Source organism: Citrobacter sp. CK189, assembly GCF_030333505.1.
Lineage (GTDB): Bacteria > Pseudomonadota > Gammaproteobacteria > Enterobacterales > Enterobacteriaceae > Citrobacter_B > Citrobacter_B koseri.
In genome coordinates this window covers 1,134,422-1,191,872 of the sequence record NZ_JAOWFV010000038.1, presented here as the reverse complement: position 1 = coordinate 1,191,872, position 57,451 = coordinate 1,134,422, and the positions used below count along the sequence as shown (strand labels likewise).

The 57,451-nt window shown below is 53.0% G+C and carries 51 protein-coding genes and 2 riboswitches (2 of these 53 cut by a window edge); of the genes, 31 read left to right on the top strand and 20 right to left on the bottom strand.

What is annotated here, in order from left to right:
- Both OGV83_RS15500 and OGV83_RS15495 read left to right on the top strand, forming a co-directional pair.
- Positions 1-226: the 3' portion of a DUF4186 domain-containing protein gene (locus OGV83_RS15500; protein WP_049010515.1), read on the top strand. Its footprint begins 134 nt before the window's first position; 226 of the gene's 360 nt are visible here — the last part of the coding sequence; the start codon falls outside the window, past its left edge; its stop codon occupies positions 224-226.
- Positions 227-375: 149 nt separating this feature from the next.
- Positions 376-1,827, top strand: a complete 1,452-nt coding sequence (locus OGV83_RS15495) for a tagaturonate reductase (protein ID WP_286463960.1) — start codon at positions 376-378, stop codon at positions 1,825-1,827.
- A gap of 160 nt (positions 1,828-1,987) precedes the next feature.
- Here OGV83_RS15495 and OGV83_RS15490 read toward each other — a convergent pair whose 3' ends face one another.
- Complete coding sequence (locus tag OGV83_RS15490) at positions 1,988-2,314, bottom strand: GFA family protein (protein ID WP_024130336.1); 327 nt, start codon at positions 2,312-2,314, stop codon at positions 1,988-1,990.
- Between the two features lie 323 nt (positions 2,315-2,637).
- Here OGV83_RS15490 and OGV83_RS15485 point away from each other — a divergent pair, with 323 nt between their 5' ends.
- Positions 2,638-3,159: a GNAT family N-acetyltransferase gene (locus OGV83_RS15485; protein WP_058669102.1), complete on the top strand. Its 522-nt coding sequence runs from the start codon at positions 2,638-2,640 to the stop codon at positions 3,157-3,159.
- Positions 3,160-3,194: 35 nt separating this feature from the next.
- Here the strand turns inward: OGV83_RS15485 and OGV83_RS15480 are convergent, their stop codons facing one another.
- Positions 3,195-3,908 carry a GNAT family N-acetyltransferase gene (locus OGV83_RS15480; RefSeq protein WP_012132412.1) on the bottom strand — a complete coding sequence of 238 codons (714 nt, stop codon included), beginning with the start codon at positions 3,906-3,908 and terminating at the stop codon, positions 3,195-3,197.
- A 243-nt stretch (positions 3,909-4,151) separates the two neighbouring features.
- Here OGV83_RS15480 and OGV83_RS15475 point away from each other — a divergent pair, with 243 nt between their 5' ends.
- Entirely contained in the window at positions 4,152-4,664 is a 513-nt protein-coding gene (locus OGV83_RS15475) for a GNAT family N-acetyltransferase (protein WP_275147429.1), read from the top strand.
- A 358-nt stretch (positions 4,665-5,022) separates the two neighbouring features.
- Here OGV83_RS15475 and OGV83_RS15470 read toward each other — a convergent pair whose 3' ends face one another.
- On the bottom strand, positions 5,023-5,802 hold the full coding sequence (locus tag OGV83_RS15470; protein ID WP_071258321.1) for an HAD-IIB family hydrolase: 780 nt from the start codon (positions 5,800-5,802) through the stop codon (positions 5,023-5,025).
- 202 nt (positions 5,803-6,004) lie between these two features.
- A riboswitch (Fluoride riboswitch) is annotated at positions 6,005-6,079 on the top strand.
- Between the two features lie 236 nt (positions 6,080-6,315).
- On the opposite strand from OGV83_RS15470, the gene OGV83_RS15465 reads away from it, so the two are divergent.
- Together OGV83_RS15465 and eno are read left to right on the top strand one after the other, a co-directional pair.
- On the top strand, positions 6,316-6,744 hold the full coding sequence (locus tag OGV83_RS15465; protein ID WP_012132409.1) for a universal stress protein: 429 nt from the start codon (positions 6,316-6,318) through the stop codon (positions 6,742-6,744).
- A gap of 15 nt (positions 6,745-6,759) precedes the next feature.
- The gene (gene eno / locus OGV83_RS15460; RefSeq protein WP_214143182.1) at positions 6,760-8,046 is read left to right on the top strand and encodes a phosphopyruvate hydratase; all 1,287 of its coding nucleotides are present in this window, start codon (positions 6,760-6,762) and stop codon (positions 8,044-8,046) included.
- On the opposite strand, the gene OGV83_RS15455 is transcribed toward eno, so the two are convergent.
- Positions 8,043-9,578, bottom strand: a complete 1,536-nt coding sequence (locus OGV83_RS15455; protein ID WP_012132407.1) for a MutS-related protein — start codon at positions 9,576-9,578, stop codon at positions 8,043-8,045. The genes eno and OGV83_RS15455 overlap by 4 nt on opposite strands.
- The gene (locus OGV83_RS15450) at positions 9,575-11,134 is read right to left on the bottom strand and encodes a MutS-related protein (RefSeq protein WP_230032114.1); all 1,560 of its coding nucleotides are present in this window, start codon (positions 11,132-11,134) and stop codon (positions 9,575-9,577) included. The genes OGV83_RS15455 and OGV83_RS15450 overlap by 4 nt, the downstream gene beginning before the upstream one ends.
- A gap of 50 nt (positions 11,135-11,184) precedes the next feature.
- A riboswitch (Fluoride riboswitch) is annotated at positions 11,185-11,247 on the bottom strand.
- Between the two features lie 75 nt (positions 11,248-11,322).
- Between OGV83_RS15450 and OGV83_RS15445 the strand changes: the two genes are divergently transcribed.
- The gene (locus OGV83_RS15445; RefSeq protein ID WP_214143183.1) at positions 11,323-12,645 is read left to right on the top strand and encodes a glycoside hydrolase family 10-like protein; all 1,323 of its coding nucleotides are present in this window, start codon (positions 11,323-11,325) and stop codon (positions 12,643-12,645) included.
- A gap of 41 nt (positions 12,646-12,686) precedes the next feature.
- Here OGV83_RS15445 and OGV83_RS15440 read toward each other — a convergent pair whose 3' ends face one another.
- From OGV83_RS15440 to OGV83_RS15430, 3 genes are all read right to left on the bottom strand, one after another.
- On the bottom strand, positions 12,687-13,955 hold the full coding sequence (locus OGV83_RS15440) for a type II toxin-antitoxin system HipA family toxin (RefSeq protein ID WP_115626690.1): 1,269 nt from the start codon (positions 13,953-13,955) through the stop codon (positions 12,687-12,689).
- Positions 13,948-14,262 carry a helix-turn-helix domain-containing protein gene (locus OGV83_RS15435; RefSeq protein ID WP_047463672.1) on the bottom strand — a complete coding sequence of 105 codons (315 nt, stop codon included), beginning with the start codon at positions 14,260-14,262 and terminating at the stop codon, positions 13,948-13,950. Before OGV83_RS15435 ends, OGV83_RS15440 begins: the two co-directional genes overlap by 8 nt.
- A gap of 204 nt (positions 14,263-14,466) precedes the next feature.
- Positions 14,467-16,410 (bottom strand): methyl-accepting chemotaxis protein, encoded by a 1,944-nt coding sequence (locus OGV83_RS15430; RefSeq protein WP_230032113.1) that lies wholly within the window; start codon positions 16,408-16,410, stop codon positions 14,467-14,469.
- Positions 16,411-17,136: 726 nt separating this feature from the next.
- On the opposite strand from OGV83_RS15430, the gene OGV83_RS15425 reads away from it, so the two are divergent.
- The 7 genes from OGV83_RS15425 to OGV83_RS15395 are packed head-to-tail and all read left to right on the top strand — an operon-like array spanning position 17,137 to position 24,059.
- On the top strand, positions 17,137-18,003 hold the full coding sequence (locus tag OGV83_RS15425) for a MurR/RpiR family transcriptional regulator (RefSeq protein ID WP_012132399.1): 867 nt from the start codon (positions 17,137-17,139) through the stop codon (positions 18,001-18,003).
- Between the two features lie 14 nt (positions 18,004-18,017).
- Positions 18,018-18,620 carry a D-alanyl-D-alanine dipeptidase gene (gene ddpX, locus OGV83_RS15420; protein WP_214143184.1) on the top strand — a complete coding sequence of 201 codons (603 nt, stop codon included), beginning with the start codon at positions 18,018-18,020 and terminating at the stop codon, positions 18,618-18,620.
- The gene (locus OGV83_RS15415) at positions 18,617-20,179 is read left to right on the top strand and encodes an ABC transporter substrate-binding protein (RefSeq protein WP_286463956.1); all 1,563 of its coding nucleotides are present in this window, start codon (positions 18,617-18,619) and stop codon (positions 20,177-20,179) included. The genes ddpX and OGV83_RS15415 overlap by 4 nt, the downstream gene beginning before the upstream one ends.
- Positions 20,180-20,223: 44 nt before the next feature.
- Positions 20,224-21,246: an ABC transporter permease gene (locus tag OGV83_RS15410; RefSeq protein ID WP_012132396.1), complete on the top strand. Its 1,023-nt coding sequence runs from the start codon at positions 20,224-20,226 to the stop codon at positions 21,244-21,246.
- Positions 21,243-22,139: a D,D-dipeptide ABC transporter permease gene (ddpC, locus tag OGV83_RS15405; RefSeq protein WP_115181639.1), complete on the top strand. Its 897-nt coding sequence runs from the start codon at positions 21,243-21,245 to the stop codon at positions 22,137-22,139. The genes OGV83_RS15410 and ddpC overlap by 4 nt, the downstream gene beginning before the upstream one ends.
- Entirely contained in the window at positions 22,136-23,122 is a 987-nt protein-coding gene (locus tag OGV83_RS15400) for an ABC transporter ATP-binding protein (RefSeq protein ID WP_071258329.1), read from the top strand. The genes ddpC and OGV83_RS15400 overlap by 4 nt, the downstream gene beginning before the upstream one ends.
- A complete protein-coding gene (locus tag OGV83_RS15395; RefSeq protein WP_047463662.1) occupies positions 23,115-24,059 on the top strand; it encodes an oligopeptide/dipeptide ABC transporter ATP-binding protein in 945 nt (314 codons plus the stop codon). Before OGV83_RS15400 ends, OGV83_RS15395 begins: the two co-directional genes overlap by 8 nt.
- Before the next feature lie 100 nt (positions 24,060-24,159).
- Here OGV83_RS15395 and osmC read toward each other — a convergent pair whose 3' ends face one another.
- Positions 24,160-24,591 carry a peroxiredoxin OsmC gene (osmC, locus tag OGV83_RS15390; protein WP_012132392.1) on the bottom strand — a complete coding sequence of 144 codons (432 nt, stop codon included), beginning with the start codon at positions 24,589-24,591 and terminating at the stop codon, positions 24,160-24,162.
- 169 nt (positions 24,592-24,760) lie between these two features.
- On the opposite strand from osmC, the gene sra reads away from it, so the two are divergent.
- On the top strand, positions 24,761-24,904 hold the full coding sequence (sra, locus tag OGV83_RS15385; protein WP_024130331.1) for a stationary-phase-induced ribosome-associated protein: 144 nt from the start codon (positions 24,761-24,763) through the stop codon (positions 24,902-24,904).
- Between the two features lie 173 nt (positions 24,905-25,077).
- Complete coding sequence (gene maeA / locus OGV83_RS15380; protein ID WP_012132390.1) at positions 25,078-26,775, top strand: malate dehydrogenase; 1,698 nt, start codon at positions 25,078-25,080, stop codon at positions 26,773-26,775.
- A gap of 137 nt (positions 26,776-26,912) precedes the next feature.
- Here maeA and fdnI read toward each other — a convergent pair whose 3' ends face one another.
- The 3 genes from fdnI to fdnG are packed head-to-tail and all read right to left on the bottom strand — an operon-like array spanning position 26,913 to position 31,507.
- Positions 26,913-27,569: a formate dehydrogenase-N subunit gamma gene (gene fdnI, locus OGV83_RS15375; protein WP_012132388.1), complete on the bottom strand. Its 657-nt coding sequence runs from the start codon at positions 27,567-27,569 to the stop codon at positions 26,913-26,915.
- Positions 27,562-28,446: a formate dehydrogenase subunit beta gene (gene fdxH / locus OGV83_RS15370; RefSeq protein ID WP_012132387.1), complete on the bottom strand. Its 885-nt coding sequence runs from the start codon at positions 28,444-28,446 to the stop codon at positions 27,562-27,564. The genes fdnI and fdxH overlap by 8 nt, the downstream gene beginning before the upstream one ends.
- A gap of 13 nt (positions 28,447-28,459) precedes the next feature.
- A complete protein-coding gene (fdnG, locus tag OGV83_RS15365) occupies positions 28,460-31,507 on the bottom strand; it encodes a formate dehydrogenase-N subunit alpha (RefSeq protein ID WP_286463953.1) in 3,048 nt (1,015 codons plus the stop codon).
- 234 nt (positions 31,508-31,741) lie between these two features.
- On the opposite strand from fdnG, the gene yddG reads away from it, so the two are divergent.
- From yddG to OGV83_RS15350, 3 genes are all read left to right on the top strand, one after another.
- Positions 31,742-32,623: an aromatic amino acid efflux DMT transporter YddG gene (yddG, locus tag OGV83_RS15360; protein ID WP_012132385.1), complete on the top strand. Its 882-nt coding sequence runs from the start codon at positions 31,742-31,744 to the stop codon at positions 32,621-32,623.
- A 568-nt stretch (positions 32,624-33,191) separates the two neighbouring features.
- The gene (gene ompD / locus OGV83_RS15355) at positions 33,192-34,265 is read left to right on the top strand and encodes a porin OmpD (protein WP_012132382.1); all 1,074 of its coding nucleotides are present in this window, start codon (positions 33,192-33,194) and stop codon (positions 34,263-34,265) included.
- Between the two features lie 85 nt (positions 34,266-34,350).
- The gene (locus OGV83_RS15350) at positions 34,351-34,791 is read left to right on the top strand and encodes a GFA family protein (protein ID WP_488212037.1); all 441 of its coding nucleotides are present in this window, start codon (positions 34,351-34,353) and stop codon (positions 34,789-34,791) included.
- A gap of 1 nt (position 34,792) precedes the next feature.
- Here the strand turns inward: OGV83_RS15350 and OGV83_RS15345 are convergent, their stop codons facing one another.
- Positions 34,793-36,280, bottom strand: coding sequence for an MFS transporter (locus OGV83_RS15345; RefSeq protein ID WP_115614788.1), 1,488 nt, complete (start codon positions 36,278-36,280; stop codon positions 34,793-34,795).
- Positions 36,281-36,399: 119 nt separating this feature from the next.
- On the opposite strand from OGV83_RS15345, the gene OGV83_RS15340 reads away from it, so the two are divergent.
- The 6 genes from OGV83_RS15340 (at position 36,400) to narI (ending at position 45,367) form a co-directional block, all read left to right on the top strand.
- Positions 36,400-36,978 (top strand): TetR family transcriptional regulator, encoded by a 579-nt coding sequence (locus OGV83_RS15340; RefSeq protein WP_286463951.1) that lies wholly within the window; start codon positions 36,400-36,402, stop codon positions 36,976-36,978.
- Positions 36,979-37,194: 216 nt separating this feature from the next.
- On the top strand, positions 37,195-38,589 hold the full coding sequence (locus OGV83_RS15335) for a NarK family nitrate/nitrite MFS transporter (protein WP_012132378.1): 1,395 nt from the start codon (positions 37,195-37,197) through the stop codon (positions 38,587-38,589).
- A 124-nt stretch (positions 38,590-38,713) separates the two neighbouring features.
- A complete protein-coding gene (locus OGV83_RS15330) occupies positions 38,714-42,454 on the top strand; it encodes a nitrate reductase subunit alpha (RefSeq protein WP_248622958.1) in 3,741 nt (1,246 codons plus the stop codon).
- A complete protein-coding gene (narH, locus tag OGV83_RS15325; RefSeq protein WP_286463948.1) occupies positions 42,451-43,995 on the top strand; it encodes a nitrate reductase subunit beta in 1,545 nt (514 codons plus the stop codon). Before OGV83_RS15330 ends, narH begins: the two co-directional genes overlap by 4 nt.
- On the top strand, positions 43,995-44,690 hold the full coding sequence (gene narW, locus OGV83_RS15320) for a nitrate reductase molybdenum cofactor assembly chaperone (RefSeq protein ID WP_012132375.1): 696 nt from the start codon (positions 43,995-43,997) through the stop codon (positions 44,688-44,690). The genes narH and narW overlap by 1 nt, the downstream gene beginning before the upstream one ends.
- Positions 44,687-45,367 carry a respiratory nitrate reductase subunit gamma gene (narI, locus tag OGV83_RS15315; RefSeq protein WP_012132374.1) on the top strand — a complete coding sequence of 227 codons (681 nt, stop codon included), beginning with the start codon at positions 44,687-44,689 and terminating at the stop codon, positions 45,365-45,367. Before narW ends, narI begins: the two co-directional genes overlap by 4 nt.
- 89 nt (positions 45,368-45,456) lie before the next feature.
- On the opposite strand, the gene nhoA is transcribed toward narI, so the two are convergent.
- Positions 45,457-46,302 (bottom strand): N-hydroxyarylamine O-acetyltransferase, encoded by an 846-nt coding sequence (gene nhoA / locus OGV83_RS15310; RefSeq protein WP_047463652.1) that lies wholly within the window; start codon positions 46,300-46,302, stop codon positions 45,457-45,459.
- 234 nt (positions 46,303-46,536) lie between these two features.
- Between nhoA and OGV83_RS15305 the strand changes: the two genes are divergently transcribed.
- Positions 46,537-47,106: a flavin reductase family protein gene (locus OGV83_RS15305; RefSeq protein WP_049009885.1), complete on the top strand. Its 570-nt coding sequence runs from the start codon at positions 46,537-46,539 to the stop codon at positions 47,104-47,106.
- A gap of 107 nt (positions 47,107-47,213) precedes the next feature.
- Positions 47,214-48,263: a GGDEF domain-containing protein gene (locus OGV83_RS15300; protein WP_286464023.1), complete on the top strand. Its 1,050-nt coding sequence runs from the start codon at positions 47,214-47,216 to the stop codon at positions 48,261-48,263.
- 24 nt (positions 48,264-48,287) lie between these two features.
- Here the strand turns inward: OGV83_RS15300 and OGV83_RS15295 are convergent, their stop codons facing one another.
- A complete protein-coding gene (locus tag OGV83_RS15295) occupies positions 48,288-48,905 on the bottom strand; it encodes a glutathione S-transferase family protein (RefSeq protein ID WP_200026664.1) in 618 nt (205 codons plus the stop codon).
- A 296-nt stretch (positions 48,906-49,201) separates the two neighbouring features.
- Between OGV83_RS15295 and ansP the strand changes: the two genes are divergently transcribed.
- Positions 49,202-50,701 carry an L-asparagine permease gene (gene ansP, locus OGV83_RS15290; protein ID WP_024130324.1) on the top strand — a complete coding sequence of 500 codons (1,500 nt, stop codon included), beginning with the start codon at positions 49,202-49,204 and terminating at the stop codon, positions 50,699-50,701.
- A 104-nt stretch (positions 50,702-50,805) separates the two neighbouring features.
- On the opposite strand, the gene yncE is transcribed toward ansP, so the two are convergent.
- On the bottom strand, positions 50,806-51,867 hold the full coding sequence (gene yncE, locus OGV83_RS15285; RefSeq protein ID WP_024130323.1) for a 7-bladed beta-propeller protein YncE: 1,062 nt from the start codon (positions 51,865-51,867) through the stop codon (positions 50,806-50,808).
- Positions 51,868-52,132: 265 nt separating this feature from the next.
- Between yncE and pqqU the strand changes: the two genes are divergently transcribed.
- Positions 52,133-54,256 (top strand): TonB-dependent receptor PqqU, encoded by a 2,124-nt coding sequence (gene pqqU, locus OGV83_RS15280; RefSeq protein ID WP_286463946.1) that lies wholly within the window; start codon positions 52,133-52,135, stop codon positions 54,254-54,256.
- 75 nt (positions 54,257-54,331) lie between these two features.
- On the opposite strand, the gene curA is transcribed toward pqqU, so the two are convergent.
- Positions 54,332-55,369 carry an NADPH-dependent curcumin/dihydrocurcumin reductase gene (gene curA / locus OGV83_RS15275; protein ID WP_104868651.1) on the bottom strand — a complete coding sequence of 346 codons (1,038 nt, stop codon included), beginning with the start codon at positions 55,367-55,369 and terminating at the stop codon, positions 54,332-54,334.
- 48 nt (positions 55,370-55,417) lie between these two features.
- On the bottom strand, positions 55,418-55,993 hold the full coding sequence (locus OGV83_RS15270; protein ID WP_012132365.1) for a helix-turn-helix domain-containing protein: 576 nt from the start codon (positions 55,991-55,993) through the stop codon (positions 55,418-55,420).
- Positions 55,994-56,030: 37 nt separating this feature from the next.
- On the opposite strand from OGV83_RS15270, the gene OGV83_RS15265 reads away from it, so the two are divergent.
- Together OGV83_RS15265 and OGV83_RS15260 are read left to right on the top strand one after the other, a co-directional pair.
- Entirely contained in the window at positions 56,031-56,549 is a 519-nt protein-coding gene (locus OGV83_RS15265; RefSeq protein WP_049008494.1) for a GNAT family N-acetyltransferase, read from the top strand.
- Positions 56,546-56,995: a DMT family transporter gene (locus OGV83_RS15260; RefSeq protein ID WP_200030237.1), complete on the top strand. Its 450-nt coding sequence runs from the start codon at positions 56,546-56,548 to the stop codon at positions 56,993-56,995. The genes OGV83_RS15265 and OGV83_RS15260 overlap by 4 nt, the downstream gene beginning before the upstream one ends.
- An 82-nt stretch (positions 56,996-57,077) precedes the next feature.
- Here OGV83_RS15260 and OGV83_RS15255 read toward each other — a convergent pair whose 3' ends face one another.
- Both OGV83_RS15255 and OGV83_RS15250 read right to left on the bottom strand, forming a co-directional pair.
- Entirely contained in the window at positions 57,078-57,311 is a 234-nt protein-coding gene (locus tag OGV83_RS15255) for a YdcY family protein (RefSeq protein WP_012132361.1), read from the bottom strand.
- 17 nt (positions 57,312-57,328) lie between these two features.
- Positions 57,329-57,451: the final stretch of an ABC transporter substrate-binding protein gene (locus OGV83_RS15250; protein ID WP_024130321.1), read on the bottom strand. 1,476 nt of this gene lie beyond the right edge of the window; 123 of the gene's 1,599 nt are visible here — the last part of the coding sequence; its start codon lies beyond the right edge, outside the window; it ends in the stop codon at positions 57,329-57,331.

Sequence of the window (57,451 nt, the reverse complement as noted above, 5' to 3'; positions counted from 1 at the left end):
TATTGCTAAGCGGCTGGCCCCGGCTTTTCCGCGCAACGATGGTAAACAAACGCCGATGCGCGGCCACCCCGTATTTATTGCCCAACACGCGACGGCGACCTGCTGCCGTGGTTGTCTGGCGAAATGGCACAACATTCCCCAGGGAGAATCGCTGAGTGAAGAACAGCAGCAGTATGTTGTTGCCGTCATTCACCACTGGCTGGTTATCCAGATGAATCAGCCGTAAATCTCCGCGTCGTGAGAGATGTTAAAGCATAAAACAGTTTTGATTAATCGTGACTACTTGATCAAAACAGGGTTTCAATATCATAAAGTTTGCTAACCTGTTCTACCAATTCAAACAGGTTGTATGACTAATTAAGAAGGGAACCCATTGTGAAAACTCTAAACCGTCGCGATTTTCCCGGTGCCAGCTATCCTGAGCGCATCATTCAGTTTGGTGAGGGAAACTTCCTGCGCGCCTTTGTTGACTGGCAAGTTGATCTGCTGAATGAACATACCGATTTGAACGCCGGAGTGGTCATTGTTCGCCCTATCGAAAGCACGTTTCCGCCGTCATTGAGTACCCAGGACGGGCTCTATACCACGATTATTCGTGGTTTGAATGAAAAGGGCGAGGCGGTTAGCGACGCGCGTTTGATCCGTTCTGTTAACCGTGAAATCAGTGTCTATGATGATTACGATGAATTCCTGAAACTGGCGCATAACCCGGACATGCGTTTTGTTTTCTCTAATACCACAGAAGCCGGTATTAGCTACCATGCCGGTGACGCATTTGATGACGCGCCCGCGGTCAGCTACCCCGCGAAGCTGACGCGGCTGCTGTTTGAACGTTATACCTGTTTTGACGGCGCGCTTGATAAAGGCTGGATTATCATTCCTTGTGAACTGATTGATTACAATGGCGAGGCGTTGCGCGAGCTGGTACTGCGTTACGCTCAGGAGTGGAACTTGTCCGCTGCGTTTGTGCAGTGGCTGGATCAGGCGAACACCTTTTGCTCCACGCTGGTTGACCGGATTGTGACCGGATATCCGCGTGATGAAGTGACGCAACTTGAAGCGGAACTTGGCTATCACGATGCTTTTCTCGATACTGCGGAGCATTTTTATCTGTTTGTGATTCAGGGGCCAAAAAAGGTAGCGTCTGAGCTGCGTCTTGATAAGTATCCGCTCAACGTGCTGATTGTTGATGACATCAAGCCGTACAAAGAGCGTAAGGTCGCGATCCTGAATGGTGCGCATACGGCGCTGGTGCCCGTTGCGTTCCAGGCCGGGCTGGATACCGTTGGTGAAGCCATGAATGACCGCGACATTTGCGCTTTTGTTGAAAAAGCCATCTATGAAGAGATTATTCCGGTGCTGGATTTACCTCGCGACGAGCTAATGTCGTTCGCCAGTGCGGTGACGGGGCGTTTCCAGAATCCGTATATTAAACACCAGTTGTTGTCGATTGCGTTAAATGGCATGACTAAATTTCGCACCCGTATTTTACCGCAGCTACTGGCAGGGCAGCAGGTCAGCGGCGTTTTACCGGCGCGCCTGACGTTTGCGCTTGCGGCGCTGATCGCATTTTATCGTGGTGAACGTCGCGGCGAGACGTATCCGCTCCAGGATGATGCGCACTGGATTGAGCGCTATCAACAGTGGTGGCATCAACATAGCGACGGTCTTATCAGCACACAGGATTTGGTTCATACCGTGCTGGCCGTGGACACGCATTGGGAGCAGGATCTGACGCACGTTGCAGGTCTGGTCGAACAGGTCACGACCGACCTGGATGCAATCCTGACGAAAGGGATGCGTGAAGCGGTAAAACCGCTGTGCTAATCATCTGACCCGGCTGCGGCCGGGTTTTGTTTTCATGTTATTTAGTTACAACATACTTTTGAGGGGGAAATTAATCGCTGTCTGAAACTTCCGTGCGTTTACCCGTCAGGCAGAAAAGGGAGGGCTGGCGAAACAGGCAGACAGGGTGAGGGCGATGCGCTCAATGCGCATGAAGATCTTCATCCTGAGGCTCGTCAAATACGCCAGTTAACAACGCAACGGTAGGCGCATCATCAATTGCGCCTACTGAACTTCCGCAGTGAGAACAAAATGCCCGACTGGAGATATCCGAAGAGCGCCAGACCGCAGGCTTGTCTCCTTGTCCTGTCCACGTCACATCCTGAGCGTCGAACTCGACCCAACTGACCGAATATGCACCTGTATGTTTTTGGCAAATCGAGCAGGAACAGGTATGTGGATTTTTCGGCGCTACCGCCGAAAAACGGATAAAACCGCACAGACAGCCGCCAGTATAGACTTTGCTCATCGTCATTTCCGTTAAACATTCATTTCCCGACACTATCAGATGATCCCATACTCAACCAGTGATGAATGGCAGAAAGGAGAACAGACGCAGGATCATAATGACAAAGCGGGATCTGTGTTACAACGGAGGCTAAACAGATATCTCAATGGCTGGAAAACCGTGTCTATCTGTCTATTGGAATTTGCCAGCGACAGCGCATTTATTGCGTTTTTCCGTCAACACACGGGATTAACGCCAACGCGTTATCCACAGAAAGTTTTGGACGGAATGAGTGGATAACTCAGTTACAATAGAAGCAACGTAAGCATAATGAGTGGAAAATAATGTCTGCTATCGTCACGGAAAGATTCATTCTGCGCCCTCAAGCCATCACAGATTATGATGTATGGTATCCGATGTATTCAGACCCTAAAATATTTCATCTGGTTAATGCCCCAGGCTTTACGCCAGAAGAGGCATGGAACCGCCTGTTGAGAAACATCGGGCATTGGTCTGTTTTTGGTTACGGTATATTTTCTATTTTTCAAAAGTCTGACGGCACGTTTTTAGGCGAAACAGGGCTGGCTAATTTTCATCGTGGCATTGATGAAAACTTTGAGAACTGTGTCGAGGCATCATGGGTTATTTCACGTTCAGCTCAGGGGGCTGGCGTAGCAAAGGAAGCCGCTGTCGCTGCGCATCAGTGGTTTGTCCATTCGTTTTCACCTTCGAAGACAATTTGTCTTATCGCAAAGAATAACATTCCGTCCATTCGTGTTGCTGAGCATGTGGGCTACCGTATTTATGATGAATGCTTATACAAAGGCGCTGAGTGTTTAAAACTTGAATGCTTATGGGATAAATAAAAGCATGGGCCGTCGTAACGGCCCCGTATTCCAGATTACACTTCAGGCTCCGCCAGGTAGTGCCGTAAAGGGTGAATCTGATGTCCACGTTCGTCGAGATTTTCCGTTCTTAGCCAGACAGATATCGCACTGGATATCTTCGGCCACTCGGCGCTAATAATTGAATATGTTGCGATATCCACGCTTCTTGATTTTATGATTTGCTTATCACGTAAGATGCCTTCTTTCCGAAACCCAATTCTTTCAGCAGCATTCATTCCAGCATGATTAAGCGTGTCTGTTTGCCACTCACAACGACGATATTTAAGCACATCAAAAACATACATCAGTAAAAGATAAATTGCTTCCGTGCTTAAAAAGGTGCGTTTTATCGCTGGCGTGAGATGTACATATCCGATTTCCGCAACGCCATTATTCTTGTCTATATTAAAAAGGGCGAGGGTGCCTCGGGCTTTCGCGGATTTATTTTCTATTATGGCATAATATGAAATTCCGCCCTGACTGATGATGCGTTTGATATAGTCAAAGGTTGCTTGCCTTGTCTCGGGGCGTTCATCAGGAAGATAAGTCCAGTCCCGTGGGTCCTCTATACTATGCCAGCCCTGATAAAGATCATCACAGTGGTAAGTCGCAAGGGGCTGTAAGTGACAGTAACGGCCTGACAACTGGCGCGTGTCAGGTAAAATAAAATCAAGGTTACCCTCAAGATGTCTGCCTACATATTGACCGAAGATATTAAGCTCTTTCATACTCTTCTCCTTAAAATAATAACGACAAGGATTTAAACGAGTAATATCGGTATGTTTATGTGAGTAAGCGACAGGTTCCTTAGTATGTTAACAATAACTGATGGATGTACCCGATGAAAACATTATATATTAACCATAGCATATTTTAATCTTGCTACAGCACTTCTGAGCGCTTTGTGATAAATATCATATTCAGCATTATGTTGTGCGTTAACTTAAATTTAAGCCGTTTCAGGAGAGTGAATGAACTTGACCATACGTTATGCTGTACCTGCCGATACCCCGATATTGCAAACGCTGGGGAAGTCAAGTTATTACCATCATTTCAAAGAGTTATGGGATTGTCCTGTAGAGCTTCGACAATTTATTGACAGTGAGTACGCGCCGGACCAACTTGAAAATAGTTTAAATGATCCGTCAGTCACCTGGCTCATTGCGGAAAGCGATAAGCCAGTAGGTTTTGCAAAGATAAGCTGGGACCGTCCAGTTAGCGGTGGTAATCACTCAGGAGCGCTCTTAAACAAACTGTATTTTGCACCCGGAGAAACCGGTAAAGGATATGGCCGAATTCTTTTCGAAAAAGCCATCGAGATAGCAAGGCATAAGGAGCAGCATTTTTTCTGGTTGCAGGTTCTTAAGGGTAACGACAGCGGGCGTCGGTTTTATGAATCCCTGGGGATGCAGCATCTTGCGGATGAGGAATTCACAACGCCTAAGCAAAAAAACGTGTTACATGTATTCGGAAAATGTATTTAGACATCGCGGGAAGTGCTGGAGCTGTGAAACAGAGCCCCAGAATCAACGGAGTCGTGCTGGAGAAAGTGCTTCAGAGACTATAGCGGCCAGCACAAGGATGACTACAAAACCACAGATTCTCCCTTTATCCTCTTTAGTACGCATAATGTATATTATGTTAAATTGAATTTATGACGCCCAATACAGGCTTACTCCCTTGACTCATAATGCATCCCTCGCCTTTTCTGCACGCCTTCCATCGTGCCCTGTGTGAATTCTGCAAACTGTTGGCGGTTATCCTGCGTCAGATTTCACGTAGCGCACGCATTAAAAACCCGGCCACTGTGACCGGATAAGCCGACGGGACCTGCGTTTTTCACTATCTGGCGGCAATTACCGCATCTGCAATTTCCACAAAACCAGCACCTCCCGGGCCACGGGTAATCCACTGCGGAGGTTTCGGGATTTGATCAAGGTAATCTGATACCGTGCTCACTCCAACCGTATGTTCAAAGAATGAAAACATCGGCGCATCATTCGTCGAGTCGCCGCTATACAATACGGCAGAACGTTCGGCATCAATGTCGAGATCGTAAAAATCCCTGAGCACTCGTCGGGCCATAGATAACTTGTCATATTCTCCAGACCAGCCAAGAATCCAGAGATTGTTTACGGTGGTTGTAGCACCTGCTTGCGTCAATGCGTTAAGTATTAATGAACACTGATGGGCTTCTGGCGGTTTAGCAAAGGCAATGGACGTCATCCTGAAAGGTTGATCGTCGGCAAAATGAGCGGCAGGAATTTCCCTTTTTATCTGTTCCCCAATTTGCGTCAGGCGCTCAGCGACGTCAGGATATTTTTCTGTGCCGTGCCAGAAGAAACGCTCAATGCCATGACCGTCATTTCGCCTTCTGAAAAACACACCGCCATTTTCACCAATGACGCCATCAACTGGCCACATCCGTGCCATCTGGTCGCACCAGCCTGCGGGCGCGGCTGTGACCGGTATCACTTTTACTCCTGCATTCTGCAACCGTTCCAGCGCCATATAGGTTTCAGCCGCAAGGCGCCCCTTGTAAGTCAGCGTTTCATCCATGTCTGTGAGAACAAAACGCACATGTTTAAATGTTGACGAATCTGCGGAACAGATCTCTTTCATAAGCACACTCGAAGACTTGTAGATACAATAACTGTCTATAATTAAACGACTTATGGAATTGTTAAAGTCAAAATCGTACTAAGTTATAATTTTTATTGCGTTATTTCCGCCGCAGATTTCGTTGACTACCCTCTCCTTCTTCGCGATCCATGCGTAACAGACTTACTTCTCATTGATTTCCGCCTGAACCTGCTATACGCTTAGTTCACAAGGTGATGGTGTTCCACCTTTCCCAACCGCCGGTTCGCTCGAATCGGATGATGACGCCTGATATACAACTGTTGCTGTTTTTCTTAGGCATGTATGTCGGGTATCGCTATGAATAGTAAAACAACCACTTCATTACTTCCTGAATCTCATCTTTTTGAAAAGAAAGATGTTATCCATGCCTTTGACTATCACAACATCAGCAACAACGTAGCGCTCACCGGCTCTTGTTATGTCCATCGGCCCGTCTGCAACACATTGTTCATTTGCGATGCTGAACGTTTCTCATTACTTGAGAGGTGGCGTATGCATATGTACAAACACGCATTATTACTGGTCCAGAATGAAATCGATGGTGTGCTGTTGCTGCACCATGCTGAACGTCTGGCAAAAGAAATGGGGACTCAGATCACCCTCGGGCATATCAGTTCTGATTACCGGGAGCTGGATTACACGAGTGATGCTTTAACCCGGGATCGGCAATCACATGAAGTGATCGAGGCCAAAGCGATGCTCAGTCGCCTGGCGGAATCCAGCAGTATTCATGTGCAAGTGAAATCAATTATCAGCATTCAACGTTTCAAAGATGTTGAAGCGGTTATCCAACATGAGGATATCGACCTGGTCATGCTGGGTCATAAGAATCGCCTGTTTGGGGTTTTTTCCTCGTTCTCTTTTGAGTTCATCAATCATCTCTCGGTTGATGTGCTGATTAAACATATATCCACTCCATAAAATAAGGTCATTTCTATGAGCTATGAAATTGAACGTGTGATCGCAAGAGAAATTCTGGACTCCCGAGGTAATCCGACCGTTGAGGTCGAAGTCTCCGCCATCGGCGGCGGTGTTGCGCGCGCGTCAGTCCCTTCCGGTGCCAGTACCGGTTCGCGCGAAGCCATTGAGCGCCGTGATGGAGATAAGTCGCGTTTTGGCGGCAAAGGTGTATTGGGCGCGGTTCAGAGTATCAATACTGAGATCGATAATGCGCTACGGGGATATGATGTCCGCCGTCAGAAAGATATCGATAACTGCCTGATAACTCTTGATGGTACGGAAAATAAAAGTCGTCTCGGGGCTAATGCTATTCTCGGGGTATCGCTTGCCGTGGCGCGTCTGGCCGCGCAGCTATCAAACATTTCGCTGTATCGTTACCTCGGCGGCGTTGGCGCTAACCTCCTCCCGGTTCCTTGTATGAATATCATCAATGGCGGCGTTCACGCTCGCTGGCAAGGCGCCGATTTTCAGGAGTTCATGATTGCCCCCTGGGGCGCAAGCTCTGTTCGGGAAGCCATTCGCTGGGGTAGCGAGGTGTATCAGAATTTACGTCAGGTCTTACTGGAGAAAGGCTTGTCTACTGGCGTGGGCGATGAAGGTGGATTCGCGCCAGCCGTCTCGTCAAACCGGCAACCGCTGGAATTGATTGTCGAAGCGATCGAAAAAGCCGGTTATAAACCCGGCGAGGATATTGTTATTTGCATGGACCCTGCATCCAGCGAATTTTATTCAGACGGAAAATACACCCTGCGCAGCGAAAATGCGCAATTCGGTGCGGAAGAGATGACGCACTATTATGAGCGGCTGGTCAACGAATTCCCCATTGTTCTGATTGAAGATGGCCTGGCTGAAGATGACTGGGCTGGCTGGCGAATTCTGAGCGATACGCTTGGCAATAAGATTGAACTGGTGGGTGACGATCTTTTTGTGACTAACGTAAAATATATCCAGCGAGGAATTGATGAAAATCTGGCGAATGCCGCGCTGATCAAATTGAACCAGATTGGTACGTTAAGCGAGACAATCGAAGCAGTTCAATTGTGTCATGATCATCACTGGGGCAGCTTTATCTCACACCGTAGCGGAGAAACAATAGACAGTTTCATTGCTGATATGACGGTAGGCTTACGCGCCGGACACCTCAAAACGGGAGCGCCAAGCCGTGGAGAACGCATCGAGAAATACAATCAGCTAATGCGTATTGAAGATGAACTTGGCGATGCCGCCGTTTTCGCCGGTAAATCTGCCTTCAGAAAAGGTTAACGCTCTGAATCCTCTCCCGTATTCCGGTATACGGGAGAGGCATCAAAAACATCCCGGTACAGATCTTCGCCATAACTGATATCCAGAGGCACGCCTTCTGCTATTTTGTATGTCCTTTCTCCATCGTCGCGTCGTTCGGCGCACAGGTATACCGTGTCCTGGCGATCCTCCTGATAAAACGAACATGCAAATTCCGCAGTATGCGTAACAAAAAAGAGTTTCACGTTACTTTCTGCCAGTGCGGTTACCACGCCTCTGATGATTTCGGCCCCTTCCCGACTGTTTGTTGCAGAGAACGATTCGTTAAACAGCACCAGGTCATCACGTTGTAGAGCATCAACAATATCACTCATTCGTCGGAGCTCTTCATCCAGCTTTCCGCTGACCATATGGCTGTCTTCTTCACATTTGTAATGCGTGAATATCTGCCGACAAAGATCTGCGCTATAACATTCAGCAGAAACGAACATCCCCGTCTGCATCATTATCTGCGCCAGCCCGATACTGCGTAAAAACGTGGATTTCCCTCCCTGGTTTGCGCCAGTGATAATAAAAGTATTTTTATTATCCGTTCTTAATGTGTTGCTAACGATTTCCCGATCCGATGTCAGTGCAAGGCAGGGATCAAAGAGTGCCTCAAACACATGATGGCGTTCTCTTTGATATATCGGGACAGGAAAGCACAGTGGAATATTGCGTTTGTTTAAGGCCTGCGCAAGATTAAGGCATGAAATATAAAATCCTAATTCAGTGCGCAGTGACTTTAGAAAATTAAGCAAATGCGCGGTGGATTGCGCCATTGCGTTGGCGATCAATACGAGCCCTTCGTCCTTTAAGTCGCTTAATGCCCTGAAGCCATTTTCATCACGCGCGGCTAGCTGTACGGTGTAATGCGCTGGTCTTTTTGTCCAAAGACGCCGGAACCATCCTTTTTGCGGGGGATTGGGCCGCCTGAGTACATAGTCTTTGCCCTGATTACCCTGCCCTAATCGTGCGCTGATTAATACGCCTTTTTTGAAAGTCATCTGCTTCAGATGTCTTTCAATAGTACTCATATAATCATCGTTTAACTCCTGAACAAGCATCGAGAAAAGACGAACCATCCCCGGAGATTCAACGTGATGGATGTTTTCTTGTGCGATAATTTTTATTTTCTGTAAATAGGTCATCAGGAATTGGGTAAACGAAAGAGACTGATGCAGCACAGCGGAAGGATAATGACCAAAAACGCCGTAGTGGAGTTTCTCCTTTTCCATTTGCAGACATTCAACCACCACGTTATAGAATGTTCTGATGACGTCCTCGTTATACAGGCAATCCCGCAGAATAGCCTGCCTGTACTCAATGTCAGGAATGCCCGATAGCAGCACAGAACATGCCTTCCTGACGACAGAATAAAGAAAATCATCTCCATCAGACAACGCATGAAACAACACCGCCAGCTCCAGATCTTTCATGGCAAATTTGATGTTCTCTGGGATATTATCGTCAACGATAAAATCGTTATCTTTATACATCAGATACGCGTTCATCCGTTTAACCTCGTTTTTATCTGCTCATATGTCAGCCCATGCTTTATCACCAGCGTCGTTGACCATGCGATACCATCGGCCGGTTTCCTGGTGATTTTATAGGTTCTTAATGCCGCATTATTATGCTCAACCGTACTCATTAAGCTGACGATGGACGGGTCTAATGCCGTAAGCTCGTCGATAAACGTTACGCAGACACAAAGCGCATCGAGCATGACTATTTTCTTGATTACCCGTGTTCCCAGATAAATAGCGTCCCTCGATGTGGTTGACGTAAAAATCTCATTCATGATAATCAAACTGTGTGATGTGGCAGCATCAAGGATCGCTTTTATTCTCACCAGGTCGTCATACAGTTTTCCCCGGAGGTTATAAATATTTTCGCTTTTCTCAAAATGCGTAAAAATAGTGTCTGTCAGAAAGAGCTTTGCCTGCCTGGCAGGGACATAAATGCCCAGCAAGGCAAGAAAATGCAGTTGCCCTATCATGCGGGCAAAGGTGGTTTTCCCGCCCTGGTTGGGGCCCGATATGACGAAAATACGTTCATGCTCCTGGAAGCTGAAATCATTGCAGACAACCTTCTCCTTTTTCTCAAGGATGACCTCTGCAAGCGCGAGATCGAAAGCCGCAACAGCCGAAATAGCTTTTTTATCTCGTAGTACCTCCGGGATACAAAATGGCAGCCCTTTCTGCCGAAATTTTTCAATGTATTCCACAACAGCCAGATAAAACTGCACTTCACGTTCAAAAAGATCCAGCGTGTTATCTCTGTAGCGCCTGTTGGCATCTATAAACACATCAAGTTGATGAAACTCGGCGGGAAATAGTCTGGCAACACAATCCAGAACTTGTGCTTCAATATGGTTCATCCCGAAGCTGTGATGTCTACTCTCCACCTCGACATTCACATCATGCTGCTTAAACTTTGAGAACACATCGAGGATCTCATCGCTATAGTTTTTCTCCTGGTGATACTGTTCAACAATAATGGCGTCGCCTTTAATTTTCAGGCCGTACTGAACCGCCTCCAGACTTTTTCTTATCATAGTGGCGGTTGAATATAACCCGGTAAAATTTTCACTCTCGATATACTGACGAAGATAATGCCTGAAATTAATCATACCGTCGGAAGACAAAGACAGCGGCGCTATACGCTCATACAGCGCCGTAACGGCCTGGCAATACAACAAAATGCACTCAAGCTCCCAGCGCCGCTGTTGATAGAAGTAAAACCGGTTTGTTTTTTCTTCTGAAATCTCCCTGATATTCTTCATCTCTGCGGAATATGCCATTAGCGCCTTATAGAGCGCGTGTATTGTCACATCCTGAATAATTTCCTGTCGATAGAGGATATCCTCCAGACATTCAAGTGGTGAATAAAAGAAAGCGCTGATGCCGTACTCTTCCCGTCCCTGAACAATGCGATCGACGATTTTATCAAGATTCAGATCGACAAAATATGCAGGAGCACGATCGCCCGAAGGGGGGGTATGACGACGACCAGAGGCATACAAAACGGTAATAAATTGCAGCGATGTTGTTGAGGTACGGCGCATAATGACTCCTACACAATACACGTTGACTTGTCCACGCGGGGCAACGTCCAGAATGTGCAGGCATCATCAGCCAGAGGGCGGTTATGAGGAGGAATGCCATCTCCTGTAAAAAACGTAGCAATGAACTCTGTAATTAGCCAGATCTCGTGTAAGATTTTTTGGATTAACCAAACGGAAAATTGGCAAATATGATCATCAGCTCTCGTCACGCTCGTCTTGTCAGCAAAGTAAAAAAACGGGCTACGCTTGTCGCCACCGCGTTTTTACTTGCCAGTTGCGCCTCAAAACCTCCCGTTTCTCTGGTTACGCCCCCTTCTTCCGCGACGCCAGCCCCATCCCAGAAAAATCAGCAGCCGGTTCGTGGTATCTGGCTGGCAACCGTTTCGCGTCTTGACTGGCCTCCGGCCAGTTCCGTGAATACGAGTAATGCGGCGGTTCGGGTGCGTCAACAACAGAACGCGTTGATCGAAAAGCTGGATAAACTAAAAAGTCTGGGAATCAATACCGTGTTTTTCCAGGTCAAGCCGGATGGAACGGCGCTCTGGCCGTCAAAAATTTTACCGTGGTCAGATATGCTGACCGGAAAGATTGGTGAAGATCCGGGCTACGACCCGCTACAGTTTATGCTTGATGAAGCGCATAAGCGGGGAATGAAAGTACACGCCTGGTTTAACCCCTACCGCGTATCGGTAAACACCAAACCGGCAACGGTGGCGCAGTTAAATGCGACGGTGACGTCAAATCCGGCGAGCGTGTTTGTGCTGCATCGCGACTGGGTGCGCATCTCTGGAGATCGTTTTGTTCTTGATCCCGGCATTCCTGACGTCCGGGACTGGATCACCAGTATCGTGGCGGAAGTGGTCACACGTTATCCCATCGATGGCGTACAGTTTGATGACTATTTTTATACCGAAACGCCTGGCTCCACGCTTAACGACAATTCCACTTTTGCCCGATATGGTCAGGCGTTTGCCTCAAAAGCGGACTGGCGGCGACACAATACGCAACTGCTGATTGAGCAGGTGTCCCGCACGGTCAAAAACCTGAAACCGGATGTTGAATTTGGCGTCAGCCCCGCTGGCGTATGGCGTAACCGCTCGCATGATCCGGCAGGTTCGGATACGAGGGGCGCGGCGGCGTATGATGAATCCTATGCCGATACTCGCCGCTGGGTGCAACTGGGATTACTGGATTACATTGCGCCGCAGCTCTACTGGCCCTTTGCGCGTGACGCGGCCCGTTATGATGTGCTGGCGAAATGGTGGGCGGATGTGGTGAAACCCACGAATACCCATCTCTATATTGGCGTGGCGTTGTATAAAGTCGGCGAACCGTCAAAGAATGAACCGGACTGGATGATCAATGGCGGCGTCCCGGAGCTTAAGAAGCAACTGGATCTGAATGAATCCGTCTCACAAATCAAAGGCACAATCCTGTTCAGAGAAAGCTATCTTGATCGGCCGCAAACCCAGCAAGCGGTGAACTATCTGAAAAGCCGGTGGGGAAGCTAACCTCCTCCACACCCTCTTGTTCCGTGAGACTGACTCAGCCGTCATCCCTTCAGGCGGCTGATATTCCCATCAATCTGTTTTTGGATATAGTTCAGCGTATCGCTCGTGATTTGCCCCGGGTAGAGGTCGGTAGCAATTGCGCTGAACGTTGCCGCAACGTCGCAAATAGTCGCGATGATCTCCGCGACTCTGGGGGCTGGCAATTCGGCTTCCTGTTCACCCAGCGCCTGAAGATGCTTTCTTTCAATATCCAGAGCTTCACCCATCACATCCATCTGATGATAGCCGCCAGGCCCATCGCAATAGGTCACATCATAGGCGGGCGCCAGGGTCCATTGTCCATCTGTGGACATCAGATAAGCGAAGTTCTTCGGATGATCGTCCCGGTTGTTGAACACGACATTAAAGACCACTCGTTCGAAGGCAAGCGCTTTTTCCCGAATATCGTTGGTGCATATTTGCGTCGCACGTAAAAAACTTCGGTAGTCGAGCGAACCAGGCGTCTGGTAATTCGCGCCAGTGAAAGCGGCCAGACTTTGCATGGGCACGCGCATCCCTTGTTCACGATCAAAACGGCGGGTGGCGAATGCCGCTTGCCCTTCCGGCAAGGCGAAATACGTAACGTCAGGCGTCTGGATGCCGCATTTGCGCAGACACGCTGAATAGACGGCTTCAATGGCGCAGACCTCGGCATGTTCCTGTCTGGCCGGGAATTTGACCAGCCAGCTTTCCGCGCCTGCTAACGGCGAGGTTGTGAATTTTGACGTGACAGTGTCACGGTAGAGTAATGCTTTTGGCCGTGCCCCCTGTGGTGAACCGCCCATTTGCAATAATTTTTGCAGGAACTCCCCGCCTTCTCCGCTCAGAACCTCCTGCACCTCTGCGGCCAGCTGCACCAGCGGGATCTCTTCTTGCGAGGTGAGTTCGGCCTCAGCCTGTACCGGCTGGAATGTCATTGCCCCCATTGCGTTGCCGCCCACCCAGGTGAGCCGCTCCAGGGGGCCAATCCGGGCGGCATTGAGTCCCCTGCGTTTGAATAAGCGATCCATCAGCAGCATTCCCCAGCCATCAGGCAGAGCGTCGTAAACCGGCCCCGGAAGATGTAATTGATGAGCCGGAAAGTCCCTGCGTAATCGCGGCCCCTCAAGCGGTAATGTTAAGCGGGACAGCTCAAAACCTTTGCGAACGGCCTCGTCACTGTATTCAAAGGCGATGACTGGCCGACCGGTCAATGCCGTTGAGGAGACCAGCTTGCCCCAGAGCCATCGTTCCCCCCATCCTTCATAGAAGACGTCTATCTGCTCAGGCATCGCTATTTTTCCTCTTCACCCGCTGACGCGTCGCGCTCTTCTCATAACGTAAGATATCATCCAGGCTATCAATTTTGGGCTTGAACAGCGCTTTCAACGCGTCGCCATAACCTAATACCACCGCCACTCTGACCAGATTCTCGAAGCCCACATTTTTGCCTGCTTCAAGGTTTGAAACCGTATTGACGCCAACCCCCGCCCGGGCGGCCACGTCAGCCTGAGTCATCTGTTTTGCCAGGCGTTCTTTGCGTAACCGGTCGCAGAGTAGCGTAACAATCTCGGCTGGAGAACTAAGGGTTAAATCCATCATAGTGTCCCTTATCGCAATATTTCTGACGTAATACACAATATTATAGAGTTAATGTGCAACAAAGGCAAAAAGCATAAACCACTATATAATGGAGTTATTGGCTATTCATGGAGATAAAACACTAAATAATGGATTTAGTTATCTGACTGACACAAGCAGAACGTCTGCAATTTGCAGACGTTCTGTGAGGGAGAGAGAAAATTATGCCGCAGTGGGTTCAGGCAATCTGAATGAAGAGACCAGCAGCGCCAGTTGTTCAGCCTCCTCTTTCAGGACCTGGGTTCGCGCAGCGGCATCATCAATCAGCGACGCGTTCTGCTGAACCGTACTGTCCATTTCGGTTACTGCCAGCGTGACCTCAGAGACACCTTTACGCTGTTCTTCACCCGCCACGCGAATTTCACCCATCAATTGTCTGACCTGACGCACGTTGCCGACCAACTCGCCAAGACGATCCCCGGCGTTATGGATCTGCTGACTGCTGCTGTCTACGTGTGAGACTGATTCATCGATTAACGCCTTGATCTCCTGCGCGGCAGTGGCGCTGCGCTGTGCCAGCGTGCGCACTTCAGAGGCGACGACGGCAAATCCGCGACCGGCATCACCCGCTCGTGCGGCTTCCACCGCCGCATTCAGCGCGAGAATGTTGGTCTGAAACGCGATGCTGTCGATAACGGCGACAATTTCCACCATCCGGCCGGACGACGCGCTGACGTTATCCATCGTGGAAATCACGCCCTGCATGACATCGCCACAGCGGTTAGCCGTTTGCGCCGTGTTTTCGGAAAGCTCATCGGCTAACTGTGTATTCCCGGTATTTTGATGAACGGTCGCATTTAATTGCTCCATCGCCGACGCGCTTTCCTCCAGCGCGGCAGCCTGCTGCGTTACGCGGGAGGATAACTCCATATTACTGTCAGCCAGACTGACGGCGTTATTCGCAACCACCACGCTACTGCTGCGAACGGTAATCAGGATCGCGGATATTTTGTCCACAAAGAGGTTAAAGGCCTGAGCAATATCGGAAATCTCATCTTTACCCCGGACGTCCAGGCGGCGAGTCAGATCGCCTTCGCCCTGGGCGATATCATCCAGCGCGCGACGCGTATCGTCCAGACGAGAGATAAGACGGCGTACCACCAGCCAGGAGCCCACCAGCAGAATGGCCATGATCGGAATCAGCACTTCCAGTACATCCTTCATCATCACTTTTGCCAGCCCGACAACGCGTTCTTCAGGCGTCACCAGCCCAACGATCCACCCGGTATCCGCCATCGGGAAAAGTATCACCCGGGAAGGCCCGTCCAGTATGCCGTCGTGTGCAAGGGGAATGGTGGCGACATCGGCCGAGGCATTCAGCGTTTTCAGCGATCCGGCTACCGGGGCGAGCCAGTCAGAGGCTTTGACCAGGTCAGTAAACGTTTTAAACTGCGCGTGATCGGCCTGCGGGAAATAGAGGATTTGCCCCTGTTTATCCACCACAAAGGCATAACCGCCTGTGCTGTTCCCCTGCTGTTGCATAAAGGTGGCGACGTTATCCAGTCGGATATCGGTTGTAGCGACGCCGGCAAATTTCCCTGCCAGTTGATAAGGAATGCTACAGGTCACCATGTTAACCCCGGAAATCGTATCCTGGTAAACATCAGACCAGACGCAGCTGTTCTGTGAGTGCCCTTTCGCCTGGAGGTACCAGCTTTCGTTATGATAACCGCTTCCACCGGCAACGTTGTAGTCGTCGGAAAAGATCAATTTCCCTTCTGCATCACGCGCCCAGAAGAAACTGCGTCGTTCAATGCCGGGCGTAAAGGCATCCGGCTCCGGCCAGATGCCGCCGCCGGTAATGATGGAATCATTCTGTTCGCCAATAAGATGCGGAACGACATGCTGGTATAGCGATTCGTCGTTTGGCAGCACTTCGGCAAGACGCGACAGGCTAACCGTTTCACCTTCAATACGCGATAAAACAGTACCTAACTGGCGAGTCAGTCCTTGCCCTGTCTCCTCTATCAGGGCGGAGTTGATCTCAACAACGCGCGGCTGACCGCGCCAGAGCATAATGGCAACAATAACCAGCGTGGTCACTGCAAGCAGCGCAATCCCCCCAATCGTCAGACGGGTGGAAATACGTGATGGATACCAGACCATACAAACCCCTTATGTAAACGACTCTCTTTTATTCAGTATCGGCACACAAATTTATATCTTTATGCGGTTTTATGGTTCGTTAATAAATATTAACACGCCCTTAGATGTGACATTGTCACTAATAACAAAATCCTGCACTTTCACCTGATTTAAATAGCGTGATAAGTTTATTTTGAATATTATTTTTAATGCGTTGTTTTAATCACTTACGCGCCAGGCCTTGTGTTCTCCTGGTTGTGCCGCACTTCATAAGTCAGGGGGTTTTACGCTTCATCTGCCTTCATACGTTGCTACAAACCTGTCTGTTATAAAAGAATAATTAATATCGCGTTGTATTTTAATGCGTAAAATGAACAGATTACTTGCCTGCTGAATATTTATTAAATCTACAAAAATAATACACCGTTCTTTCCGCTGATAAATAATGTGTCTCGCGCTTTTATATTTTTCTGCTATCCACGCTGGCGTTTGTCATTTTTGACCCTGCAATTTCTGGCATCACAATGTGATCCCTGCGACGGATTCGACACATTCATGCCCTCTCTGACGATCGCTGCACCAAAAGTGAACTAATCTGCACAAATGTTGATCATTCGTTAATTAAATATCACCTTAATTTAACAAAAAAGACGGCGATGCCGTGGTTTCCAGGTTGGCATGCGTCCTGCATTGTTAATTCAGTAACAGCGGAACGCTCTCTGACAGCTCACTAACAGCGAGACGGTAATGACATCAAAACCTGAGTTATTTGCCCGAATTGAGAAGAGTTTTAGCCAGCATACGCCCAGCGAAAAGCGCGTTGCAGGCTGGCTGTTAGCGCACGCGGCGCAGATACCGTTTGAAACGGCAGACGGTATCGCCAGAGCGACAGGCACCAGCGGCATCACGGTAGGACGTTATTTACGGAAGCTTGGTTTTCGTAATCTTGAGGATGCCAAAGCCAGCCTGCGGGAACTGCCATCTGTGCCCTATCAGCCCTGGGGGATGAATGAACGCCTTGACTCCTGGCAACAGCAGCAGCGGCTGCCCGACAGAGCGCGTCAGTCGCTGTCGCTGGAAATTGATGCCATCACCCACGTCTATCAGCTGGCGCAAAGTGAAACGTTCTTGCGCATCGCTCAGCAACTGGCGCATGCGGAGGCCGTGTATGTTCTGGGGATTCAGTCCACGCGCGGCATTGCTAACGCCTTTTTCAGCCACCTGGAATACCTGCGGCCCAAAGTCAGTTATTCCGAAGGGCTATCCGGGAGCTGGGTTGAGTCGCTGAATTCCGGGTTCGCACGGCCATATGTGGTGATCACGGATACCCGCGCCTATTCCGCCGCTGCCCGTCAGTATTGTCGCGTTGCCAGCGAGCGGCGCATTCCGCTGGCGTTAATCACTGATGTCTGGTGTCCGTGGGCCAGAGACTACGCCATCGACTTATTGCAGGTAAAAACCGACACCGGGCACTTCTGGGATTCACTCGCCCCCGTGAGCTGCCTGTTCAACTTATTGCTGTCAGGCGTGGTGGATCAACTGGGCGATACGCTTGCTGAACGGCTGCGAACTAATCGCCAGTTGCAACAAGAGTTTGGTCAATTCGAACAATAAACAGGAAACGTGCTATGTCAGAAACCCCTGAACTGGTCGATCTGTCAGTGATTTTCCCCTCGCTGCATATCGATCTCAAATACGCCACCGCCGATAACCTCACCGGCGCGCCCATTTACCGGGAGGCCCGTTGCCTGTTGCATACGGATGCCGTCACCGCGCTGGCGAAAAGTATCAGCATCGCGCAGCTGGCAGGGCTGTCTCTGGTGGTATACGACGCCTATCGTCCGCAGCAGGCGCAGTCGGTTCTGTGGCATGTCTGTCCCGATCCGCAATACGTGGTGGATGTGGCCATCGGTTCAAACCATAGCCGTGGTACGGCAATTGACGTCACTCTGATGGATGAGCATGGCAACGTGCTTGATATGGGGGCCGGTTTTGATGAAATGCACGATCGCTCGCACTCGTATCACCCTTCTGTTCCACCCGCAGCGCAACGTAATCGATTGTTATTGAACGCTATTATGTTTGGCGGTGGTTTTGTCGGCATCAGCAGTGAATGGTGGCATTTCGAATTGCCGGACGCGGCCAGCTACCCCTTGCTCGACGACTGCATTGCCTGTTTCCCGGCATCACGCACAACAACCCTTCCTGTAAATGATGGAGCACGGTCATGAAGACAACACACGCTTTAACTTCGCTGTTTCGTCCCGCCCTGATTGCCGTGGCACTGGCTGTTGCCCTGCCCGCCGCTCAGGCGGCTGTACCCAAAGATATGCTGGTGATTGGTAAAGCGGCCGATCCGCAAACGCTTGATCCTGCCGTCACTATTGATAACAACGACTGGACGGTGACCTACCCGTCTTATCAACGCCTTGTGCAGTACAAAACCGAGGGAGGTAAAGGTTCCACGGAGGTTGAAGGCGATCTGGCGAGCGACTGGAAGGCCTCTGACGATCAGAAAGAGTGGACGTTTACCCTTAATAAAGATGCCCGATTCGCTGATGGCTCGCCCGTTACGGCAGATGCGGTGCAACAATCTTTTGCGCGTCTGCTGAAAATTGGACAAGGCCCGGCAGAAGCCTTTCCAAAAGATTTGAAAGTCGAAGCCGTCGATGACTATACGGTGAAATTTACGCTGAGCCAGCCGTTTGCGCCCTTCCTGTACACGCTGGCGAATGACGGCGCCTCCATTATTAACCCGGAGGTTCTGAAAGAACATGCCGCAGATGATGCGCGCGGTTTTCTGGCGCAGAATACCGCAGGTTCCGGCCCGTTTATGCTGAAAAGCTGGCAGAAAGGACAGCAGCTGATTCTGGTGCCGAATCCGCATTATGCGGGAGCCAAACCTGCCTTTAAGCGCGTGTCGGTAAAAATTATTGGTGAGAGCGCTTCCCGCCGCCTGCAATTGTCGCGGGGAGACATCGACATTGCCGATGCTCTCCCGGTAGACCAGCTCAACGCGTTAAAACAGGAAGGGAAAGTCAACGTGGCGGATTACCCTTCGCTGCGCGTGACTTATCTCTATCTGAACAACAGTAAAGCGCCGCTGAATCAGGTGGATTTGCGCCGGGCCATTTCATGGTCAACGGACTATCAAGGCATGGTGACGGGTATCCTCAGCGGTAACGGCAAGCAGATGCGCGGCCCGATTCCTGAAGGTATGTGGGGCTATGACGCGAAGGCAATGCAGTACAGTTTTGATGAAGCGAAAGCCAAAGCCGCCTGGGAGCAAGTCGCGACCAAGCCCGACAGCCTGAGCTTCCTCTACTCTGATAACGATCCAAACTGGGAGCCGATTGCGCTTTCCACGCAGGCCAGTCTCAGCAAGCTGGGTATTAAGGTGAAGCTGGAAAAACTGGCGAATGCCACCATGCGCGACCGGATCGGCAAAGGTGATTACGACATTGCCATCGGCAACTGGAGCCCGGACTTCGCCGATCCGTACATGTTCATGAACTACTGGTTTGAGTCTGATAAGAAAGGTCTGCCGGGTAACCGTTCGTTTTATGAAAACGCCGGGGTCGATAAACTTCTGCGCAGCGCGCTGACCACCACCGATCAGGCGGCCAGAACGAAGGATTACCAGCAGGCGCAAACCATCGTGATTGATGAGGCCGCCTACGTCTATCTCTTCCAGAAAAACTATCAGTTGGCGATGAACAAAGAGGTCAAAGGCTTTGTTTTCAACCCCATGCTGGAACAGGTCTTTAACATTGGCGCCATGAGTAAATAAGCCACGTTGATGCGGGGCCGTTATGGCTCCGCAAGGGGAAGCCTATGACGTTCTGGAGCATTTTACGCCAGCGATGCTGGGGACTAATTCTGGTGGTCGCCGGTGTTTGCGTAATTACGTTTATTATTTCTCACCTGATTCCTGGCGACCCTGCGCGACTGCTGGCCGGCGATCGCGCCAGCGATGAAATTGTCGAAAACATTCGCCAACAGCTGGGGCTGGATCAGCCGCTGTATGTGCAATTTTTTCGCTATGTCAGCGACGTTTTTCACGGTGATCTGGGCACGTCTATACGCACTGGCCGCCCGGTAATGGAAGAGTTGCGCGTGTTTTTCCCCGCCACGCTTGAACTGGCCTTCTGTTCCCTGCTGCTGGCGTTGGTGATCGGAATTCCGCTGGGGATTTTATCCGCCGTATGGCGAAACCGCTGGCTGGACCATCTGGTGCGGCTGATGGCGATAACCGGCATTTCCACCCCGGCGTTCTGGCTGGGGCTGGGCGTTATTGTTCTGTTTTACGGGCATCTGCAAATTCTGCCCGGCGGTGGAAGGCTTGATGACTGGCTGGACCCGCCCGCCCACGTCACCGGGTTCTACCTGATTGACGCGCTGCTGGAGGGGAATGGCGAGGTCTTTTTCAACGCGTTACAACACCTTATTTTACCGGCGCTGACCCTGGCGTTTGTCCACCTGGGAATTGTCGCCCGTCAGATTCGTTCCGCCATGCTGGAACAACTCAGCGAGGACTACATTCGTACCGCGCGTGCCAGCGGTCTGCCTGGCTGGTACATCGTGCTCTGCTATGCCTTGCCTAACGCCCTGATTCCGTCGATTACCGTTCTGGGGCTGGCGCTGGGCGATTTGCTGTATGGCGCCGTGCTTACCGAGACGGTCTTTGCCTGGCCGGGAATGGGGGCGTGGGTGGTCACCTCTATTCAGGCGCTGGATTTTCCGGCGGTGATGGGATTCGCCGTAGTAGTTTCTTTGGCTTATGTGCTGGTAAACCTGGTCGTCGATTTACTCTATTTGTGGATCGATCCCCGAATCGGTCGCGGAGGTGCTGAATGATGTTAACGCAAGAGACGCCCGCCCCGTCGCAGACCGCCCGCCGCCGGATCGACTGGGCAAAACTCTTCTGGCTGATGAAAAGCAGCCCGCTGACGCTGACCGGCGGCGTGATTATCATCCTGATGTTGCTACTGATGGTGCTGTCGCCCTGGATAACGCCTTACGATCCCAATGCCATTGATTTGACCGCGCGCCTGCTTGCGCCCTCTGCGACGCACTGGTTCGGCACTGACGAAGTGGGACGCGATCTGTTCAGCCGCGTACTGGTCGGCAGCCAGCAATCCATTGTCGCCGGGCTGGTCGTCGTGGGGATTGCCGGTGGAATCGGCTCCTTGCTTGGCTGTCTGTCCGGCGTCATGGGCGGGCGCGCCGACGCCATTATTATGCGCCTGATGGATATTATGCTGTCGATTCCTTCGCTGGTGCTGACGATGGCGCTGGCCGCCGCGCTGGGGCCGAGCCTGTTTAACGCCATGATGGCGATCGCCATTGTCCGTATTCCTTTTTATGTACGCCTGGCGCGGGGGCAAACGCTGGTCGTGCGCCAGTTTACCTATGTACAGGCTGCCCGAACGTATGGCGCTTCTCGCTGGCACCTTATCAGCTGGCATATCTTACGTAATTCGCTGCCGCCGCTTATCGTGCAGGCGTCGCTGGATATTGGCAGCGCGATCCTGATGGCCGCTACGCTGGGCTTTATTGGCCTTGGCGCACAACAGCCTACCGCTGAATGGGGCGCAATGGTGGCTATTGGTCGTAACTATGTCCTCGACCAGTGGTGGTATTGCGCCTTTCCTGGGGCGGCGATCCTGATTACCGCTGTCGGGTTTAACCTGTTTGGCGATGGTATTCGCGATCTGCTTGACCCTAAAGCCGGAGGAAAACAGTCATGACCCAACCCGTGCTGGAAATTGAGGATTTACACCTGAGCTTTCCGGGTTACAAAGCCGATGTTCACGCCCTTAACCACGTATCATTGCGCATCGACCGGGGCGAAATCGTCGGCGTGGTCGGCGAGTCCGGGTCAGGTAAATCCGTCACCGCCATGCTGGCAATGCGGCTGCTGCCGGAAGGCAGCTATCACATTCATCAGGGCCGCGTATCGCTGCTGGGCGAGGATGTGCTGAATGCCAGCGAAAAGCAGATGCGTAAATGGCGCGGCGCGCGCGTGTCGATGATCTTCCAGGAGCCAATGACGGCGCTGAATCCCACCCGGCGCATTGGGCAACAAATGGTGGAAGTCATTCGCCATCATCAGGCGGTGAGCCGCCAGGCGGCGCGGGAGAAAGCCATCGCCCTGCTGGAAGAGATGCAAATTCCCGATGCGGCGCAGGTTATGGCGCGATTTCCGTTTGAGCTGTCCGGCGGGATGCGCCAGCGGGTGATGATCGCGCTGGCATTCTCCTGCGAACCGGAGCTGATTATTGCCGACGAACCCACTACCGCGCTGGACGTCACGGTGCAGCTACAGGTTCTGCGTTTGCTGAAACTAAAAGCGCGAGCCAGCGGTACTGCGGTGCTGTTTATCAGTCATGATATGGCGGTGGTATCGCAGTTGTGCGATCGGCTGTATGTCATGTATGCCGGAAGCGTGATTGAGAGCGGCCCCACGCAGACGGTTATTCGCCGCCCCACGCATCCCTATTCCATTGGTTTGTTGAAATGCGCGCCGGAACACGGCGAACCTCGCGCGCCGCTGCCCGCGATTCCAGGGACGGTGCCTAACCTGACCTGTCTGCCAACCGGATGCGCCTTCCGCGAACGCTGTTTTGCCGCCGGGACGCTGTGCGAGGCTGTCCCGGAGTTGGAGAATCATGGCGAACCTGAACAACAATCCGCCTGCTGGTATCCACAACAGGAGATGACGCATGTCTGACATATTGCTCTCGTTACGGGATGTCCATATCACCTTCCCCGCCCGTAAAAACTGGTTGGGCCGGGTGACGGAACGCGTACATGCCCTGAACGGTATGGATTTGCAGATTCGCCAGGGAGAAACGCTCGGCATCGTGGGGGAATCCGGCTGCGGGAAAAGTACGCTGGCGCAACTGCTGATGGGAATGTTAAAACCCAGCCACGGCGAGTGCTCGCGGCCTGGCGTTGCGCGCACCGGCGCCAACAGCGGGATGCAGATGGTCTTTCAGGACCCGCTCTCTTCGCTGGATCCCCGATTACCCGTCTGGCGGATTATCACCGAGCCCGTCTGGCTCCAGAAGCATAACAGCGAACGTGAACGGCGGACGCTGGCGGAAGAACTGGCCTTACAGGTTGGCATCCGGCCTGAGTACCTCGACAGGCTTCCCCATGCGTTTTCCGGCGGACAACGCCAGCGCATCGCCATCGCCCGCGCCTTATCGTCAGAGCCGGACGTTATCGTGCTTGATGAACCGACTTCCGCGCTGGATATCTCCGTGCAGGCGCAGATCCTGAATCTGCTGGTTGCGCTACAGACGCGCCGTAAACTGACGTATGTGCTGATTTCACACAACGTGTCGGTTGTGCGGTACATGAGCGATCGGGTGGCGGTGATGTATCTCGGGCAAATTGTTGAACTGGGCGACGCGCAACAGGTGTTAACCACGCCTGCACATCCCTATACCCGGCTGTTGCTGGATTCCGTTCCGAAAACGGGGGCGCCGCTGGCAGAAGATCTGGTGCTGCGCAAAACGGAATTACCGGGGAACCGCCACCTGCCGCAAGGGTGTTATTTTCGCGATCGCTGTCCGCTGGCAACCCGTGGCTGTGAAAAACCGCAGGCATTATTGACGCGGGGATCGGAGAGCGACGTTCGCTGCTGGCGAGCGGTGGAGTAAGAGCCAGGCAATCGCCCGGTGGCGCTGTCGCTTACCGGGCCTACAGGGTGTTGTGGGGCCGACCCGACGCTCAATCACCGGGCCGTCGAGATTGATGCCGTTATGACGTCAACTGATAATCCAGCGTGATTTCCGCTTTCAGCACCTGCGAAACCGGGCATCCGGCTTTCGCTTTCTGAATAATGCCGTCAAAGGTGGACGCATCAATGCCAGGTACGGCAACTTCACTGTGCAACGCAATTTTCGTGATCGCAAAACCCGCGTCGACTTTATCCAGCGAGACATCGGCTGTCGTGTCGATTGACGATGGGGTAAAACCCGCCTCGCCCAGCATCAGCGAAAGCGCCATCGAGAAACAGGCCGCGTGGGCCGCGCCGATCAACTCTTCCGGGTTGGTCCCTTTTACGCCTTCAAAGCGTGTATTAAAGCCATAGGGTTGTTGATTCAACACGCCGCTTTCGGTCGATACCGTACCTTTTCCACCTTTAATATCGCCTTCCCAGTGTGCCTGACCTTTCTTATGGATTGTCATTCTTGCTCTCCTGTTGGCTCAAAACAGAAAGTATAGACCAACTCTGTTACACGCGTTCGGTCGCCTTCCGGGGAAAACCTGCTATGCTGTACCAGCAACCTAAGGGGTTACGTTTCTTTCGCAATTGCGAATTTGTCCTTAAAACTAGCAACAGGATTGAGGAGTTAAAATGAAATCGAACCGTCAGGCCCGTCATATTCTTGGACTGGACCATAAAATTTCCAACCAACGCAAGCTCGTGACCGAAGGCGACAAAGTCAGCGTGGTCAACAACCCTACTGGCAGAAAACGTCACGCTGACAGCCAAAAGTAAGCGCCCTGTTCTGATATGACGATAAACACCATTGCAACCGCAATGGTGTTTTTGCTTACAAAAGCCTGGATTCATTCACAATGCTTTATACTCTTTGCCCGACGCCCTGGTGAAAACCTAAGTACGCCCATAAAACAGCACCAGGAACGGATATTCGAAAAAGAGTGAGTGACATGGAAACCAAAATCAAGAAACAGCGTTCCCTTTATATTCCTTACGCTGGCCCTGTGCTGCTGGAATTTCCTCTCCTGAATAAAGGAAGCGCTTTCAGTATAGAAGAACGCCGTAACTTCAACCTGCTGGGGTTACTGCCGGAAGTGGTCGAATCGATTGAAGAACAGGCGGAGCGCGCCTGGATCCAGTATCAGGGATTCAAAACGGAAATCGATAAACATATCTATCTGCGCAACATTCAGGATACCAACGAAACCCTGTTCTACCGACTGGTGCAAAACCATCTCGATGAGATGATGCCGGTTATCTATACCCCAACGGTGGGCGCCGCCTGTGAGCGCTTCTCTGAGATCTACCGTCGCGCGCGCGGCGTGTTCATCTCTTATCAGAACCGCCACAACATGGACGATATCCTGCAAAACGTGCCTAACCACAATATCAAAGTGATTGTGGTGACGGACGGGGAACGCATCCTCGGTCTTGGCGACCAGGGCATTGGCGGAATGGGGATTCCAATCGGTAAACTGTCGCTGTACACCGCCTGTGGCGGCATCAGCCCGGCCTATACCCTACCGGTGGTGCTGGACGTCGGCACCAACAATCAGCAGTTGCTGAACGATCCGCTCTATATGGGCTGGCGTAACCCGCGCATCACCGATGACGAATACTATGAATTCGTCGATGAGTTTATTCAGGCGGTGAAACAGCGCTGGCCGGACGTCTTGCTGCAATTCGAAGATTTTGCGCAGAAAAACGCGATGCCGCTGCTTAATCGCTATCGCGATGAAATCTGCTCTTTCAACGATGATATTCAGGGAACGGCGGCCGTGACCGTCGGTACTCTGATTGCCGCCAGCCGTGCGGCGGGCAGCCAGTTGAGCGAGCAGAAAATCGTCTTCCTTGGCGCAGGTTCTGCCGGTTGCGGGATTGCTGAACAGATCATCGCGCAAACCCAACGCGAAGGACTCAGCGAAGAAGCCGCTCGCCAGAAAGTGTTTATGGTGGATCGCTTTGGTCTGTTGACTGATCAGATGCCTAACCTGCTCTCATTCCAGACGAAGCTGGTGCAAAAACGCGAGAACCTGCAACACTGGGACAGCGAAAGCGAAGTGCTCTCCCTGCTTGATGTCGTGCGCAACGTGAAGCCGGACATTCTGATTGGCGTGTCGGGGCAAACCGGACTCTTTACTGAAGAGATCATTCGCGAGATGCACAAGCACTGCCCACGTCCGATCGTGATGCCGCTGTCTAACCCGACGTCCCGCGTTGAAGCCACGCCTCAGGACATCATCGCCTGGACCGAAGGCAATGCGCTGGTCGCGACCGGCAGTCCTTTCGCGCCGGTGGCCTGGAAAGATAAAATTTACCCTATTGCGCAATGTAATAACGCCTACATCTTCCCGGGGATCGGCCTGGGCGTGATTGCGTCCGGCGCGTCGCGTATTACCGACGAAATGCTGATGTCGGCAAGCGAAACGCTGGCGAAATACTCTCCGCTGGTGCTCAACGGCGAAGGTCTGGTATTGCCGGAGCTGAAAGATATTCAGACCGTGTCGCGAGCGATTGCCTTTGCCGTGGGTAAAATGGCGCAGCAACAGGGCGTGGCGGTAAAAACGTCCGCAGAAGCGCTACAGCAAGCCATCGACGAGAATTTCTGGCAAGCGGAATACCGCGATTACCGCCGTACCTCTATCTGAGTGTTTGCCCGGTGGCGCTACGCTTACCGGGCCTGTGTTTTATACGGTTGTCGGTCGGATAAGCGCAGCGCCATCCGGCATTCTGTTGGCAAAAAAAAAGCGCTACAGACGTAGCGCTTTTGTCTTTTGAAAGCGGGTTATTGTAATCCCTCTTTGCTTTCCTTTTTCGCTTCGACCTTCTCGACGTCGCGATACCAGCGCGGGTGGTGTTTCTTCGCCCAGCGACGACTCACCTTACCTTCGATCATCCCTTTAATCGATCCTTTCACCCAGAATGCCATATACATATGGATGAGGATGGCGTGCATCAGGATGATGCCTGCCGCCGCATGGATCAGCAGGCTATAACGCACGACCTGCATCGGGAAGAACTGCGCAAAGTACGGACGCCAGATAATCACGCCCGTCACCAGCAGCACGAAAATCATGCTCATGATCGACCAGAACATCATTTTCTGCCCGGCATTGTACTTACCGACATCGGCGACTTTGTGTTCATTGCCCTTCAGAACTTCCACAATATTTTTCAGCCACGGAAGATCTTTCTTGTCCGGGATGTTGTGGTGTACAAAGCGCACAAACATGAACATCAGTGCGACAAAAATCGCTACGCCGAAGAACGGGTGCAAAATACGCCCCATCTGCGGCGTCCCGAAGGTTTGCGTCAGCCATTGCAGCGTCGGGAAGAAAAACGCAATTCCCGACAGCGACACCAGGAAGAAGCAAATCACCACCGTCCAGTGACAGGCGCGATCGATAAATTTCGTGCGCACAATCATTTTCGACTTACTCATGATGGTCCTCCTCTTCATCGTCCACTTCCTTGTTCGGGCCAATACCAATGTAGTGATAGATAAGCCCGGCGAAGGTGGCGATAAACCCGGCGGCAGCCAGAGGTTTCAGCGCCCCTTTCCACAAGTTGATAGAGGTATCGATCTGTGGATCTTTCGGTAAGCCGTGATACAGCTCCGGCTGGTTCGCGTGATGCAGAACGTACATGACGTGCGTACCGCCCACACCTTGTGGGTTGTAAACACCGGCATGTTCGAAACCGCGCGCTTTGAGTTTCTCCACGCGCTGCTCCCCCATCTCCAGCATCTCTTTCTTGGTGCCGAAATGGATTGCCCCGGTTGGGCAAGTTTTCACGCAAGCCGGTTCCTGACCGATACTGACGCGATCCACACACAGCGTACATTTATAGACGCGGTTGTCCTCTTTATTGAGGCGCGGAACATTAAATGGACACCCGGCGATGCAGTAGCCGCAGCCAATACAATGTTCGGACTGGAAATCAACAATCCCGTTAGCGTACTGGATGATCGCGCCGGCAGACGGGCATGCCTTCAGGCAGCCCGGATCTTCACAGTGCATACAGCCGTCTTTACGAATCAGCCATTCCAGCTTGCCGTTCTGTTCGGTTTCGCTAAAACGCATCACCGTCCAGGATTTCGCGCTAAGATCGGCCGGGTTGTCATACACCCCGACGCAATGACCCACCTCGTCACGAATGTCATTCCACTCGGAACAAGCCACCTGGCAGGCTTTACAGCCTACGCAGGAGGAGACGTCGATCAGTTTTGCGACTTCCGCTTTATAATCACGCGCCTGGGGAGGCGGCGTGATCGGGTTTGTTGCAGACCGTTTGATGATGTCCTGCGTTTCCAAAGACATATGTTCGCCTCCCTTACGCCTTCTCGATGTTAACTAAAAACGCTTTATATTCTGGCGTTTGCGAGTTGGAATCACCGACATTTGGCGTCAGGGTGTTCGCGATATAGCCTTTACGCGCAACCCCTTCAAAGCCCCAGTGCAGCGGAATACCCACGGTTTCAACCTGCTGACCATTGACGTTCAGCGTTTGCAGACGTCGGGTCACCACGGCAACCGCCCGGATAAATCCACGTTTGCTGCTGACTTTCACTGCGTCGCCGTTGGCAATTCCTTTCGAGGCCGCCAGGTTTTCGCTGATTTCCACAAACTGCTCTGGCTGAGCAATCGCGTTCAGCAGTGCGTGCTTGGTCCAGGTGTGGAAATGTTCGGTCAGACGATAGGTTGTACCGACATACGGGAACTGATCTTTCTTGCCCATACGCCGCGCATCTTCTTCGTACAGACGAACGACCGGGCTGGAGATCACGTTCGGGTGCAGCGGGTTGGTGCCCAGCGGCGTTTCCATCGGCTCGTAGTGTTCCGGGAACGGCCCTTCCGCCAGCTTATCGATGGCGAACAGACGTCCCAGCCCTTCCGGCTGCATGATAAACGGCCCGGTTGCGCTACCCGGTGCGGCGGTGTTGAAGTCCGGGATATCGTTCCCCGTCCACTTCGATCCGTTCCACTGAATCAGCATCCGTTTCGGGTCCCACGGTTTACCCTGTGGATCTGCCGAGGCGCGGTTATACAGTACGCGGCGGTTCAGCGGCCATGCCCATGCCCAACCCAACGTATTGCCGAGACCTGACGGGTCGGCGTTGTCACGGTTAGCCATCTGGTTGCCCTGCTCGGTCCAGCTGCCGGTATAAATCCAGCAGGAGGACGACGTCGTTCCGTCATCGCGTAACTGGGCAAAACTGCTCAGTAACTGACCTTTCTTCGCCAGCAGGATGCCGTTGGCGTCATAGAGATCTTCCAGCGCGTAGCCGTTGTTCTCTTTCGCAATCTCTTCAGACTCAGGATGATCCGGCTGTTTGTAGTCCCAGCTCATCTTCAGTAGCGGTTCAACGCCTTTACCCCCTTCGCTGCGATACATCTCACGCAGACGGTGGTAAATACCGGCCAGAATTTGGCCGTCGTTGCGGGCTTCGCCCGGCGCATCCTGACCTTTCCAGTGCCACTGCAACCAGCGGCCAGAGTTGGCGATAGAGCCATCTTCTTCGGCAAAACAGGTTGACGGCAGACGGAAGACTTCAGTCTGGATCGACGCAGGATCGACGTCGTTAGACTCGCCGTGGTTCTGCCAGAACGTGGAGGTTTCCGTCACCAGCGGGTCAATGACCACCATGTACTTCAGCTTGCTCAGCGACTGCACCACTTTGTTTTTGTCCGGGAAGGACGCAACCGGGTTAAAGCCCTGACAGATGTAGCCGGTCACTTTACCGCTATCCATCATGTTGAAGTATTTAATGACGTCGTAGGCCTGATCCCACTTCGGCAGCCATTCAAAGCCCCAGTCATTCTCTTTCTGCGCCGCATCGCCGTAGAACGATTTCATCAGACTGACGAAGAACTTCGGATAGTTGCCCCAGTAGTTCACCTGGTCGGCCAGCGTGGCTTTCGGCGTGTTTGCGCTCAGATAGGTTTGCAGATCCGCCTGCTTCTCGGACGGCAGAGTCAGATAACCGCTCAGGCTGGTGGAAAGCAGACCTAAATCCGTTAACCCCTGGATGTTAGAGTGGCCGCGTAAGGCGTTGACGCCGCCGCCTGCCATCCCCATGTTGCCGAGCAGCAACTGGATCATCGCCATCGTACGGATGTTCTGCGCACCAACGGTATGTTGCGTCCAGCCCAGCGCGTACAGGAAGGTAGTGGTACGATCGGCGGCGCTGGTGGAGGCCAGCACTTCACACACTTTCAGGAAATCGGCTTTTGGCGTACCGCAGATGTTTTCGACAACATCTGGCGTATAGCGGGAAACGTGTTGTTTCAGCAGATTCCATACGCAGCGCGGATGGCTCAGCGTCTCATCACGTTTTGCATAGCCGTTTTCGTCGAACTGATAGTTCCAGGATGACTTGTCATACTGGCGTTTTTTGGCGTCGTAGCCGCTAAACAGACCATCATCGAAAGCAAAATCGTCCCGCACCAGCAGGCTGGCGTTGGTGTAATGCTTAACGTATTCGGCATTGATTTTATTGTTTTCAATCAGATACAGCAGTACGCCGGACAGGAAGGTAATGTCTGTACCGGAACGAATAGGCGCGTAAATATCCGCGACCGAGGCTGTACGTGTAAAACGTGGATCGACGACAATCAGCGTGGCGTCGTTGTTGTTTTTCGCTTCTATCGCCCAGCGGAATCCCACCGGATGTGCTTCAGCGGCGTTACCGCCCATCACCATAACGACGTTGGCGTTTTTGATATCAACCCAGTGGTTGGTCATCGCACCGCGACCAAATGTTGGAGCAAGACTTGCTACCGTTGGTCCGTGTCAGACGCGTGCCTGGTTGTCTACTGCCAGCATGCCGAGGGAACGCGCGAACTTCTGCGTCAACATGCCTGTTTCGTTACTGGCGGCGGAGGCGCAAAGCATCCCCGTGGAAAGCCAGCGGTTTACCGTTACACCCTGTTCGTTCTTTTCAATAAAGTTGGCGTCACGGTCGGCTTTCATCAGCTTTGCGATGCGGGTGAACGCGTCATCCCAGCTAATGCGTTGCCATTTATCTGAACCGGGCGCGCGATACTCCGGGTAACGCAAGCGGTTTTCACTGTGTACATAGTCCAGCAAACCTGCGCCCTTCGGACACAATGCGCCACGGCTGACCGGATGATCCGGGTCCCCTTCGATGTGATAAATTGCTTCTTTTGCGTTTTTTGCTCCATCGCCCAGGCTATACATTAATAGCCCGCAACCTACGGAACAGTATGTGCAGGTGTTTCGGATCTCTTTAGCGCGTAACAGCTTATAATTTCGCGCTTGAGCCAGTGCCATTTTGGGTGCAAAACCCAGAGCAGCGACTGTTGTTCCCGCCATACCGCCCGCGCAGATTTTAAAAAATTGTCTGCGGCTGACGTCCATTGCTTTCCTCTTTTTTCCAGGGATGTAACTTCGCGAGGAAACTAACAGCAATATCCATAACTTTTTTGCGTCAAATCAATAACGAATCGGTTCCGCTACTAAATAGTTCTTTTTGTCGAGTTTATATACCACCAAAGGAGTATCAGAAAGACAATGAATTAGCGCGGGAAGGTGTAAAAGTGCTATAAATTTCAGCGATATTTTTTTGACCAGGAATGGGGATAAACGGAGAGAATGACGACACAAAAAGCAACGTTAATTGGACTTATTGCCATCGTACTCTGGAGCACGATGGTCGGGCTTATTCGTGGGGTAAGTGAAGGACTTGGGCCTGTTGGCGGCGCCGCCGCTATTTATTCGCTAAGCGGATTATTGCTCATCTTTACCGTTGGGTTCCCCAATATTCGTCGTTTTCCTGTTCGTTATTTAATCGCTGGCAGCGTACTGTTTGTCAGTTATGAAATATGTCTGGCGCTCTCGCTGGGATATGCAGCAACGCGTCACCAGGCGATTGAAGTCGGCATGGTCAACTATTTATGGCCCAGTCTGACGATTCTTTTTGCTATTTTGTTCAATGGACAAAAAACAACCTGGCTGGTTGTTCCTGGATTAATTGTCGCGTTAACTGGCGTCTGTTGGGTTTTAGGCGGTGAACATGGACTCCATGCTGATGAAATTATCAGCAATATTGCAACCAGCCCATTAAGCTATTTTCTCGCTTTTCTCGGCGCGTTTATCTGGGCAACCTACTGTACCGTCACTAACAAATATGCCAGAGGATTTAATGGTATTACGATATTTGTCCTCCTCACTGCTGCAAGTTTATGGGTACATTATTTTCTGACGCCGCAGCCGGAGATGATTTTTAGCACGCCTGTCGTTATCAAACTGTTTTCTGCTGCCCTGACGTTAGGATTTGCTTATGCAGCATGGAACGTGGGTATTTTGCATGGCAACGTCACGATTATGGCTGTGGGGTCCTATTTTACCCCGGTGCTGTCATCTGCGCTGGCCGCTGTCCTGTTAAGCGCGCCGCTGTCATTTTCATTCTGGCAAGGTGCGGTTATGGTGTGTGCGGGTTCCCTGCTTTGTTGGTTAGCGACGCGTCGCGCCTGAAGTCAGTGGTTGGGGCGGATTATCTTTCGAGTTCTGTGGCTGCCCCGACTCTCTTCCTGCTGTATTAATTTCGGTTAAATGAATATTGCGATCGGCGTTATTTCTTCGAAAATTCTTATTTGCTTTTTTTCTGGCTTCTTGCCATATAGTTATTTAAATGAAAATTTGTTGTTGCTGATGAATGGCGAACGGAGTGTATAATACTTCATCACTTGTTTTGTTTTTGTTAAAATTATGATATTCAATTGATAAAATAAAGCATTTTATGTTCATTTGTAACTGTATTTTCGTATATAGTCAGCAAGCGTGACTAGAGACAATAAAACCATCACCCGCAAAACAATTCCTTTTGAAAATATATTATCTCAGGATATACCCACCTAAAATTAATACCATGAGATCTATTATGTAGATCTGGATCACACAACTTCAAATAATTTGTAATCTTATGAAACTTATTATTGAATTAGTACCACGACGTCTATTAAAAATAGTCTGCCATTGACAAGCGGCCTCGTTTAGAAATGGTTTAGGAAACACGCTAAGAAAATTATAAGGATTAATTAAAATGAAACTTAAATTAGTTGCAGTGGCAGTGACTACCCTGTTGGCAGCAGGTGCGGTAAACGCAGCTGAGGTATATAACAAAGATGGCAACAAACTGGACCTGTACGGTAAAGTTCACGCTCAGCATTACTTCTCTGATGATACCGGTAGTGATGGTGATAAAACTTATGCGCGTCTGGGCTTCAAAGGTGAAACTCAGATTAACGACCAACTGACCGGTTTCGGCCAGTGGGAATATGAATTTAAAGGCAACCGTTCTGAAAACCAGGGTTCTGACAAAGACAAAACTCGTCTGGCATTTGCAGGCCTGAAATTCGCTGAATTTGGTTCCTTCGATTATGGTCGTAACTACGGTGTTGCATATGACATCGGCGCATGGACCGACGTTCTGCCTGAGTTCGGTGGCGATACCTGGACCCAGACTGACGTGTTCATGACTGGCCGTACTACCGGCGTTGCAACTTACCGTAATACTGACTTCTTCGGTCTGGTTGAAGGTCTGAACTTTGCTGCTCAGTACCAGGGCAAAAACGACCGTGACGGTGTTCAAGAAGCTAATGGTGATGGTTTCGGTCTGTCTGCAACTTATGAATACGAAGGCTTCGGTGTAGGTGCTACCTATGCGAAATCTGACCGTACTGACAAACAAGTCAATGCAGCAAGCAATTTTAACGCTAACGGTAAAAATGCAGAAGTATGGGCAGCAGGTCTGAAATATGATGCAAACGACATCTATTTGGCTGCAACTTACTCTGAAACGCTGAACATGACCACTTTCGGTGACGATCATATTGCTAACAAGACTCAGAACTTTGAAGCTGTTGCTCAGTACCAGTTCGACTTCGGTCTGCGTCCGTCCATCGCTTACCTGAAATCCAAAGGTAAAGACATCGGTAGCTGGGGCGACCAGGATCTGGTTGAATACATTGATTTAGGTGCGACCTACTACTTCAATAAAAACATGTCTACCTTCGTTGATTACAAAATCAACCTGCTGGACGATACCAACTTCACTAAAGATGCTCGTGTGAGCACTGACAACGTGGTTGCTGTTGGTCTGAACTACCAGTTCTAAGTCTGTTGTAGCGTAATTCTAAGCCAGTCCATAGCGGGCTGGCTTTTTATCTTGTTTTGTATGCCTCGGTCATAAGGAGTATGCCGTGCAAACGTTCACAGGACGTTGCCTCTGTGGGCAGAGTCATTTCACCGTTGACGTTGAAATGCTCGATGTTTATGCCTGTCACTGCACGCTGTGTCAAAAATGGTCTGGTGGTATTGCGATGTACCTGGAAGCCTGCGGTCGTCCGTTTATGGCTCCCCATTCACCAGAGCCCTCTCACTTCTCTTCTTCTTCGCGTGGCGAACGCTACTTCTGTTCAGGTTGTGGGTGTCCGCTGTGGTTCCGGCTGACGGAAAGCGACCGCTATTTTATGCCCTGGACGCTGTTGGAATTAACCGAAGATGAACGGCGTCGTCTGATCCTGGCAGCCGAAATCTATACCGAAACGCAACCTGCGTTCTGGCGGTTGACGGGGCAATACGCTCGCCTGAGCGGTAAAGAGATCGAAGCGATGGATTACCCCTGTCAATTAGCACATTAGGTTAGCCGCGTTTTACTTTTGCCAGACTAAACCACATCCCTACTGCTAACAGAATTAACATGCTTCCGGCACTGCTCAGCGCCACGCTGTGCGACCAGGTAAACGCCTGTCTGGCGGCGTCCAGTATCGCCTCACCGAGTGAAGGCGAGAGCGTATCCGCCAGCTGCACCGCTTCTCCCATTGACGACGATGCGCGTTCGATTTCCTCTGCGTTCAGGCCGGAAGGAAGCAGGATAGATGCGGAAAAGCTGCGGCTTAACAACAAGCCAAAGATCGCAATGCCAAGTCCGGCGCCCAGTTCATAGGCCATGGTTTCTATCGCCCCGGCCGCCGCCGCTTTTTCTGCGGGTGCAGCGGCCATAATGGCGGCGGTAGAGGCGAGCAACGCGCTGGCGGCGCTAAAACCCAGCAGCGCCATCAGGCACCAGGCCTGCCATTGCTGCGTGCTGAAATCCGTCATTGCCAGGCCATAAAAGCTCAGCGCGCTTAGCGCCATGCCGCCAGTCGCCACTGTTCGCAATCCCAGTCGTGAAACCAGCATCCCGGCAAGGGGGCCGCTGAATCCACTTGCGAGCATCACCGGCAGCATAAACAGCCCTGCTTCATACGGCGTTAAGCCATGAACAAACTGAAGCTCCTGCGCCATCAGCAACTCGAAGCCGACCAGCGTGATCATCGCCGTCATTGCCATCACAACGCCGCTCAGAATGATGCGATGCGTAAACAGACGCATATCGATCATCGGGCGTGCTGCCGCGAGCTGCGTGCGGATAAACATGCCCAACAACAGCGCGCCGATCATCAGCGTCAGGGCGATAACGCCGCTGGCCAGTTGCCCTTTCAGCGCGGTTTTCGCGCTGTATACCAGCAGCAGGATGGCGATAATCAGCATGACCGCATGGCTAAAGTTCAATGGCTGATCGCGGCGACCGGACTGGCGAGGCACAAAGCGCGCCGTTAACGCCATCACCGCCAGGACAATGGGCACATTGATCAGGAAGACCGATCCCCAGTAAAAGTGCTCCAGTAACATACCGCCGACCAGCGGGCCGAACGCGGCGCCGCCCGACCCTACGGCCGCCCAGACGCCAAGCGCCATATTACGGTGACGGGCCTCAGAAAACGTGGCGCGGATACCGGCCAGCGTCGCCGGAACAATCATCGCCGCGCCGATAGCCAGAATCGCACGGGTAGCGATCAGCCAACTGGCGCTGTGGGCGAACGCTGCCGCCAGCGACGCAAGACCGAATAAGCCTCCCCCCAGCAACAGCAGGCGTTTAAAGCCGATTCGATCGCCCAGCGCGCCCATCGGCAATACCATCCCTGCCATCACCAGAGAATAAATATCAATGATCCACAACAGCTCGTTGCCACTGGCGCCCAACGTCATGCTCAGCGTGGGTGCGGCAACGTGCAGCACCGTTGCATCAATCGCAACAGGGATGTAGACCAGTACAATAATCATTAACGTTAACCACTGACGAAACATAAAACGTCCTTTGAAAGCAAAAAACTGAACACATGTTCAACTCTCGCGATCCTACGGAAAGTTGAACGTATGTCCAGCTTTTTGTTACACTGCGCCAACTGCGAAAATGGGAGAAAGCCATGAGTTATCTGAATCGGGATGAGCGCCGTGAGGTGATCCTGCAAGCGGCAATGCGCGTCGCGCTGGAAGAGGGATTGAGCGGCATGACGGTAAGGCGAATCGCGCAGGAAGCCGGCGTCGCGACCGGGCAACTCCACCACCATTTCAGCAGTTCGGGCGAGCTTAAATCTCAGGTATTCGTTCGTCTGATTCGCACCTTGCTGGATGCCAGCCTGGTGCCCGAGCACTGCACCTGGCGCATGCGGCTGCACGCCATGCTGGGGAGTGACGATGGCGGATTAGAGCCCTACATTAAACTCTGGCGGGAAGCGCAGATCCTGGCGGATAACGACCCGGAAATTAAAAGCGCCTACCTGCTGACCATGCAAATGTGGCATGAAGAAACGACCGCCATCATTGAAGGCGGTCAGGAGGCAGGAGAATTTTCATTGGCCTCAGCCGCCGCTGATGTCGCCTGGCGATTAATCGCATTAGCCTGCGGGCTGGACGGCATGTACGCCCTCGGTATGCCTGAAATGACCGACCCTGCCTACCAGCAGCATCTGGACTGCATGATTACACTGGAGTTATTTCGCTGATGTTATGCGTTAGTTAATAATGCATCTTTTGTGTTTACATTTGGTAACACTTAAGCAACTTATTAACCGCCCTTCACTCCTCGTGGTCTCGCTTTTTTATCTATCCTTTCAATCAATATTCTTAAAAGTCTTCAATAAATTCTAAAAAGGGCCCGCGCGCCCTTCCTGGACTTATTTCTTTTTTTTTCATGAACGACGTGTGCGTGTGAGGGCAATATGGCGCTACAAAATGAGAAAAATAATCGTTATCTTTTGAGTGACTGGAGGCCAGAACAACCCGCTTTCTGGGAAAACAAAGGTAAACACATTGCCCGAAGAAATCTTTGGATATCAGTGGCTTGTTTATTGCTCGCATTCTGCGTCTGGATGTTATTTAGCGCCGTCGCCGTTAATTTGAATAAAATTGGTTTTAATTTCACCACTGACCAGCTCTTTTTATTAACCGCCTTACCTTCGCTGTCTGGGGCTATATTACGCGTGCCCTACTCCTTTATGGTACCTATATTTGGCGGGCGTCGCTGGACGATTTTTAGCACAGTTATTCTGATTATTCCCTGTATCTGGCTCGGTTTTGCGGTGCAAAACACATCCACCCCTTTTGGAGTATTTATTATCATTGCGCTGCTGTGCGGTTTTGCTGGCGCTAACTTTGCCTCCAGTATGGGCAACATCAGTTTTTTCTTCCCGAAAGCAAAGCAAGGTAGCGCCCTCGGCGTGAACGGCGGTTTAGGCAACCTTGGCGTCAGCGTGATGCAACTTGTCGCCCCGCTGGTGATTTTCCTGCCCATGTTCACTTTTCTGGGCGTACAGGGCGTGCCGCAGCCCGATGGCTCGCTGCTTTCGCTGACGAACGCCGCGTGGATCTGGGTGCCGTTATTGCTTATCGCGACCCTCGCAGCCTGGACCGGGATGAATGATATCGCCAGTTCGAAAGCCTCTGTCGCGTCTCAACTGCCGGTGCTGAAACGCTTTCACCTTTGGCTGCTCAGCCTGCTCTATCTCGCCACCTTCGGTTCTTTTATCGGTTTCTCCGCAGGATTCGCCATGCTGGCGAAAACCCAGTTTCCCGACGTCAATATTCTGCAACTGGCCTTCTTTGGCCCGTTTATCGGCGCGCTTGCGCGTTCTGCGGGCGGCGTTATTTCTGACAAGTTCGGCGGCGTTCGCGTCACGCTGATTAACTTCGTTTTCATGGCGCTGTTTACCGCCCTGCTGTTTCTGACATTACCGGGCTCCGGCTCAGGAAGTTTTATCGCCTTCTATCTGGTGTTTATGGGGCTTTTCCTGACGGCGGGCCTGGGAAGCGGCTCGACCTTCCAGATGATTGCGGTCATTTTCCGCCAGATCACGATCTACAGGGTGAAACTGCGCGGCGGCTCAGATGCGCAGGCCCAGCGTGAAGCCGTGACCGATACGGCCGCCGCCCTCGGTTTTATCTCTGCGATTGGCGCAGTCGGCGGTTTCTTTATCCCTAAAGCTTTTGGTTCTTCTCTGGCGTTGACCGGCTCGCCGGTTGGCGCCATGAAAATCTTTCTGGTGTTTTACATCGTTTGCGTACTGGTGACCTGGCTGGTTTATGGTCGCCGTAAACCGGCAGCAACAAAAAAATAAAACATATTCATCACAGGTTCGGACGTAGGCCGGATAAGACGCCGGGCGTCGCCATCAGGCAATCGCACAGCGCCTTATCCGGCCTACAAGACCGCCTGACACATTATGGAGCAGGAGAAATGTCATGAGTAAACTGTTGGATCGCTTTCGCTATTTTAAGCAAAAAGGCGACACTTTTGCGGACGGTCACGGTCAGGTGATGCACACCAACCGGGACTGGGAGGACAGTTATCGTCAGCGCTGGCAGTTCGATAAAATCGTGCGCTCCACGCATGGTGTGAACTGCACCGGCTCCTGTAGCTGGAAAATCTACGTTAAAAATGGTCTGGTGACCTGGGAAACGCAGCAGACGGACTACCCCCGAACCCGCCCGGATCTGCCTAATCATGAACCGCGCGGCTGCCCACGCGGCGCCAGTTATTCCTGGTATCTCTATAGCGCTAACCGCCTGAAGTATCCGCTGGTGCGTAAACGCCTGATTGAACTGTGGCGTGACGCCCTTTCCCGCCAGCCTGATCCGGTACTGGCGTGGGAGTCGATCATGAACGATCCGCAAAAGTGCCAAAGCTACAAGCAGGTGCGCGGACGCGGTGGGTTTATTCGTTCTAACTGGAAAGAACTTAATCAACTGATCGCGGCGGCCAACGTCTGGACCGTCAAAAATTATGGCCCTGACCGTGTCGCCGGGTTCTCGCCGATTCCGGCGATGTCGATGGTCTCCTACGCCGCCGGAACCCGCTATCTTTCATTGCTCGGCGGAACCTGCCTGAGTTTCTATGACTGGTACTGCGATCTGCCGCCCGCATCGCCGATGACGTGGGGCGAGCAAACCGATGTCCCGGAATCCGCAGACTGGTACAACTCCAGCTATATCATCGCCTGGGGCTCTAACGTGCCGCAAACGCGCACGCCGGACGCGCACTTCTTCACAGAAGTGCGTTACAAAGGCACCAAGACAATTGCCATTACGCCGGACTACTCAGAAGTCGCCAAGCTGTGCGACCAGTGGCTGGCGCCGAAGCAAGGTACTGACAGCGCGCTGGCGATGGCAATGGGCCACGTCATCCTCAAAGAGTTTCATCTCGATAACCCCAGCGACTATTTCCTGAATTACTGTCGCCGCTATACCGACATGCCGATGCTGGTCATGCTTGAAGCGCGCGAAGACGGCAGCTATGTGCCGGGTCGCATGATGCGGGCGTCCGATCTGGTCGACGGGCTGGGTGAAACCAATAACCCGGAATGGAAAACCGTCGCTTATAACCGCGCGGGTGAACTGGTGGTGCCGAACGGCTCTATCGGCTTTCGCTGGGGCGAGAAAGGCAAGTGGAATCTTGAGCCGCTGGCGGCAGGCAACGAAACGGAACTGACCCTCTCCTTGCTGGGCCAGCATGATGATGTCGCTGGCGTGGCGTTCCCTTACTTTGGCGGTAATGAGAATCCGCATTTTCGCAGCGTGAAGCAAGAACTGGTTCTGGTGCGCCAGTTGCCGGTGAAGCGTCTTACCCTGGCCGATGGCAGCCTCTGCCCGGTCGTCAGCGTCTACGACCTGGTACTGGCGAATTATGGCCTGGATCGTGGTCTGGATGACGATCACAGCGCCAAAGATTACGCGGAAATTAAGGCCTACACTCCCGCCTGGGGCGAACAGATTACCGGCGTACCGCGTCGTCACATCGAAACGATCGCCAGGGAATTTGCCGATACCGCGCATAAAACGCATGGCCGTTCCATGATCATCCTCGGTGCCGGTGTGAACCACTGGTATCACATGGATATGAACTATCGCGGGATGATTAACATCCTCGTATTCTGCGGCTGCGTGGGGCAAAGCGGCGGCGGCTGGGCGCACTACGTGGGGCAGGAAAAGTTACGCCCACAAACCGGCTGGCTGCCGCTGGCGTTTGCGCTGGACTGGAACCGCCCGCCGCGTCAGATGAACAGCACGTCGTTTTTCTATAATCACGCCAGCCAGTGGCGTTATGAAAAACTGACCGCGCAGGAACTGCTGTCGCCGCTGGCTGATTCCTCACGCTTTACCGGCCATTTAATTGATTTCAACGTGCGAGCTGAACGTATGGGCTGGCTGCCCTCCGCGCCTCAGCTCAACCTCAACCCGCTCACGCTGAAAAGCAAAGCGGAACAGGCCGGATTATCCCCTGCTGATTACACCGTACAGGCGCTGAAGTCGGGAGATATTCGTTTTGCCTGCGAGCAGCCGGACAGCGGTAAAAACCACCCGCGCAACCTCTTCGTCTGGCGCTCGAATTTGCTGGGTTCATCCGGCAAGGGGCATGAATACATGCTCAAATACCTGCTGGGCACTGAAAGCGGCATTCAGGGAGAGGCGCTGGGGTCCAGTGACGGCGTCAAACCGGAAGATGTGGAGTGGCAAACGGCCGCCATTGAAGGCAAGCTCGACCTGCTGGTGACGCTGGATTTCCGCATGTCCAGCACCTGCCTGTTCTCGGATATTGTGCTGCCGACCGCCACCTGGTATGAAAAAGACGACATGAATACCTCGGATATGCATCCGTTTATTCATCCGCTGTCTGCTGCCGTTGACCCGGCGTGGGAATCGAAAAGCGACTGGGAAATCTACAAAGGGATCGCCAAAGTGTTCTCCGACGTCTGCGTGGGGCATCTTAGCAAAGAAACCGATGTGGTGCTGCAACCGCTACAGCATGACTCCCCGGCAGAGCTGGCGCAGCCGTTTGATATTCTCGACTGGCGCAAAGGCGAATGCGATCTGATCCCCGGTAAAACCGCGCCGAACATCGCGGTGGTGGAACGCGACTATCCGGCGACGTATGAGCGGTTCACCTCCCTCGGCCCGTTGATGGATACGCTGGGCAACGGCGGGAAAGGCATTTCCTGGAATACGGAAAACGAAGTCGATTTCCTCGGTAAACTCAATTACACCAAACGCGAAGGCCCGGCGAAAGGTCGCCCGCTGATTGACACCGCGCTGGACGCCTCTGAGGTCATCCTTGCGCTGGCGCCGGAAACCAACGGCCAGGTGGCAGTCAAAGCCTGGGAGGCGCTGGGCGCGATTACCGGGCGCGATCATACTCATCTGGCGCTGAACAAAGAAGACGAGAAAATCCGCTTCCGGGATATTCAGGCCCAGCCGCGCAAAATTATCTCCAGCCCGACCTGGTCCGGTCTTGAAAGCGAGCATGTCTCTTACAATGCCGGGTACACCAACGTCCATGAGCTGATCCCGTGGCGCACGCTGTCCGGTCGTCAGCAGCTCTATCAGGATCACGCCTGGATGCGCGCCTTCGGGGAAAGTCTGGTGGCCTACCGCCCGCCGATTGACACCCGTAGCGTCAGCGAAATGCGCGAAATCCCGCCGAACGGTTTCCCGGAAAAAGCGCTGAACTTCCTCACGCCGCACCAGAAATGGGGCATTCACTCCACCTATAGCGAAAACCTGCTCATGCTGACGCTGTCGCGCGGCGGGCCGATTGTCTGGATCAGTGAAACCGATGCCCGTGAGCTGGGCATTGAGGATAACGACTGGATCGAGGCCTTCAACGCCAACGGCGCCCTCACCGCGCGTGCGGTGGTCAGCCAGCGCGTGCCGCCGGGTATGACCATGATGTACCACGCTCAGGAACGCATCATGAATATCCCGGGTTCTGAAGTCACGGGAATGCGCGGCGGGATTCACAACTCCGTTACGCGCGTCTGCCCGAAACCGACCCATATGATCGGCGGCTATGCGCAGCTGGCCTACAGCTTTAACTACTACGGTACGGTCGGATCGAACCGCGACGAGTTCATCATGATTAGAAAAATGAAAAATATTAACTGGCTGGATGATGAAGGTCGGGATCAGGTACAGGAGGCGAAAAAATGAAAATACGCTCACAGGTAGGCATGGTTCTCAACCTTGATAAGTGCATCGGCTGCCACACCTGCTCCGTCACCTGTAAAAACGTCTGGACCGGGCGTGAAGGTATGGAGTACGCGTGGTTTAACAACGTTGAGACAAAACCCGGTATCGGCTATCCGAAAAACTGGGAAGATCAGGAGGAGTGGCAAGGCGGCTGGGTTCGCGATGTCAACGGCAAGATAAGACCGCGTCTGGGCGGCAAGATGGGCGTTATCACCAAAATCTTCGCCAACCCGGTGATCCCGCAAATCGATGATTACTACGAACCGTTTACCTACGATTATCAGCATCTGCACAGCGCGCCGGAGAGCAAAAACCAGCCCACCGCCCGCCCGCGTTCGCTGATTGACGGCAAAAGGATGGACAAAATTGTCTGGGGGCCAAACTGGGAAGAATTGCTCGGCGGAGAATTTTCAAAACGTGCCCGCGATCGTAACTTCGAGAAGATGCAAAAGGAGATGTACGGCCAGTTCGAAAACACCTTCATGATGTATCTGCCGCGTCTGTGCGAGCACTGCCTGAACCCAAGCTGTGTGGCGACCTGCCCGAGCGGCGCGATTTATAAGCGTGAAGAAGATGGCATTGTGCTGATCGACCAGGACAAATGTCGCGGCTGGCGTCTGTGCATCAGCGGTTGTCCGTACAAAAAAATCTACTTCAACTGGAAAAGCGGCAAATCAGAAAAATGCATTTTCTGTTATCCGCGTATCGAATCCGGTCAGCCGACCGTCTGCTCGGAAACCTGTGTTGGCCGTATTCGCTATCTCGGCGTGTTGCTGTATGACGCGGACCGCATTGAAGAAGCGGCCAGCACCGAACACGAAACCGATCTCTATGAGCGTCAGTGCGACGTGTTCCTTGACCCGAACGATCCGGCGGTGATTGAAGAAGCGCTGAAACAGGGTATTCCGCAAAACGTGATTGAGGCCGCTCAGCGTTCCCCGGTCTACAAAATGGCGATGGACTGGAAGCTGGCGCTGCCGTTACACCCGGAATACCGCACCCTGCCGATGGTCTGGTACGTGCCGCCGCTGTCGCCAATTCAGTCTTATGCCGATGCTGGCGGCCTGCCGCAAACCGAAGGTGTGCTTCCGGCGATCGAAAGCCTGCGTATTCCGGTGCAGTACCTTGCCAATATGCTGAGCGCAGGCGATATCGGCCCGGTGCTGCGCGCCCTGAAACGGATGATGGCGATGCGCCACTATATGCGTTCGCAGACGGTGGAAGGCGTTACGGACACCCGAGCTATTGAGGAAGTCGGCTTAAGTGTGGAACAGGTGGAAGAGATGTATCGCTACCTGGCGATCGCCAACTACGAAGACCGTTTCGTGATCCCAACCAGTCACCGCGAAATGGCGCGTGACGCCTTCCCTGAGCGTAACGGCTGCGGCTTCACCTTCGGCGATGGCTGCCACGGTTCCGACACCAAATTTAACTTGTTTAACAGCAGCCGCATTGACGCCATCAACATCACCGAAGTACGCGATAAGGCGGAGGGCGAATAATGCAGATCCTCAAGATTATCGGCTTGCTGATGGAGTACCCGGATGAGCTGTTGTGGGAGTGCCGTGACGACGCCATCGCGCTTATTCGCCATGACGCGCCAATGCTCACCGACTTCACCACTGAGCTGTTAAACGCCCCGCTGCTGGATAAGCAGGCGCAGTGGTGCGAAGTCTTTGATCGCGGGCGCGCGACGTCGCTGTTGCTGTTTGAACACGTTCATGCGGAATCGCGCGATCGGGGCCAGGCGATGGTCGATCTGCTGGCCCAGTATGAAAAGGTGGGACTGCAACTTGACTGCCGCGAGTTACCCGACCATCTGCCGCTCTATCTGGAGTATTTGAGCGTGCTGCCGGAAGCAGAAGCGCGGGAGGGATTGCAGAACATCGCGCCGATCCTCGCGCTGCTGGGCGGGCGTTTAAAACAACGGGAAACGCCGTGGTATCAGCTGTTTGACGCCCTGCTGTCGCTGGCAGGTAGCCCACTTTCCAGTGACAGTGTCACGCAGCAGATCGGCGGCGAGGCGCGTGACGATACGCGCCAGGCGCTGGATGCCGTCTGGGAAGAGGAACAGGTGAAGTTTATCGAAGATAACGCCACCGCCTGTGACAGTTCTCCGTTACAACACTATCAACGACGCTTTAGCCAGGACGTGGCGCCACAGTATGTCGACGTCAGCGCGGGAGGCCCGAAATGATACAGTACCTGAACGTCTTTTTTTACGACATCTACCCCTACCTCTGCGGCACGGTGTTTATTCTCGGCAGTTGGTTGCGCTATGACTACGGGCAGTACACCTGGCGAGCCTCGTCCAGCCAGATGCTGGACAAACGCGGCATGGTGCTATGGTCAAACCTGTTCCATATCGGCATCCTGGGGATCTTCTTCGGCCATCTGTTCGGTATGTTAACGCCCCACTGGATGTACGCCTGGTTCCTGCCCATTGCGGTGAAACAGCAAATGGCGATGATTCTTGGCGGGGTCTGCGGCGTGCTGACGCTGGTCGGCGGCGCTGGTCTGCTGATTCGGCGCCTGTTTAATCAGCGCGTGCGCGCCAGCTCATCCACGGCGGATATTTTGATCCTCTGTATCCTGCTGATCCAGTGCATCCTCGGGCTGACGACAATACCGTTCTCCGCGCAACACCCGGACGGAAGCGAGATGCTGAAACTGGTCGGTTGGGCGCAGGCGGTTGTGACGTTCCAGGGCGGCGCTTCGGCGCATCTGGACGGCGTGGCGCCAATTTTCCGCGCGCATCTGGTGTTGGGAATGACCATCTTCCTGATTTTCCCGTTCACGCGTCTGGTGCATGTCTGGAGCGCGCCGTTTGAGTATTTCACCCGCCGCTACCAGATTGTCCGCTCACGTCGCTGACCCCATGCCCGGTGGCGCGACGCTTACCGGGCCTACAAAATACTCCCTGTAGGCCGGATCAGGCGTAAGCCGCCATCCGGCGCAAAACGTTATTTCCCTGCCTCCGGGTGGGTATCAAACGCCGCCATGACGGCCGCTAATTCCGCCTCGGTAAACCCGTGCTTCGCATCATCGACTCCCAGCCCAAACTGCTCCTGCAATAGCGCGTAAAGCGACGCCACATCCGGCACATTACGCTGTTCTATCGCATGGCCTTCCTGATAATGGGTGAAATGGAAATTGGTCAACGTCAGCTTACCGCCATCCGGCAAATGGCGGCACATCAGCAGGTGATGGCGAAAATGCGACTGCGGCCAGTGCGCTGACCAGAAGTTGCCCATCACGTAATCGCTCTGCTGCTGAACCCCCAGATCGAAGCAATACATCGACTGCCAGTGATCGTGATGGCGGAACTGCAAAATCCAGTTATTCCCCTCTTGTCGCAAACGGTATTTGCCATGCGGCGTCTGTTGTTCACATTCTGCCTGCAAACGGATGGGCGCGGTCAATGTCTGCCCGCCAAATCCGACGTCTGCAATCCACGGCTCGCCTTGCAGTTCGACCAGTAACAGCCGGTGCGTACGTGGCGGCAAGCTGGTCGGGTTTGTCAGTACGACGCGCCCCAGCAGGCTGCGCACGGTAAAGCCTGTCTCCCGTAAAGCACGCTCAAACAGCCCATTTTGTTCGAAGCAATAGCCGCCGCGACGGGCGGTCAGCAATTTTTCCTCCAGCGACAGATCGTCGAGCTGAATTTCGCGTGGCAGTAAGACATCCAGATTTTCAAACGGAATGGTGCTGTTATGCTGCAAATGCAGCGCTCGTAAAGTGTCAAGATTAGCTTCGGCAGCGCCCGACCAATTTATGCGGGCAAAATAGGCGGTCAAAAAAGACGTCATAAGGCATTCCTGTCTGTAGGGGTTCACGCAAAAAAGCTGATTCTACGCTGATGGCGGCAATCTGTTACCCCGCCGCCTGACGTAATATGTCACAGATGCGGTTCTCAACCTGGAGTATGATTGATTTTTGGCGGTATTACGTACAATAACGTGCGTTGCACATGTATCCTTTAGCCACTATTTTCAATAGTGTCGTTACGATAAGACGATAATCCCCCTGAACGAGGCATACCTATGAGTCGTTTTCGTCCTGTAGAGCTACATCATGCCAGCCGTCTGTTAAATCACGGCCCGACGGTTCTGATCACCAGCCGGGACGATCGCACGGAGCGGCGGAATGTTATGGCGGCGGCGTGGTCTATGCCCGTCGAGTTTGAGCCTCCCCGTCTTGCCATTGTGCTGGATAAAACCACCTGGTCGCGCGAGCTTATAGAACGCAGCGGTATGTTTGGCATCGTGATTCCCGGCGTAGCGGCAACGAACTGGACGTATGCGGTAGGCAGCGTCTCTGGCCGCGAAGAAGATAAATTCAACTGCTATGGCATCCCGGTGGTAAAAGGCCCGGTGCTCGGTTTACCCATGATCGAAGAGAAATGCCTCGCCTGGATGGAATGCCGACTGCTGCCCGCAACGTCGGCACAGGAAAAATATGACACGCTTTTTGGCGAAGTGGTTTCGGCGGCGGCGGATGAACGTGTTTTTATTGAAGGCCGCTGGCAGTTTGATGACGATAAACTGAATACCCTGCATCATTTAGGCGCGGGAACCTTCGTTACCTCGGGCAAAAAAATTACCGCGGGCTGAAGGCGAAATGCCCTCCGGCATCCCCGTTTATCATCCACTCTTCAGATAACGCTATGGCTCAGGATAACAGAAAAGCGAAACATACCATTTGGACCACTCGCGAGGATATGGTGAGACGGGGAATGGCTCTCAGCCTGCCGTGGTTTGCTTTTGTGAATATCAGTTTTGCGCTGATGATCTTTTTTCGTGACGCGTTATTCCACGATACCCACGCGCGCTATCTGGCAGAGATGCGTATTGTCCGCACTATTGATGACGCCGTTATCGGCATTATGCTGGTCTGTGCCCTGCTGTTGATTACCTCCCGGCGGCAATCCTGGCTGACGCAGGGATTATTAATCATCCTTAGCCTGTTCTGGTCCTGGTGCAGTTATTATTTCATCAGCCACTGGCAATTAACGTTCGCCTATCCTCTCTGTGCGGTGTTATTACTCAGCGCCGTGATCGCACTCTATTTTCATACGCCGAGCGTACTCGCTTTTCTGCTCCCGCTATGGCTGACCGTCCCCGTCGCCAGCGTTGTTTTGAATCAGAAAGTGAATATTCATTTCACGGTGATCTGGGGCATTTTCTCGCTTATTTTGCTGGGCGGCCGTTTTATGCTGATTCGCTGGTTTGATGAAGCCTGGCGACAGAATCAACACAACAACCTGCTTATTTCGCGCCTGGATAACCTTGCGCATCGCGACGCGCTCACCGGTACGGCAAACCGGCGCGCAATGGAAAAACTGCTGCATAGCGCAACGGCGCAGCAAAATGCGTTTGCGCTGATCATGCTCGATGTCGATTTTTTTAAACGCTATAACGACGCCTACGGGCACCCGGCCGGCGATGCCTGCCTGAGTCAGGTCGCGGATATACTCGCTCAGTCGGTGCGTAGCCCGGAAGATGTGGTCGCCCGGTATGGCGGCGAAGAGTTCGCTGTTATTTTGTTTGACGCGACGTTGCAAGACGCAGAACGCGTGGCGGTGAGAATACAACAAGCGCTGGAAGCGGCGGCGATCCCTCACCCGGCGTCAACGGTAAGTGACAGCGTCACGGTAAGTCAGGGTATCGCCTGCTCAGAGAAAGGCAAAACCGCTGAACAGACGATAGCGGATGCCGATGCTGCGCTGTACCGGGCCAAAGAGGCCGGACGGAATCGTTGGGCGCGCTGACGGCCATCATCGGCGCCGCCCGTGCTAAATGATGTCGTTATTTTTCAGCACCGTCTGGAGCGGTGGATGCTGGCAGACCGCATCGGCAATCGCGCTAATGTTCGGGGCGTTGTCCTGAAACCAGTCATGGCCCGGCCCCCAGGTGCGCATCACGCACAGATAACAGTCCAGTAGCGTTAGCTGCCCGCCAAAGGCGTAGGGTTCCGCTATCAGCCGATCGTTGAGCCACATATACAGCGCCTTACGGTATTCAAGGCAGCTTTTCTTCAACTGCTCCGGGGCATTTTGCACCCAGCGTTCAGGGTAATCAGCATACGTGAATGTGGGATAAACGTTCGCTACCAGCCAGATTAACAAACGCTGAAACTGCTGACGCTCGGCGTGTCCGACCGGCGGCGCGAGATCGGGACGGCGATCGAGGATCATCAGCGCAATGGCGGCGCTCTCCGTCATGATTGCTCCGTTTTCCAGCACCAGCGTTGGAATCTGGCATAGCGGGTTGAGCTTCTGGAGCAGATCCCGCTGCGGCCCCTCGGCATCAAACCCCTTCACATCGATAAATTGATACGGAATCTCCGCCAGAGTCAGCATGACTTCGCTAATTGCCGAGCCCCAGCCGGGTACGCCATAAACTTTGATCATGCGGCCTCCACAACGTGTAAAACGCTAAGTGTAGTTGATTCACCGTGCTACTGGCTGAATCGTGACCACAGCGCGGCTGAGCTGACCACACGTAAAAGCACGACGTCTTAACGCTGTGCTTCCGGGTATGTTTTGCGTCGTTTAACAATTGCAGGTAGGATGCTCCGCCGATGGTTTTATCCCTACCACAGAATGATGGGAAAAACCGTTTCAGCGTTAGCCAGGCAATCGTTTGGTTAGCAAAAGGTGCGGCACAAAAAGTATCTCTTCTGTCCGACAGGTCAACAGGTAACACAATGAAAACACACAATACAAACGCGCTTGAACAACATGCCGCGAAACGACGCTGGTTGAACGCCCATGAAGAGGGTTATCACAAGGCGATGGGCAACCGACAGGTACAAATGATTGCCATTGGCGGCGCAATTGGCACCGGATTGTTTTTAGGGGCTGGCGCACGACTGCAAATGGCTGGCCCTGCCCTGGCACTGGTTTATCTGGTATGCGGTATTTTCTCATTCTTTATTCTTCGCGCGCTCGGCGAGCTGGTTTTGCATCGCCCTTCCAGCGGCAGCTTCGTCTCCTACGCCCGTGAATTTTTAGGCGAGAAAGCGGCATACGTCGCAGGCTGGATGTACTTCATCAACTGGGCGATGACCGGGATCGTCGATATCACCGCAGTAGCGCTGTATATGCACTACTGGGGCGCATTCGGCGACGTTCCGCAATGGGTGTTTGCCCTGGGCGCGCTGGCGATCGTGGGCACAATGAACATGATTGGCGTGAAGTGGTTCGCCGAGATGGAGTTCTGGTTCGCGCTGGTAAAAGTGCTGGCGATTGTCCTGTTTCTGGTTGTCGGCACAATCTTTTTAGGAAGCGGTAAACCGCTGGATGGCAACACTACAGGCTTCCATCTGATCACCGATAACGGCGGGTTCTTCCCGCATGGCCTGTTGCCTGCTCTGGTGCTGGTTCAGGGCGTTGTCTTCGCCTTCGCGTCGATTGAGCTTGTTGGTACGGCGGCCGGAGAGTGCAAAGATCCGCAAACGATGGTGCCAAAAGCGATCAACAGCGTGATCTGGCGTATTGGCCTGTTCTATGTCGGTTCCGTTGTCCTGCTGGTGTTGCTGCTGCCGTGGAACGCGTATCAGGCCGGTCAGAGTCCCTTCGTGACCTTCTTCTCAAAACTGGGCGTGCCTTACATCGGCAGCATTATGAACATTGTGGTGTTGACGGCGGCCCTCTCCAGTCTGAATTCAGGTCTGTACTGCACCGGCCGTATTTTACGTTCGATGTCGATGGGCGGTTCCGCGCCGAAGTTTATGGCGAAAATGAGTCGTCAACAGGTGCCGTACGCCGGTATTCTGGCGACGCTGGGCGTGTATGTCATCGGGGTGTTGCTCAACTATCTGGTGCCTTCTCAGGTCTTTGAAATTGTCCTTAACTTCGCATCGCTGGGTATTATCGCCTCCTGGGGCTTCATCGTGGTGTGCCAGATGCGTTTGCGTAAGGCGATTAAAGAAGGCAAAGCGGCTGACGTCAGCTTTAAGTTACCGGGCGCGCCGTTTACCTCCTGGCTTACCCTGCTGTTCCTGCTGAGCGTTCTGGTGCTGATGGCGTTTGATTACCCTAACGGCACCTATACCATCGCTTCACTTCCGCTGATTGCCATTCTGCTGGTCGCTGGCTGGTTTGGCGTGCGCAACCGCGTGGCGGAAATTCACCGTACCGCGCCGGTTGTACCGCAGGAAGAGAGTAAGCAGGACATGGTATTACGAGAAGAGACGGCGAGTTAACACTGGCTGCCCGGTGGCGTGACGTTTATCGGGATGTTGTTACGCAGTAAAAAGGAGGGGCTTGTCCCTCCTTTTTACTTAATGCTTACAGCGTTATTTAACCGTTACAGCGCGATGCGGATAACATCATCTGGCTGAGTGGCTTCCTGCTCACGGGTTGATTTCTGCTTCACGCTCACGAACAGCGTTTGCCCGTCCGCAGACAGCGCCAGGCTATTCGGGAATGTCGGCGTGTCGTAAGTTTTCACGACCTTATAGCTTTTCGCGTCAATCACGCTCACTTTACCGGCCTGGCGGTGCGTTACATAAGCTTCGTTGCGGGTCGGGTTGAACAGCACGGCCAGTGATTCCGGCGCGGCTACTTTTGCCAGCACATTGCCATTACGGGTATCCACCACCAGAACTTCAGCCGCTTTGGAATCGGTGATAAAAGCGCGATGGCCTGCGGTGTCGAGGCTCAGGTTGATAAAGAAGTGCTCTTTCCCGTCATCCAGCAATGTCTTGCGGCTCAGGATCTTGTTGTCCGCAGTATCGATGGTGATGAACTCGCCGTCTGCGTTAGTGGTGTAAAGACGCTTCGCTTGACTGTCAATGGCCAGACCCGTGCTCATTTTACCGGTATTCTGGATGGTCGTTTTCAGGGCGATTTTTTCACCGTCAACCACCCAAATCACGCTCTCTTTACCGATACCGCTGATATATACGGTGTTGGTCGCATCATCGCTGACCAGTTCGCGTGGTTGCAGCGGACGGACATCTTCGGAACGCTTGCGCTCATCCAGCACCAGACGCCCTTTTACATCACCTGTTTTGGCATCGATTGCCGTCAGCGCGCTGTTTACGGTGTTACCAAACCACAGCGTTTGCGTCGCGTTGTTGATGGTCGCGCCAAACGGTTTGAGATCGTTATGGATGGCCTGCGTCACCTCAAGGGTAACCGGGTCGAGGCGATAAACCACCCCACCTTTGTCCGTTTTGCGGCTTTGCGAAGTAGCCAGCCACAGCGCATTTTCCTGCTGGCTATAGGCCATTTCATAAGCGCCCTTGCCGACGGCTTTACGCAGCATTTCTTCTGCCGCCTGCGTGCTAAATGAAGACGCGACCAGCAGTGAACCTAACAGTAAAGAACCACGCAGGCGCGGCGAAAACAGATGACGTAAATGCATGACGACTCCCTTTGATAAACACGTTTGTAGCTGCTTCACATGGCTTCGGCGAGTGAATCCGTGTCCCACTCGCTGTACGTAGATGCGAATAGTAATCATTATTTAGTGCAAAGTGGAGCGTTTCTTTGCAGGCAGTCTACAATTTCTTTAATTTTTTCATGTTCCATTAACGCATCGTGCTATTAAATTTTTCATATATTTACAAAGTAATTAAAGTATTCATTAAATTTCATTTGGCACGTTTACTCGTGATTGGTTTTTTTTCATGAAGATCATTACCGCTCGTCAGGCCGCATTTCCCGCCCTTCTATTCCCTTTCGTTTTCTCGCCGGTGAGCCTGGCGGCCACGGCTGAAGATGAACAAACGATGATTGTTAGCGCGACGCCGCAAACGGTGTCTGAACTGGACACGCCCGCCGCCGTCACCGTGGTTGAAGGGGAAGATATGCGACTGGCGACGCCGCGTATTAACCTGTCTGAATCCTTAAACGGCGTACCCGGTTTGCAGGTGCAAAACCGTCAGAACTATGCGCAGGATTTACAGTTGTCAATTCGCGGATTTGGCTCCCGCTCTGCATACGGCATTCGCGGTATTCGTCTGTATGTTGACGGCATCCCGGCCACCATGCCGGACGGACAAGGGCAGACGTCCAATATCGATCTGAGCAGCGTCCAGAGTGTGGAAGTGCTGCGCGGCCCCTTCTCCGCGCTGTACGGCAACTCTTCCGGCGGCGTGATGAACGTGACGACGGAAACCGGACGCCAGCCGCCGACGATTGAAGCCAGCAGCTATTACGGCAGTTTCGGGAGCTGGCGCTATGGCATGAAAGCTACGGGGGCGATGGGTGACGGAACGCAGGCGGGTGACGTGGATTACACCGTCTCCACGACCCGATTCACCACCCACGGTTTTCGCGATCGCAGCAGCGCGCAAAAGAATCTGGCTAACGCCAAACTGGGGGTGCGTCTGGATGGTGCCAGTAAGTTAAGCCTGATTTTCAATAGTGTAGACATTCACGCGAACGACCCCGGCGGCCTGACCGAATCCGAATGGAAAACCAACCCGCAGCAGTCGCCGCGTGCCGAACAGTTCAACACGCGAAAAACCATCAAGCAGACTCAGGCAGGCCTGCGCTATGAGCGTCAGCTCAGCGAACACGACGATCTGAGCGTGATGATGTATGCCGGTGAACGTGAAACCACACAATACCAGTCCATACCGATGGCGCCGCAGCGGGATAACCCCGCGCATGCCGGCGGCGTAATCGTGCTTCAGCGGCATTATCAGGGTATCGACACCCGCTGGACGCACCGGGGCGAGCTGGGCGTACCTGTGACGTTCACCACCGGCCTGAACTATGAAAATATGAGCGAAAATCGCAAGGGTTACGAGAACTACCGCCTGAATAACGGCGTGCCGCAGTTTGGCGTAAAAGGCGATTTGCGTCGTAACGAGCGCAACCTGATGTGGAACGTCGATCCCTACCTGCAAACGCAGTGGCAGCTGACCGAAAAACTTTCGCTTGATGCCGGCGTGCGGTACAGCTCAGTCTGGTTTGACTCTAACGATCATTACGTTACGCCTGGAAACAGAAATGACAGCGGCGAGGCCAGCTACCATCAATGGCTCCCTGCCGGGGCGCTCAAGTATGCGTTCACCGATGCGTGGAACGTTTATCTGGCCGCAGGGCGCGGTTTTGAAACGCCGACCATCAATGAACTCTCCTATCGCCCGGACGGACAAAGCGGCCTGAACTTCGGCCTGAAACCCGCCACCAATGACACGGTGGAAATTGGCAGTAAAACGCGTATTGGCGATGGTTTACTGACGGCGGCGCTCTTCCAGACGGATACGGATGATGAAATTGTCGTCGCTACCAGCGGCGGTGGGCGCACCACATATAAAAACGCCGGTAAAACCCGCCGTCAGGGCGCGGAATTATCATGGGATCAGCGTTTCGCCGGTAACTGGCGGGTAAACGCCTCCTGGACCTGGCTGGATGCGACCTACCGCAGCAACGTCTGCAAAAGTGGCGATTGCAACGGTAACCGCATGCCGGGCATTGCGCGTAATATGGGGTTCGCCTCGCTGGGATATGTACCGGATGAAGGCTGGTATGCCGGCACCGATGCCCGCTATATGGGGGACATTATGGCAGACGATCACAACACGGCAAAAGCGCCCTCGTATACCGTGGTTGGTCTGAACACCGGGTATAAGTTTAACTACAGCAACTTAACGGTCGATGTGTTTGGCCGGGTCGATAACCTGTTTGATAAAGAGTATGTCGGTTCGGTGATCGTCAACGAATCAAACGGACGCTATTACGAACCGGCGCCGGGGAGAAACTACGGCGTTGGCGTCAATCTGGCATGGCGTTTTGAGTAAGCACCAGAGCTAAAAAAGCTAAAAAAATAGCGGGGAATCGCCCCGCTATTTTTTAATGTCATGCAGCGTCAATTCTCAGGCATCATCCGCCAGGCGAATCACGACCTTGCCGAAGTTCTTCCCGGTCAGCAGACCGATAAACGCCTCCGGCGCTTTTTCCAGTCCGTCGGTGATCTGTTCGCGGTAGTGGATCTTCCCTTCTTTGACCCAGCGCCCCATCTCCTGCTGAAACTCATGAATCCGGTGCCCGTAGTCCTGACCAATAATAAACCCTTGCAGGCGGATGCGTTTTTTTAACAGCGTCGCCATTAATAGTGGCAGCCGGTCAGGTCCGTCGGGGAGTTTTGTGGCGTTATATCCGCTCACCAGACCACACAACGGGATACGTGCCGAAGTATTCAACAGCGGCAGAACCGCATCAAACACCTTGCCGCCGACATTTTCATAATACACATCAATCCCCTGCGGGCAGGCTTTCGCCAGTTGTTCCGCAAAATCCGCCGCGTGGTGATCGAGGCATATGTCAAAACCGAGAATCTCGGTCGCGTAGCGGCATTTTTCTGCGCCGCCTGCGACACCCACCACATGACAGCCCTTCAGTTTGCCTATTTGCCCGACGGTTGCGCCGACCGGCCCGGTGGCGGCCGCAACGACCAGCGTTTCCCCTGCTTTGGGCTGGCCGATATCCAGCAGTCCCATATAGGCGGTAAAGCCCGGCATCCCCAGCACGCCCAGCGCCCATGACGGATGCTCAGGGTTGTCACCGAGTTTCACCAGCCCTTTCCCGTCGGAAATATCATAATCCTGCCAGCCGCTGTAACTTAATACCCATTCTCCCGGATGGTAATCAGGGTGACTGGACTCCACGACCCGGCTGACCGTTCCGCCAACCATCACGCCGTCGATCTCCACTGGCGGTGAGTAGGACGGTTCGTCGCTCATTCTTCCGCGCATGTAGGGATCGAGGGACAGGAAAATTGTACGTAACAGCACTTGCCCTTCACCGGGCGTCGCCACGTCGTCCTCTTCCATGCGGAAGTTGCTCTCAACCGGCGCGCCATGCGGGCGCGAAGCCAGAACCCAACGACGATTACGGTATGCTTGTTGGCCCATGATGTTCTCCTCTGCTTGTGGCATGAATCCCTCAATAGTAGCCGAACATTAATTACCCGCGTGGTTTAAGCGCACAACCAGGTAAACGCATGTTTCCTGCGTCTCATTGATAAAACGGCAGTCGTTTGGCGGCCCCAGCTCCAGGCAGTCGCCCGCTTTCATCTCATGGCGAACCCCGCCTTCGACAAAGACCAGCTCTCCCTGCTGTAGCCAGATAAGCTGTCTTGCCAGCGCGTAGGATGCCGCAGGCATCGGTACGTCACTCCCCGCCGGAAGCGAGATTTGTACGAGATCGATGGGCAGGTCGCTGCGCGGTGAAACGTGGCGGCGCAGGTAGTGCGTCTGCGGGTCGTGCCAGACGGGTTGATCGGCAAAACGCAGCAGCTTGCCCTCCTGCATTTCTGCCCGCGCGATCAGCGTCGACATGCTGATGCCAAACGCCCCGGAAAGCCGCCCCAGCAGCGTGGCCGTCGGGCTGCTCTCTCCGCGTTCGATTTTGTGGATCATGGCGCGCGATACGCCTGCCCGCTCGGCAAGCTCCGTCAGCGACCAGCCCCGCGATTCACGCTCAATGCGAATTCTTGCACTGATCCGTTGATTTATGCTGTCTTCGATAGTATTCATATCGTAATACTATAGTGAACAACAACTGAGGTTCAACATGTCTATTCGATTTGCTGGCAAAGAAGACTGCGCCGCCATCGCCGAAATCTACAATCACGCGGTATTGCACACGGCGGCAATCTGGAACGATCAAACGGTCGATGTGGATAACCGCATCGCATGGTTTGATGCGCGTCAGCTATCAGGCTATCCGGTTCTGGTCAGTGAAGAGAATGGCGTCGTCACCGGGTACGCCTCCTTTGGTGACTGGCGTAACTTTGACGGTTTCCGCCATACGGTTGAACATTCCGTATATGTCCACCCGGATCATCAGGGGAAAGGCCTCGGGCGGGCGCTTCTCAGCCGTCTGATCGAGGAAGCGCGCGCATGTGGCAAGCATGTGATGGTCGCCGGAATCGAGTCGCAAAATCAGGCATCGCTGCATCTGCACGAAACGCTGGGGTTCCGCATTACCGCCCAAATGCCGCAGGTTGGCACCAAATTCGGCCGCTGGCTGGATCTGACGTTTATGCAGCTTCAGCTTGACGATCGTCGCGACCCGGATGCGCGCGGATGAACCAGACGCTGACCCTCGCCTTTCTGATTGCCGCCGGTATTGGGCTGGTTGTGCAAAACACGCTTATGGTGCGCATTACACAGAACTCATCAACGATTCTCATCGCCATGCTGCTGAACTCGCTGGTCGGGATTGTCCTGTTTGTCAGCATTTTGTGGTTTAAGCAAGGCACGGCGGGGTTTAGCGAGCTGGTTTCCAGCGTGCGCTGGTGGACGTTGATTCCCGGCTTGCTCGGATCGTTTTTCGTTTTCGCCAGTATTAGCGGGTATCAGTACGTTGGCGCGGCGACGACTATCGCGGTTCTGGTCGCCAGCCAGCTTATTGGCGGCCTGGTATTGGACATTTTGAGAAGTCATGGCGTGCCGTTACGTGCGCTGGCAGGCCCGGTTTGTGGCGCGGTGTTGTTGGTGATCGGCGCGTGGCTGGTCGCCAGACGCCAGTTTTAACTGCCGCTTCGCCGGATGGCGGCGGCGCGGCGTAAACGCTTTATCCGGCCTGTACATCCCTCACAGGCCGTTCTTATCAACGTCAGAGAATGCTACCGCCTTTGGTAAGCTGTTCGCGACGCGCTTCCATATCTTCCTTGTACTGACGACCGTGATGCGCAATCGCCGTCCGTAGCCGCTGTTGCTGGGTGTAACGATCTTCCCGGCTCAGTTCGGCGTCATCGCTCAGCGCGATCAGCAGTTCGTTCATATGGGTAATGACGCTCTCTTCGATAGCGGCATCTACGCGCGCAGTGACCTCTTCCAGGTGCGACATAAACTCTCCTTAAACCATCAATTCAATTTAGCTTTTGAAAAATCACTGCCCATCAGGCTTACGCTGTATCCGGTTACGTTGCTGCGTGTGGCGTAGAACGTTTTGCCGTTTGCCAGCGCGATCCACGGCGCTTGCTGATA

What these genes read in the sequence shown, in the direction of transcription:
- OGV83_RS15490 (WP_024130336.1), bottom strand. Translation starts at nt 2,314, where the DNA reads ATGAGCAAAGTCTATACTGGCGGCTGTCTGTGCGGTTTTATCCGTTTT.
- OGV83_RS15485 (WP_058669102.1), top strand. Translation starts at nt 2,638, where the DNA reads ATGTCTGCTATCGTCACGGAAAGATTCATTCTGCGCCCTCAAGCCATC.
- OGV83_RS15480 (WP_012132412.1), bottom strand. Translation starts at nt 3,908, where the DNA reads ATGAAAGAGCTTAATATCTTCGGTCAATATGTAGGCAGACATCTTGAG.
- OGV83_RS15475 (WP_275147429.1), top strand. Translation starts at nt 4,152, where the DNA reads ATGAACTTGACCATACGTTATGCTGTACCTGCCGATACCCCGATATTG.
- OGV83_RS15470 (WP_071258321.1), bottom strand. Translation starts at nt 5,802, where the DNA reads ATGAAAGAGATCTGTTCCGCAGATTCGTCAACATTTAAACATGTGCGT.
- OGV83_RS15465 (WP_012132409.1), top strand. Translation starts at nt 6,316, where the DNA reads ATGCATATGTACAAACACGCATTATTACTGGTCCAGAATGAAATCGAT.
- eno (WP_214143182.1), top strand. Translation starts at nt 6,760, where the DNA reads ATGAGCTATGAAATTGAACGTGTGATCGCAAGAGAAATTCTGGACTCC.
- OGV83_RS15455 (WP_012132407.1), bottom strand. Translation starts at nt 9,578, where the DNA reads ATGAACGCGTATCTGATGTATAAAGATAACGATTTTATCGTTGACGAT.
- OGV83_RS15450 (WP_230032114.1), bottom strand. Translation starts at nt 11,134, where the DNA reads ATGCGCCGTACCTCAACAACATCGCTGCAATTTATTACCGTTTTGTAT.
- OGV83_RS15445 (WP_214143183.1), top strand. Translation starts at nt 11,323, where the DNA reads ATGATCATCAGCTCTCGTCACGCTCGTCTTGTCAGCAAAGTAAAAAAA.
- OGV83_RS15440 (WP_115626690.1), bottom strand. Translation starts at nt 13,955, where the DNA reads ATGCCTGAGCAGATAGACGTCTTCTATGAAGGATGGGGGGAACGATGG.
- OGV83_RS15435 (WP_047463672.1), bottom strand. Translation starts at nt 14,262, where the DNA reads ATGGATTTAACCCTTAGTTCTCCAGCCGAGATTGTTACGCTACTCTGC.
- OGV83_RS15430 (WP_230032113.1), bottom strand. Translation starts at nt 16,410, where the DNA reads ATGGTCTGGTATCCATCACGTATTTCCACCCGTCTGACGATTGGGGGG.
- OGV83_RS15425 (WP_012132399.1), top strand. Translation starts at nt 17,137, where the DNA reads ATGACATCAAAACCTGAGTTATTTGCCCGAATTGAGAAGAGTTTTAGC.
- ddpX (WP_214143184.1), top strand. Translation starts at nt 18,018, where the DNA reads ATGTCAGAAACCCCTGAACTGGTCGATCTGTCAGTGATTTTCCCCTCG.
- OGV83_RS15415 (WP_286463956.1), top strand. Translation starts at nt 18,617, where the DNA reads ATGAAGACAACACACGCTTTAACTTCGCTGTTTCGTCCCGCCCTGATT.
- OGV83_RS15410 (WP_012132396.1), top strand. Translation starts at nt 20,224, where the DNA reads ATGACGTTCTGGAGCATTTTACGCCAGCGATGCTGGGGACTAATTCTG.
- ddpC (WP_115181639.1), top strand. Translation starts at nt 21,243, where the DNA reads ATGATGTTAACGCAAGAGACGCCCGCCCCGTCGCAGACCGCCCGCCGC.
- OGV83_RS15400 (WP_071258329.1), top strand. Translation starts at nt 22,136, where the DNA reads ATGACCCAACCCGTGCTGGAAATTGAGGATTTACACCTGAGCTTTCCG.
- OGV83_RS15395 (WP_047463662.1), top strand. Translation starts at nt 23,115, where the DNA reads ATGTCTGACATATTGCTCTCGTTACGGGATGTCCATATCACCTTCCCC.
- osmC (WP_012132392.1), bottom strand. Translation starts at nt 24,591, where the DNA reads ATGACAATCCATAAGAAAGGTCAGGCACACTGGGAAGGCGATATTAAA.
- sra (WP_024130331.1), top strand. Translation starts at nt 24,761, where the DNA reads ATGAAATCGAACCGTCAGGCCCGTCATATTCTTGGACTGGACCATAAA.
- maeA (WP_012132390.1), top strand. Translation starts at nt 25,078, where the DNA reads ATGGAAACCAAAATCAAGAAACAGCGTTCCCTTTATATTCCTTACGCT.
- fdnI (WP_012132388.1), bottom strand. Translation starts at nt 27,569, where the DNA reads ATGAGTAAGTCGAAAATGATTGTGCGCACGAAATTTATCGATCGCGCC.
- fdxH (WP_012132387.1), bottom strand. Translation starts at nt 28,446, where the DNA reads ATGTCTTTGGAAACGCAGGACATCATCAAACGGTCTGCAACAAACCCG.
- yddG (WP_012132385.1), top strand. Translation starts at nt 31,742, where the DNA reads ATGACGACACAAAAAGCAACGTTAATTGGACTTATTGCCATCGTACTC.
- ompD (WP_012132382.1), top strand. Translation starts at nt 33,192, where the DNA reads ATGAAACTTAAATTAGTTGCAGTGGCAGTGACTACCCTGTTGGCAGCA.
- OGV83_RS15345 (WP_115614788.1), bottom strand. Translation starts at nt 36,280, where the DNA reads ATGTTTCGTCAGTGGTTAACGTTAATGATTATTGTACTGGTCTACATC.
- OGV83_RS15340 (WP_286463951.1), top strand. Translation starts at nt 36,400, where the DNA reads ATGAGTTATCTGAATCGGGATGAGCGCCGTGAGGTGATCCTGCAAGCG.
- OGV83_RS15335 (WP_012132378.1), top strand. Translation starts at nt 37,195, where the DNA reads ATGGCGCTACAAAATGAGAAAAATAATCGTTATCTTTTGAGTGACTGG.
- OGV83_RS15330 (WP_248622958.1), top strand. Translation starts at nt 38,714, where the DNA reads ATGAGTAAACTGTTGGATCGCTTTCGCTATTTTAAGCAAAAAGGCGAC.
- narH (WP_286463948.1), top strand. Translation starts at nt 42,451, where the DNA reads ATGAAAATACGCTCACAGGTAGGCATGGTTCTCAACCTTGATAAGTGC.
- narW (WP_012132375.1), top strand. Translation starts at nt 43,995, where the DNA reads ATGCAGATCCTCAAGATTATCGGCTTGCTGATGGAGTACCCGGATGAG.
- narI (WP_012132374.1), top strand. Translation starts at nt 44,687, where the DNA reads ATGATACAGTACCTGAACGTCTTTTTTTACGACATCTACCCCTACCTC.
- nhoA (WP_047463652.1), bottom strand. Translation starts at nt 46,302, where the DNA reads ATGACGTCTTTTTTGACCGCCTATTTTGCCCGCATAAATTGGTCGGGC.
- OGV83_RS15305 (WP_049009885.1), top strand. Translation starts at nt 46,537, where the DNA reads ATGAGTCGTTTTCGTCCTGTAGAGCTACATCATGCCAGCCGTCTGTTA.
- OGV83_RS15300 (WP_286464023.1), top strand. Translation starts at nt 47,214, where the DNA reads ATGGTGAGACGGGGAATGGCTCTCAGCCTGCCGTGGTTTGCTTTTGTG.
- OGV83_RS15295 (WP_200026664.1), bottom strand. Translation starts at nt 48,905, where the DNA reads ATGATCAAAGTTTATGGCGTACCCGGCTGGGGCTCGGCAATTAGCGAA.
- ansP (WP_024130324.1), top strand. Translation starts at nt 49,202, where the DNA reads ATGAAAACACACAATACAAACGCGCTTGAACAACATGCCGCGAAACGA.
- yncE (WP_024130323.1), bottom strand. Translation starts at nt 51,867, where the DNA reads ATGCATTTACGTCATCTGTTTTCGCCGCGCCTGCGTGGTTCTTTACTG.
- pqqU (WP_286463946.1), top strand. Translation starts at nt 52,133, where the DNA reads ATGAAGATCATTACCGCTCGTCAGGCCGCATTTCCCGCCCTTCTATTC.
- curA (WP_104868651.1), bottom strand. Translation starts at nt 55,369, where the DNA reads ATGGGCCAACAAGCATACCGTAATCGTCGTTGGGTTCTGGCTTCGCGC.
- OGV83_RS15270 (WP_012132365.1), bottom strand. Translation starts at nt 55,993, where the DNA reads ATGAATACTATCGAAGACAGCATAAATCAACGGATCAGTGCAAGAATT.
- OGV83_RS15265 (WP_049008494.1), top strand. Translation starts at nt 56,031, where the DNA reads ATGTCTATTCGATTTGCTGGCAAAGAAGACTGCGCCGCCATCGCCGAA.
- OGV83_RS15260 (WP_200030237.1), top strand. Translation starts at nt 56,546, where the DNA reads ATGAACCAGACGCTGACCCTCGCCTTTCTGATTGCCGCCGGTATTGGG.
- OGV83_RS15255 (WP_012132361.1), bottom strand. Translation starts at nt 57,311, where the DNA reads ATGTCGCACCTGGAAGAGGTCACTGCGCGCGTAGATGCCGCTATCGAA.